At 63.3% G+C, this 46,634-nt stretch carries 50 protein-coding genes and 1 pseudogene; 27 read left to right on the top strand and 24 right to left on the bottom strand.

All coding sequences use genetic code 11. The annotated features are described in order from the left end of the window. The 3 genes from E5W70_RS09780 to E5W70_RS09770 all read right to left on the bottom strand — a co-directional run. A partial coding sequence (locus tag E5W70_RS09780; RefSeq protein ID WP_292656982.1) for a saccharopine dehydrogenase NADP-binding domain-containing protein occupies positions 1 to 574 on the bottom strand: 574 nt, incomplete at its 3' end. Between the two features lie 49 nt (positions 575 to 623). Further along, positions 624 to 1,004, bottom strand: coding sequence for a DCC1-like thiol-disulfide oxidoreductase family protein (locus E5W70_RS09775; RefSeq protein ID WP_292656998.1), 381 nt, complete (start codon positions 1,002 to 1,004; stop codon positions 624 to 626). A 257-nt stretch (positions 1,005 to 1,261) separates the two neighbouring features. Further along, positions 1,262 to 1,408 (bottom strand): hypothetical protein, encoded by a 147-nt coding sequence (locus E5W70_RS09770; RefSeq protein ID WP_023718851.1) that lies wholly within the window; start codon positions 1,406 to 1,408, stop codon positions 1,262 to 1,264. Positions 1,409 to 1,817: 409 nt separating this feature from the next. Here E5W70_RS09770 and E5W70_RS09765 point away from each other — a divergent pair, with 409 nt between their 5' ends. The 3 genes from E5W70_RS09765 (at position 1,818) to ligD (ending at position 5,823) form a co-directional block, all read left to right on the top strand. Then, on the top strand, positions 1,818 to 2,324 hold the full coding sequence (locus E5W70_RS09765; RefSeq protein ID WP_292656975.1) for a ferritin-like domain-containing protein: 507 nt from the start codon (positions 1,818 to 1,820) through the stop codon (positions 2,322 to 2,324). Positions 2,325 to 2,460: 136 nt separating this feature from the next. Next, positions 2,461 to 3,312: a Ku protein gene (locus E5W70_RS09760; protein WP_292656973.1), complete on the top strand. Its 852-nt coding sequence runs from the start codon at positions 2,461 to 2,463 to the stop codon at positions 3,310 to 3,312. A 9-nt stretch (positions 3,313 to 3,321) separates the two neighbouring features. Beyond that, on the top strand, positions 3,322 to 5,823 hold the full coding sequence (gene ligD / locus E5W70_RS09755) for a DNA ligase D (RefSeq protein WP_292656971.1): 2,502 nt from the start codon (positions 3,322 to 3,324) through the stop codon (positions 5,821 to 5,823). A gap of 223 nt (positions 5,824 to 6,046) precedes the next feature. Here ligD and E5W70_RS09750 read toward each other — a convergent pair whose 3' ends face one another. Further along, entirely contained in the window at positions 6,047 to 6,721 is a 675-nt protein-coding gene (locus E5W70_RS09750) for a winged helix-turn-helix domain-containing protein (RefSeq protein ID WP_292656969.1), read from the bottom strand. A gap of 68 nt (positions 6,722 to 6,789) precedes the next feature. On the opposite strand from E5W70_RS09750, the gene E5W70_RS09745 reads away from it, so the two are divergent. The 3 genes from E5W70_RS09745 to E5W70_RS09735 all read left to right on the top strand — a co-directional run bounded on the left by E5W70_RS09745 (position 6,790) and on the right by E5W70_RS09735 (position 7,777). Beyond that, positions 6,790 to 7,005 (top strand): DUF1127 domain-containing protein, encoded by a 216-nt coding sequence (locus tag E5W70_RS09745; protein WP_292656966.1) that lies wholly within the window; start codon positions 6,790 to 6,792, stop codon positions 7,003 to 7,005. A 98-nt stretch (positions 7,006 to 7,103) separates the two neighbouring features. Continuing rightward, positions 7,104 to 7,436 (top strand): NIPSNAP family protein, encoded by a 333-nt coding sequence (locus E5W70_RS09740; protein WP_292656963.1) that lies wholly within the window; start codon positions 7,104 to 7,106, stop codon positions 7,434 to 7,436. Continuing rightward, the gene (locus tag E5W70_RS09735; RefSeq protein ID WP_292656958.1) at positions 7,433 to 7,777 is read left to right on the top strand and encodes an antibiotic biosynthesis monooxygenase; all 345 of its coding nucleotides are present in this window, start codon (positions 7,433 to 7,435) and stop codon (positions 7,775 to 7,777) included. The genes E5W70_RS09740 and E5W70_RS09735 overlap by 4 nt, the downstream gene beginning before the upstream one ends. 6 nt (positions 7,778 to 7,783) lie before the next feature. Here E5W70_RS09735 and mbfA read toward each other — a convergent pair whose 3' ends face one another. After that, positions 7,784 to 8,767, bottom strand: a complete 984-nt coding sequence (mbfA, locus tag E5W70_RS09730; RefSeq protein WP_292656956.1) for an iron exporter MbfA — start codon at positions 8,765 to 8,767, stop codon at positions 7,784 to 7,786. Between the two features lie 181 nt (positions 8,768 to 8,948). Between mbfA and E5W70_RS09725 the strand changes: the two genes are divergently transcribed. The 3 genes from E5W70_RS09725 to E5W70_RS09715 all read left to right on the top strand — a co-directional run bounded on the left by E5W70_RS09725 (position 8,949) and on the right by E5W70_RS09715 (position 11,192). Continuing rightward, positions 8,949 to 9,266 carry a hypothetical protein gene (locus tag E5W70_RS09725; RefSeq protein WP_292656954.1) on the top strand — a complete coding sequence of 106 codons (318 nt, stop codon included), beginning with the start codon at positions 8,949 to 8,951 and terminating at the stop codon, positions 9,264 to 9,266. 202 nt (positions 9,267 to 9,468) lie between these two features. Further along, complete coding sequence (locus E5W70_RS09720; RefSeq protein WP_292656952.1) at positions 9,469 to 10,446, top strand: threonine/serine dehydratase; 978 nt, start codon at positions 9,469 to 9,471, stop codon at positions 10,444 to 10,446. Positions 10,447 to 10,538: 92 nt separating this feature from the next. Further along, positions 10,539 to 11,192, top strand: coding sequence for a glutathione S-transferase family protein (locus tag E5W70_RS09715; protein ID WP_292656949.1), 654 nt, complete (start codon positions 10,539 to 10,541; stop codon positions 11,190 to 11,192). A gap of 17 nt (positions 11,193 to 11,209) precedes the next feature. Here E5W70_RS09715 and E5W70_RS09710 read toward each other — a convergent pair whose 3' ends face one another. The 4 genes from E5W70_RS09710 to E5W70_RS09695 are packed head-to-tail and all read right to left on the bottom strand — an operon-like array spanning position 11,210 to position 14,938. Further along, positions 11,210 to 12,346, bottom strand: a complete 1,137-nt coding sequence (locus E5W70_RS09710) for an ABC transporter permease (protein WP_292656995.1) — start codon at positions 12,344 to 12,346, stop codon at positions 11,210 to 11,212. Positions 12,347 to 12,354: 8 nt separating this feature from the next. Then, the gene (locus E5W70_RS09705; RefSeq protein ID WP_292656948.1) at positions 12,355 to 13,275 is read right to left on the bottom strand and encodes an ABC transporter ATP-binding protein; all 921 of its coding nucleotides are present in this window, start codon (positions 13,273 to 13,275) and stop codon (positions 12,355 to 12,357) included. Beyond that, complete coding sequence (locus E5W70_RS09700; RefSeq protein ID WP_292656945.1) at positions 13,272 to 14,225, bottom strand: HlyD family efflux transporter periplasmic adaptor subunit; 954 nt, start codon at positions 14,223 to 14,225, stop codon at positions 13,272 to 13,274. The genes E5W70_RS09705 and E5W70_RS09700 overlap by 4 nt, the downstream gene beginning before the upstream one ends. Continuing rightward, a complete protein-coding gene (locus E5W70_RS09695; protein ID WP_292656942.1) occupies positions 14,222 to 14,938 on the bottom strand; it encodes a CerR family C-terminal domain-containing protein in 717 nt (238 codons plus the stop codon). The genes E5W70_RS09700 and E5W70_RS09695 overlap by 4 nt, the downstream gene beginning before the upstream one ends. 88 nt (positions 14,939 to 15,026) lie before the next feature. On the opposite strand from E5W70_RS09695, the gene E5W70_RS09690 reads away from it, so the two are divergent. From E5W70_RS09690 to E5W70_RS09680, 3 genes and pseudogenes are all read left to right on the top strand, one after another. Then, on the top strand, positions 15,027 to 15,500 hold the full coding sequence (locus E5W70_RS09690) for a CYTH domain-containing protein (protein ID WP_292656939.1): 474 nt from the start codon (positions 15,027 to 15,029) through the stop codon (positions 15,498 to 15,500). Continuing rightward, positions 15,497 to 16,444: a CHAD domain-containing protein gene (locus E5W70_RS09685; protein WP_292656936.1), complete on the top strand. Its 948-nt coding sequence runs from the start codon at positions 15,497 to 15,499 to the stop codon at positions 16,442 to 16,444. Before E5W70_RS09690 ends, E5W70_RS09685 begins: the two co-directional genes overlap by 4 nt. Before the next feature lie 41 nt (positions 16,445 to 16,485). Further along, positions 16,486 to 17,285, top strand: a pseudogene (locus E5W70_RS09680) (lipo-like protein). Positions 17,286 to 17,411: 126 nt separating this feature from the next. On the opposite strand, the gene E5W70_RS09675 reads toward E5W70_RS09680, so the two are convergent. Further along, positions 17,412 to 18,215: a helix-turn-helix transcriptional regulator gene (locus E5W70_RS09675; RefSeq protein WP_292656933.1), complete on the bottom strand. Its 804-nt coding sequence runs from the start codon at positions 18,213 to 18,215 to the stop codon at positions 17,412 to 17,414. A 115-nt stretch (positions 18,216 to 18,330) separates the two neighbouring features. On the opposite strand from E5W70_RS09675, the gene E5W70_RS09670 reads away from it, so the two are divergent. Next, a complete protein-coding gene (locus E5W70_RS09670) occupies positions 18,331 to 19,191 on the top strand; it encodes an SMP-30/gluconolactonase/LRE family protein (protein ID WP_292656932.1) in 861 nt (286 codons plus the stop codon). Between the two features lie 13 nt (positions 19,192 to 19,204). Here the strand turns inward: E5W70_RS09670 and E5W70_RS09665 are convergent, their stop codons facing one another. From E5W70_RS09665 to E5W70_RS09650, 4 genes are all read right to left on the bottom strand, one after another. Further along, positions 19,205 to 20,917 carry a SulP family inorganic anion transporter gene (locus E5W70_RS09665; protein WP_292656928.1) on the bottom strand — a complete coding sequence of 571 codons (1,713 nt, stop codon included), beginning with the start codon at positions 20,915 to 20,917 and terminating at the stop codon, positions 19,205 to 19,207. Between the two features lie 181 nt (positions 20,918 to 21,098). Then, entirely contained in the window at positions 21,099 to 21,368 is a 270-nt protein-coding gene (locus E5W70_RS09660) for a helix-turn-helix transcriptional regulator (protein WP_292656925.1), read from the bottom strand. 312 nt (positions 21,369 to 21,680) lie between these two features. Next, a complete protein-coding gene (locus E5W70_RS09655; RefSeq protein ID WP_292656923.1) occupies positions 21,681 to 22,382 on the bottom strand; it encodes a phosphatase PAP2 family protein in 702 nt (233 codons plus the stop codon). Positions 22,383 to 22,396: 14 nt separating this feature from the next. Then, a complete protein-coding gene (locus E5W70_RS09650) occupies positions 22,397 to 22,735 on the bottom strand; it encodes a hypothetical protein (protein ID WP_292656920.1) in 339 nt (112 codons plus the stop codon). Between the two features lie 199 nt (positions 22,736 to 22,934). On the opposite strand from E5W70_RS09650, the gene E5W70_RS09645 reads away from it, so the two are divergent. Beyond that, complete coding sequence (locus tag E5W70_RS09645; RefSeq protein WP_292656917.1) at positions 22,935 to 24,923, top strand: PhoX family phosphatase; 1,989 nt, start codon at positions 22,935 to 22,937, stop codon at positions 24,921 to 24,923. Positions 24,924 to 25,026: 103 nt separating this feature from the next. Here the strand turns inward: E5W70_RS09645 and E5W70_RS09640 are convergent, their stop codons facing one another. The 4 genes from E5W70_RS09640 to E5W70_RS09625 form a co-directional block, all read right to left on the bottom strand. Further along, a complete protein-coding gene (locus E5W70_RS09640; RefSeq protein WP_292656911.1) occupies positions 25,027 to 25,707 on the bottom strand; it encodes a GNAT family N-acetyltransferase in 681 nt (226 codons plus the stop codon). Beyond that, complete coding sequence (locus E5W70_RS09635; RefSeq protein WP_292656908.1) at positions 25,704 to 26,195, bottom strand: MarR family transcriptional regulator; 492 nt, start codon at positions 26,193 to 26,195, stop codon at positions 25,704 to 25,706. Before E5W70_RS09635 ends, E5W70_RS09640 begins: the two co-directional genes overlap by 4 nt. A gap of 168 nt (positions 26,196 to 26,363) precedes the next feature. After that, complete coding sequence (locus E5W70_RS09630) at positions 26,364 to 27,125, bottom strand: ABC transporter permease (protein ID WP_292656992.1); 762 nt, start codon at positions 27,123 to 27,125, stop codon at positions 26,364 to 26,366. A gap of 14 nt (positions 27,126 to 27,139) precedes the next feature. Next, positions 27,140 to 28,066 (bottom strand): ABC transporter ATP-binding protein, encoded by a 927-nt coding sequence (locus E5W70_RS09625; RefSeq protein ID WP_292656905.1) that lies wholly within the window; start codon positions 28,064 to 28,066, stop codon positions 27,140 to 27,142. 263 nt (positions 28,067 to 28,329) lie between these two features. On the opposite strand from E5W70_RS09625, the gene E5W70_RS09620 reads away from it, so the two are divergent. From E5W70_RS09620 to E5W70_RS09605, 4 genes are all read left to right on the top strand, one after another. Then, on the top strand, positions 28,330 to 29,703 hold the full coding sequence (locus E5W70_RS09620; RefSeq protein WP_292656902.1) for a cytochrome ubiquinol oxidase subunit I: 1,374 nt from the start codon (positions 28,330 to 28,332) through the stop codon (positions 29,701 to 29,703). Continuing rightward, on the top strand, positions 29,700 to 30,704 hold the full coding sequence (locus E5W70_RS09615) for a cytochrome d ubiquinol oxidase subunit II (RefSeq protein ID WP_292656899.1): 1,005 nt from the start codon (positions 29,700 to 29,702) through the stop codon (positions 30,702 to 30,704). The genes E5W70_RS09620 and E5W70_RS09615 overlap by 4 nt, the downstream gene beginning before the upstream one ends. A 101-nt stretch (positions 30,705 to 30,805) precedes the next feature. Continuing rightward, complete coding sequence (locus tag E5W70_RS09610) at positions 30,806 to 33,340, top strand: mechanosensitive ion channel family protein (RefSeq protein ID WP_292656896.1); 2,535 nt, start codon at positions 30,806 to 30,808, stop codon at positions 33,338 to 33,340. Positions 33,341 to 33,563: 223 nt separating this feature from the next. Beyond that, entirely contained in the window at positions 33,564 to 34,694 is a 1,131-nt protein-coding gene (locus E5W70_RS09605) for an IS481 family transposase (RefSeq protein ID WP_292656893.1), read from the top strand. 79 nt (positions 34,695 to 34,773) lie between these two features. Here E5W70_RS09605 and E5W70_RS09600 read toward each other — a convergent pair whose 3' ends face one another. Together E5W70_RS09600 and betI are read right to left on the bottom strand one after the other, a co-directional pair. After that, positions 34,774 to 35,532 carry an SDR family oxidoreductase gene (locus E5W70_RS09600; protein WP_292656890.1) on the bottom strand — a complete coding sequence of 253 codons (759 nt, stop codon included), beginning with the start codon at positions 35,530 to 35,532 and terminating at the stop codon, positions 34,774 to 34,776. Between the two features lie 112 nt (positions 35,533 to 35,644). Further along, complete coding sequence (betI, locus tag E5W70_RS09595; RefSeq protein ID WP_292656887.1) at positions 35,645 to 36,247, bottom strand: transcriptional regulator BetI; 603 nt, start codon at positions 36,245 to 36,247, stop codon at positions 35,645 to 35,647. Positions 36,248 to 36,376: 129 nt separating this feature from the next. On the opposite strand from betI, the gene choX reads away from it, so the two are divergent. From choX to E5W70_RS09580, 3 genes are read left to right on the top strand one after another with little or no spacing between them, the layout of a single operon-like run. Continuing rightward, positions 36,377 to 37,312, top strand: coding sequence for a choline ABC transporter substrate-binding protein (gene choX / locus E5W70_RS09590; protein ID WP_292656884.1), 936 nt, complete (start codon positions 36,377 to 36,379; stop codon positions 37,310 to 37,312). Then, positions 37,309 to 38,169: an alpha/beta hydrolase gene (locus tag E5W70_RS09585; protein WP_292656881.1), complete on the top strand. Its 861-nt coding sequence runs from the start codon at positions 37,309 to 37,311 to the stop codon at positions 38,167 to 38,169. The genes choX and E5W70_RS09585 overlap by 4 nt, the downstream gene beginning before the upstream one ends. A gap of 8 nt (positions 38,170 to 38,177) precedes the next feature. After that, complete coding sequence (locus E5W70_RS09580; protein ID WP_292656878.1) at positions 38,178 to 39,626, top strand: amidase; 1,449 nt, start codon at positions 38,178 to 38,180, stop codon at positions 39,624 to 39,626. A gap of 34 nt (positions 39,627 to 39,660) precedes the next feature. Here the strand turns inward: E5W70_RS09580 and E5W70_RS09575 are convergent, their stop codons facing one another. Further along, positions 39,661 to 40,461, bottom strand: a complete 801-nt coding sequence (locus tag E5W70_RS09575) for an NIPSNAP family protein (protein ID WP_292656875.1) — start codon at positions 40,459 to 40,461, stop codon at positions 39,661 to 39,663. A gap of 150 nt (positions 40,462 to 40,611) precedes the next feature. Here E5W70_RS09575 and E5W70_RS09570 point away from each other — a divergent pair, with 150 nt between their 5' ends. After that, complete coding sequence (locus E5W70_RS09570; protein ID WP_292656872.1) at positions 40,612 to 41,223, top strand: TetR/AcrR family transcriptional regulator; 612 nt, start codon at positions 40,612 to 40,614, stop codon at positions 41,221 to 41,223. Between the two features lie 49 nt (positions 41,224 to 41,272). Here the strand turns inward: E5W70_RS09570 and E5W70_RS09565 are convergent, their stop codons facing one another. Further along, positions 41,273 to 41,866 carry a hypothetical protein gene (locus tag E5W70_RS09565; RefSeq protein WP_292656870.1) on the bottom strand — a complete coding sequence of 198 codons (594 nt, stop codon included), beginning with the start codon at positions 41,864 to 41,866 and terminating at the stop codon, positions 41,273 to 41,275. Between the two features lie 119 nt (positions 41,867 to 41,985). Between E5W70_RS09565 and E5W70_RS09560 the strand changes: the two genes are divergently transcribed. Continuing rightward, positions 41,986 to 43,116 carry a metallophosphoesterase gene (locus E5W70_RS09560; RefSeq protein WP_292656867.1) on the top strand — a complete coding sequence of 377 codons (1,131 nt, stop codon included), beginning with the start codon at positions 41,986 to 41,988 and terminating at the stop codon, positions 43,114 to 43,116. Between the two features lie 63 nt (positions 43,117 to 43,179). Here the strand turns inward: E5W70_RS09560 and E5W70_RS09555 are convergent, their stop codons facing one another. Further along, positions 43,180 to 43,359 (bottom strand): CsbD family protein, encoded by a 180-nt coding sequence (locus E5W70_RS09555; RefSeq protein ID WP_254820647.1) that lies wholly within the window; start codon positions 43,357 to 43,359, stop codon positions 43,180 to 43,182. A 148-nt stretch (positions 43,360 to 43,507) separates the two neighbouring features. Between E5W70_RS09555 and E5W70_RS09550 the strand changes: the two genes are divergently transcribed. After that, positions 43,508 to 44,176 carry a glutathione S-transferase family protein gene (locus tag E5W70_RS09550; RefSeq protein ID WP_292656864.1) on the top strand — a complete coding sequence of 223 codons (669 nt, stop codon included), beginning with the start codon at positions 43,508 to 43,510 and terminating at the stop codon, positions 44,174 to 44,176. Then, a complete protein-coding gene (locus E5W70_RS09545) occupies positions 44,127 to 44,591 on the top strand; it encodes an SDR family NAD(P)-dependent oxidoreductase (protein WP_292656861.1) in 465 nt (154 codons plus the stop codon). The genes E5W70_RS09550 and E5W70_RS09545 overlap by 50 nt, the downstream gene beginning before the upstream one ends. A 15-nt stretch (positions 44,592 to 44,606) precedes the next feature. On the opposite strand, the gene E5W70_RS09540 is transcribed toward E5W70_RS09545, so the two are convergent. Next, positions 44,607 to 45,458: a LysR family transcriptional regulator gene (locus E5W70_RS09540; RefSeq protein WP_292656859.1), complete on the bottom strand. Its 852-nt coding sequence runs from the start codon at positions 45,456 to 45,458 to the stop codon at positions 44,607 to 44,609. 97 nt (positions 45,459 to 45,555) lie between these two features. Here E5W70_RS09540 and E5W70_RS09535 point away from each other — a divergent pair, with 97 nt between their 5' ends. Beyond that, on the top strand, positions 45,556 to 46,017 hold the full coding sequence (locus tag E5W70_RS09535; protein WP_292656856.1) for a RidA family protein: 462 nt from the start codon (positions 45,556 to 45,558) through the stop codon (positions 46,015 to 46,017). Between the two features lie 67 nt (positions 46,018 to 46,084). Continuing rightward, the coding region (locus tag E5W70_RS09530) for an SDR family NAD(P)-dependent oxidoreductase (protein WP_292656854.1) at positions 46,085 to 46,634 on the top strand (550 nt) is incomplete at its 3' end.

Raw genomic sequence — 46,634 nt, 5'->3', positions numbered from 1 at the left:
GGTTGCGAACAAGCCGCACCCGCTGGCCGGCGTAACCGGCGATGGCGCGAATGACGTTCTCGCCGACACCGGCAAAGGGCGACGGCGCGATGCCGCCGCGAATGCCGTCGACCCGCGTCAGGTCCGAAGACAGGCGACGCACCACCGCCGCCGTCAGCACCGGAAAGCTCGAGACGCCGGACAGCACGAAGACGCCGGCGTTTCGCGCCGCCTCGTCGAACGCAGAGACACCGGCGACGAAATCCGAGCCGTCGGCAAGATCGAGATAGTTGACGCGCCGGGCGATGCATGCCTCGATCAGGCGATAGCGTCCCTCGCCATAGGCCTGGAACGGACCGCTCGCGTCGACCACAATGTCAGGCTCAAATGCAGCGAGTTGCGCGGCGAGATCGCCGTCACCGTCGAACAGTGCCGGCACCAGCCGGGCTGCTGTCGGGGCGCGCCTCTTGCAATACGCGTCAGCCTTGGCGAGCGAGCGCCCGGCGACGAAGAGGATCAGACGCGGCTCGCCCTCCAAAAGCTCGACGGTGCGACCGCCAAAGGTGCCATAGCCGCCGACGACAAGAACCTTCATCCGCAGTTCCCCCAAAATGCCCAGCGCCGCTCCGGCCACGGCAATGAGGCTAGCCGATCAATCTTGTCCTCACCTTGGCGGAAGGGATTTCACAATTGTCCTTCTTGCCGAACAGGGCGTAGCGGTTCTTTGCGATGCGGTCGTAGAGCCAGTCGCGAAGCGGGCGCGGCAACAGCAGCAGGATCCGCGCCGCCCGCCACGGCCACCCGAGTTCGGCCATGACGGCAACGAAACTGTCCAGGCGGGTGAAAGCGGCGCCATCGACGATGACGAGATTGGTCTCGTAACGATCCGTCCGCAGCCCGTATTTCTTGAACAGCATCTCGCCGAAGGGCGACTGCGCCGTTGCGAAATGGAAGCGGCCCTTGCGGTCGAGCTTCACCACCATGCGCACAAAGCCCGAGCACAGCACGCAAATACCGTCGAACACGATCAACGGGCGACTCGATTCGAATTCTGGCGGCTCAGGAGAATGGTTCGGCTTGATGATCACGTGGCGCCCGGCAGCTGGTGTCAGGCGACACTAGGCCTGCCGGCGGCTGGATCAAAGCCCGGAATGCTAGAGGCTTGGCGTCGTCGCACGCCGTCTGTCGGTCAGCGCAGGGCGCTCGGCGCGATAGGTCGTTGACCGATTGTCGGCGTCGGGCCGGCAGATACGGCTGTCGTGACGGCTCTCCATGCTCATCATCAGTGCACGCTGATCCCAAGCGTGTTGCCACGGCGCGCGCAGGCGGGGCCTGGGCCGCGCATGTAATAGCGCTCGGGTCGATAGGTCGGCGCGACGAATTCGCGGATGGCGGCGGCATAGCCGGCGATTTGATTCCAGAAGCTCATTTTACTCGGTCCCTGTCCCGTTTCGGATGTCCCTTCCGAATTGCGGGGATCATAGCGTCCAGGCGTGAATAGTCGGTGAACGCGATGTTAATCTCTGGTCGAAAATGCCTTTGTTCATGGCTGGAATGCGGCTGATTCGCGGTGTTTCCATGCAGTCCGTCGGCATTTCGTCCAGTGTGACTTTTGCATCACATATGTTTCGCCTGAATGTCGCAGAAGCGCGGTTTTGTTTCAGGTTCTTACTGGACCGCGAAATTTCCGTGCACGCGGCCGGAAAACCAGGAACCCGCCCGTCAGCCGCACGTTGATTTCCCAGTGCCGGGACGAACCGGTTCCGCAGGCTGTGGTGCTCGGGTTGGGCCGCAGCCAAAAATCCGAAACTGCAAGAGCAATGGGAAAGGCAAAGGCCATGGGCTTCTTTTCGAAGGATATCAAAACACTCGACGATCTGTTCGTGCACACGCTGCGCGACATTTACTACGCTGAAAAACAGATCGAGAAATCGCTGCCGAAGATGATCGACAAGGCGAGTGATCCGCAGCTGAAAGCCGGCTTTGAGAAACATCTCGTCCAGACCAAGGGTCATATCCAGCGTGTCGAGCAGGTGTTCGAACTGCACGGCGTGAAGGCCAAGCAGGTCGACTGCCCGGCCATCGACGGCATTCTCGAAGAGGCGGACGACGTCAGCGGCGACATCGCCGACAAGGAGGTCCTCGACGCTGCGCTGATCGCGTCCGCCCAGGCGGTCGAGCATTATGAGATGACCCGTTACGGCACCTTGATCGCCTGGGCCAAGCAACTGGGCCGCAGCGACTGCGCCAATGTGCTGGCCAACAATCTCAAGGAGGAACAGGCGACCGACCGTAAGCTTACCGAGATGGCGGAAAGCAAGATCAACCTGCAAGCCGCCGAGTAGGGCCGCGATCGAGAATGGAGTTCAAGGCAAGGCTGGGCTGAAAGCCCGGACTTGCCTTTGCGCCGCCGGAACCGGACCGGAACCGGAACGGACTTTGCCCGTTCTCGGTTGAACATTGTCGCGCAGGGAGTTTGTCATGGCGCCGCGCCCGGCCTGGAGAGGGTATCTCAAGCTTTCGCTGGTCACTTGCGCCGTCGAACTGACCAATGTCGTCACCCAGGCCGAGAAGGTCTCGTTCCGCGTGCTCAACCGCAAGACTGGCAACACTGTCAGGCGCGTCTATGTCGATTCGGCAAGCGGCAAGCCGCTCGATGAAGGCGACGAGATCAAGGGCTACGAGATCGGCGACGGCGACTTCGTCCAAATCGAGGAGGAGGAGATCGAAGCCGTGCAGATCGAATCCTCGCATACAATGAGCCTCGATGGGTTCATCGAAAAATCCTCGATCCAGCAGATCTATCTCGATACGCCCTATTATGTGACGCCTGCGGACGAGGTCTCGGAAGAGGCCTTCGCCGTCATCCGTGAGGCCATGGCCGCCAAGAAGACCGCGGGGCTAGCCCGCATCGTGCTCTATCGCCGCGAACGTCCGGTGGTCATCGAGCCGTTGGGCAAGGGTCTGCTGCTGACGACCCTTCGCTATGGCGATACGGTTCGCAGGCCCGACATGGTGTTCGGCGACATCAAGCCAGTGAAGACCGACGCCGAGATGATCAGGCTGGCCGAATACATCGTCGATGAGAAACAGGCGAAGTTCGATCCTTCCGAATTCGAGGACAAATACGAAAACGCCCTGATCGAGCTGGTGCGCGCCAAGAAGGCCGGCAAGAAGGCACCGAAGACAAAGGCGGAACCAGGGCCCTCCAACGTCGTCAATCTCTTCGATGCACTGAAGAAGAGCCTTTCGTCGGAAGCCGGTGCGCCGGCAAAGACCGGACGCCCGGCAAAAGGCGCCAAGTCCAAAGCCGCCCGGCGCAAATCTGCTTAGGATCAGACCATGGCCAGCCTCGAGCAGTATCACGCCAAGCGCAATTTCAAGAAGACGGCCGAACCGGCCGGCAAGGTTTCGCGCGGCAAGAAAGCCGAGCCGGGTGGCATCTTCGTTATCCACAAGCATGCCGCCACCAGGCTCCACTACGACCTTCGTCTTGAGCATGGCGGCGTGCTGTGGAGCTGGGCGGTGACGCGAGGCCCGAGCCTCGACCCGCACGAAAAGCGGCTCGCCGTGCATGTCGAGGACCACCCGATCGACTATGCGCCGTTTGAAGGCACTATCCCGAAGGACCAATATGGCGGCGGCTCGGTCATCGTCTGGGACGAGGGAACTTGGGTCCCCGATGGCGACCCGGCAAAGGCGATGAAGAAAGGCCATATCAACTTCGAACTGCACGGCCACAAATTGCACGGCGCCTGGCATCTGGTGCGGCTGAAGCCGCGTCCGGGCGAAAAGCGTGACAACTGGTTGCTGATCAAATCCGACGATGCCGCCGCGCGTCCGGGCGAGGACATTTTGCAGGAGGCGCCGCAATCGGTGAAATCCGGCCTGACCATCGAGGAGGTCGGCGAAGGCAAGACCGCCGACGGCGAGAAGCCAAGCGTCTGGCAGTCCGACAGGCCGGCCGCCAGCAAAGCGAAGGCCGTCGCGGCAAGGCGGCTCGAATTCATCGAACCGGCGCTGGCAACGCTGGAGCGGGACGCGCCGCCCGGCAAGGACTGGCTGCATGAGGTGAAGTTCGACGGCTATCGCATGCAGGCGCAGCTTGCCGGCACCGAGGTGCGGCTTTTGACACGCACCGGCCTCGACTGGACCGACAAATTCGGTGGCGCAATTGTCGCGGCACTTGGCGGCCTGAAATGCACCGATGCGATCATCGACGGCGAAATCGTCGTGCTGGCGGATAACGGTGTCTCGTCATTCTCGCTGCTGCAGCAAGATCTGTCGGCGGGCCGTACGGACCGTTTCATCTACTATGTCTTCGACCTGTTGCGTCTCAACGGTGAGGATATCCGTTCCGAGCCGCTGGTCGAGCGCAAGGAAAGACTGCGCACCTTGCTCGCCGGACAGGCCGAGGATCAGGCCGTGCGCTTCAGCGACCACTTTGCCGAGCCCGGCAAGATCATGCTGGAGCATGCTTGCCGCCTGGGCCTCGAAGGCGTCGTCTCCAAGCGCGCCGATGCGCCCTACCGCAGCGGCCGTGTTCCATCGTGGGTGAAGTCGAAATGCACGGCGCGCCAGGAATTCGTCATCGGCGGCTACATGCCGTCGGACAAGACCGGGCGCGGCCTGCGCTCGCTGCTGGTCGGCTATCACGAGGGCGGCAAGCTGCGCTATGCCGGCCGCGTCGGCACCGGCTTCACGGCCAAAAGCACCAACGAGCTGAAGAAGAGGCTTGATGCGCTGAAGACGACAACCTCGCCCTTCGACAGGGCGGTGCCAAGGGGCAAGGGGCTGGTCTGGGTCAAGCCCGAACTTGTCGGCGAGGTGGAGTTTCGCAGTTGGACGTCGGACCGTATAATACGCCACGCGTCGTTCCAGGGATTGCGCGAGGACAAGCCGGCGGAGGAAGTCGTGCAGGAGAAACCGAAAGCACGCTCAGCCACGGCAGAGCCAAAGCCAAAGCCCGCCAAAGCCGCAGGCACGGCGAAAACCTCGGTTACGCTGTCCCGCCCCGACAAGCTTCTGTGGCCCGAAGAGAATGTATCGAAGCAGGATCTGGTCGATCACTACGCGCTGGTCTGGCCGCGCATGAAGCAATTCGTCATCAACCGGCCGCTCAGCCTCGTGCGGGCGCCGGACGGCGTTGGCGGCCAACGGTTCTTCCAAAAACATGCCTCGGCCGGCATGCACGACAAGATCGCCGTGATGAAGGATCCCACCGACGGCGAGGAGATATTGTTCATCCGCGATTTCGACGGTGTCGTGGCCCTGGTGCAGCTCGGCGTCGTCGAGATCCACATCTGGGGCTCGACCACGGACGAGCTGGAAAAACCCGACCAGATCATCTTCGATCTCGATCCCGATGAGGGTGTCGACGTGAAGGCGGTGCGTGCCGCGGCGCTCGATATCCGCAGCCGGCTCGACGAACTGTCCCTGCCGAATTTCGTCAAGACCTCGGGCGGCAAGGGCTATCATGTCCTCGTGCCGCTGAAGCCGTCAGCGGACTGGGACGAAGTCAAAGGCTTCGCCCATGAGTTCGCCCGAGCGCTCGAACAGGGCGCACCCGACCGCTACACGGCGACGCTGTCGAAGAAGGCGCGCACGGGCAAGATTTTCGTCGATTATCTACGCAATGGCCGCGGCGCCACCACGGTTGCGCCTTATTCGTCGCGCGCCAAGAAAGGCGCCACGGTTTCGATGCCGGTGACGTGGGCGGAAATCGAGGCTGGATTGCCGCCGAACGCCTTTCCGATCGGCGACAAGACGACGCTGAAGCGGCTCGGGCAAGCCGATCCCTGGGCGGATTTTTTCAAGCGGAGCAAGCCGCTCAAGCGCGGCTAATGCATGTCGCGCAAAAGTGTGCAGCGGTTTTGCGACGACGACATGCATCAAAACAAGAACCTAAAGCGCGTCGCATGAGGCCGGTCGAACGCGACGCGCTTTAGAGCAATTCCAGGAAAAGTGTGAAACGGTTTTCCGTCCGGAATTGCGTCAAAACAAAAAGATAGAGTGGTTCGGCGTTTCCGTGAAACGCTGAACCGTTCTAGCGCATCGAAGCGCGCCGTCAGGCGAGAAACGTCTTCTCGAAGGCCTGCTTGCCTATCGGTGAAAAGATCACGGCACGGCTGTCCTTCTCGCGCCGTGCCCATTTCTCGGCGAGGATCTTGTCGAGAATGGCGGCGCCCAGCGTGCCGGCGAGGTGCGAACGCCGCACGCTCCAGTCGAGGCAGGCCCGGCACACCGGTCGCCGCGCTTTGGTATGGACGTCGATGCCGATCGCGGCGAAATGCGAGTCGGCCGACGGCCCAAGCTGAATCTCCTCGTCGTCGCGCAGGAGCACTTGTCGAGCGACAAGACGGTCCAGCATCGCCACCGCCTGCTCGCCGGCGAGGTGGTCGTAGCAGACTCGCGCCACGCGCATGGCCGCGTCGCGAGGGCCGGGTCGCACCCGCTGCGGCCCGACCGCGGCGGCAACGCCGGTGATGGCTTCGATCATTCCCGCCACCTGCGGGCCGGCGAGGCCGTAATAGCGGTGCCGCCCCTGGCTCGCCAGCGTCAGCAGCCCGCCTTCCATCAGCTTCGACAGATGGGAGCTCGCTGTTGGAAGCGACACGCCGGCTTCCAGTGCCAGTTCGCTCGCCGTCAGTGCCGTGCCGCCCATCAGTGCGGACAGCATGTTTGCCCGCGCCGGATCCCCCACCAGGCTGGCAATGCGGGCTATGTCGGGGCCTTCGCGCATAGTTCGTTCCTCATCGAAGCATCCTCGTCAGATAAGCATTAATCTCGATGCAAATCAAGGAGACAACGATGCCTGCAAGGACCATTCTCAGCGCCGTGCCTGCTCGCCGGCCGTTCCCGTTCTTTGTCTTGTGCCGCTTGCGGCTGCGGCTCCTGAAGCGGTGGTACGACCGTTATTCGCAGCGTCTCGACCTCGCCGAGATCGACGATAATCTACTGCGTGACCTTGGCCTGACACCCGAAGACGTCCGCCGCGAATGCGCGAAATCGTTCTGGCAAACCTGACCGGCCAGCGAATTTGCCTAGCATATCGATCTTCGGAACGTTTCGACCTGGCTCGAACTGTGACCGCAAGAAAACATCTACCGCCAAGGAGGCGAAAAATGACCATCACCTGCTTCATCCGCTACGAGATCGATCCGTTCGGCAAGGCTGCGTTCGAGGAATATGCCCGCAATTGGGGGCAGGCGATCCCGCGCTGCGGCGCCGATCTGATCGGCTATTTCGCGCCGCACGAAGGCTCGGCCACCACGGCTTATGCCGCCTACAACATCGACAATCTTGCGGCCTACGAAGCCTACCGCGCCCGGCTCGCCGCCGATCCCGCCGGCAAGGCGAATTACGAGTTCGCCCGGCGGGAAAAATTCATCCTGAAGGAGGACCGCATCTTCCTCAAGCTGGCCTCTGGGCCGCATGCTCCTTTGGTGAAGCCATGATCGCCGTCATCTTCGAGGTTGAGCCGGCGGCGGGCATGCGCGATGCCTATCTCGGCATCGCCGCCGACCTGCGCCCATTGCTCGACGGCATCGACGGTTTCCTGTCGATCGAGCGCTTCCAGAGCCTTGCCGATCCGAACCGCATCCTGTCGCTGTCCTTCTGGCGCGACGAGGACGCGGTGAAGGCCTGGCGCAACACGCAGGAACATCGGCAGGCGCAGAAGGCCGGGCGCGGCGGTATCTTTGCGGACTATCGTTTGCGCATCGCCGATGTCGTGCGCGACTACGGCCTGACCGAACGCGCCGAGGCGCCAGCAGATAGCCGGGTGGTGAACGGATAGGGACCGCTATGCATTCCCGATCAGCACCCCTGCCGCAAACACCAGCGCGCCGCCCAGCACCACCTGGAAGGCGGCGCGCCAGAATGGCGTCTGCATGTAGCGGTTCTGCACGAAGGCGATCGCCCACAGCTCGAAGAAGACCACCACGGCGGCGACAATGGTCGCCGTCCAGAAAAGCGGGATGAGATAGGGCAGCGCATGGCCGAGCCCGCCCAGCGTCGTCATGACGCCGACGGTCAGCCCGCGTTTTGCCGGCGAGCCGCGGCCCGATAATTTGCCGTCGTCGGAAGCCACCTCGGTGAAACCCATCGAGATGCCAGCGCCGATCGAAGCGGCAAGCCCGACCAGAAAGGTCTGGAACGTATCATGCGTGGCAAAGGCGGCGGCAAAGATCGGCGCCAGCGTCGACACCGACCCATCCATCAGCCCGGCCAGCCCCGGTTGCACGTAGGTCAGGACGAACTGGCGCTGCTCGGCTGCCGCCTCTTCGTCCTTGACCGCGCCCGGCACATGCTTTTGCTCCAGCCGCTGCGCCAGTGTCTCGTGGCCCTGTTCTGCGATTGCCAGGTCGTCGAGCAGCTTTCGCGTCGACGCATCGCCTGTGCGTTTGGCCGCCTCGATATAGAACAGGTAGGCCTGCCGCTCCATGGCCTCGGCTTGGCTGCGCACATGATCGATGCCGAGCGGCCTCACCAGCCAGTCCGGCTTGCGCTCGTAATAGCCCTTCACATGTTCGCGCCGGATCAGCGGTATGCGCTCGCCGAAACGCTTGCGGTAAAGCTCGATCAGCGAATCGCGATGGCCATCCTCTTCCTCCGCCATCTCCTCGAACACCTTGGCCGATTGCGGAAAACTCTCCGACAGCCCGTCGGCATAGGCGCGATAGATGCGCCCGTCATCCTCCTCGGAGGAGATGGCGAGCGCCAGGATCTCCTGTTCCGAGAGCGATTCAAAGGGACGGCGGCCGAAGCCGAAAACGCGGGAAAGCATGAGAAATTCACCCTAGTTTAGAATAGTTCTAAACTATGATCTTGCACGTCGCCGGTCAATCGTGTGCGCTCCACTCATGCTCAAAAGGTACAGGCTTCAAAATCCCGAACAGGTTGCCGTTTGCTATCGGCAAACGTTCACTTATATAACCGAATCTCAACCAAGAGAAAGGAACCCGCAGATGCCGGAAAAACAGCAGCCGTTTGATCCCAAACCGGTTCTCGACCTGATCGCTAATATTGAGGCGGATCTGCAGCGCCTGAAAGGCCTGGTCGAGCAGCAGGTCGAAAAATTCGATCCCGCCAATCCGCACAACAAGGCTCCCGACGGCAAGTTGACCGAGGAGGGCGTCGAGTGCTGCTACCGGCTGTTCGACGAGGGCAAGTCGCGCTATTCGGTCGCCCAACAGATGAAGATCTCCTTCGCCGCCGCCACCCACCGCTTCAACACCTGGCGCAAGATGGGCGGCTCCAAACGGCAAAAGACGCTGTTGGGGTGAGGAGCGGCCGGCCAGCCGGTCAATCCGCAACGATTTGTCGATTGAAACGACGAATGTATGGCGGAGGGCCGAGGAGGCGGTCGGTGACAGTCACGCCCTACTCCTGCCTCCAGGACGAATTGTAACCGTCACATTTTTTCATTGGTGCGCGGCCTCCCTTTCCGTGCACCATAGGCGGTCTCATCTCTTGCAGGACCTAGCCATGACCACCCCTCCCGGCATCGCCGATATTCACAGCGCAGCAGTGCGATTGTCCGGACTGATCGTCGAAACGCCGCTGATCGAATCGCCGGAGTTGAACAAGCGCTTCGGCGCCAGGATCCTGTTCAAGCCGGAGACGTTGCAGCGCACCGGCTCGTTCAAGTTCCGCGGTGCATACAACAAGCTCTCCTCGCTCTCGGCGGAAGAACGCGCCCGCGGCGTCGTCGCCTTCTCCTCGGGTAATCACGCGCAAGGCGTTGCCGCCGCAGCGGCGATGTTCGGCGTCAAGGCCGTCATCGCCATGCCCACCGATGCGCCGGCGATGAAAGTCGGCAATGTCAGGAAGATGGGCGCGGAAGTGATCACCTTCGACCGGGTCCGCGACGATCGCACTGCCGTCGTCCGTTCTTACGTGGAAAAGGGCATGGTCCTGGTGCCGCCCTACGACGATCCAGCCATCATCGCCGGCCAGGGCACGATCGGCCTCGAATTGATACGCCAAGCAAAAGCGCTTGGCGTCAGCCTCGATGCGGTGGTGGTTCCCTGTGGCGGTGGCGGCTTGAGCAGCGGCATTTCGATCGCGGTCAAGGACGCCTCGCCGGGCACCGCCGTCTGGGCGGTGGAACCCGAGCATTTCGATGACACACGCCGCTCGCTGATCAAAGGCGCCAGGGTGTCGAACGCGCCCGGCCACACCTCGATCTGCGATGCCCTTCTCGTCGCCGAGCCGGGTGCGATCACGTTCGAGATCAACCGCAAGAACCTCGCCGGCGCCATCGCCGTTTCCGACAGGGCGGTGGCACAGGCGATGCGGGACGCGATGGCTTGTCTGAAGCTGGTCGTCGAACCCGGCGGTTGCGTCGGCTTGGCCGCGCTGTCGTCAGGCGAGATCGACCTTGCCGGGAAATCCATTGCCGTGGTGCTCTCCGGCGGCAATGTCGATCTCAGCACCTATGCCGAGATCATTGCTGCCGGCTAAGATAGCGACCAGTTCCAGGTCATGTGCCGATTCGAGGTGCTTGAGCCTCCGTTGCGCCCGGTCGAACCGGTACCCTTCAAAGACTGAGATCGATGAAACTGTTCTTCAGCCGCAATCCCAATCCTCGCCTCGCGGTCGCGGTGGCACGGTATCTCAACGCCAAGGTCGAGTTTGAATTCGCCTCTCCCTTCGCTCCGGGGCAGGCCGAGCGATTTCGGCCGCTCAATCCAAATCTTTCATTGCCCATCCTTGTAGGTTCGGGAAAAAGCCTCTGGGAGGCCGACGCCATAGCCTGCCGGCTTTCACGCGACATGCATTCGGATTTCTGGCGCGCTGGCGACGACGAGCCGGAGATGATCCGATGGCTGAGTTGGGGGAAAGAGAACTTCGCAAGAGCCTGCGATGTCGTGCATTTCGAACGCGGGACCAAACAGCGCTATGGGCTCGGCCCGATCGATCAGGCGCGGGTTGAGGAGGGCCTGAGGGACTTCAGTACCGCCGCTGTAATACTTGATGCCGAGCTTTCCCAGCGAGAATGGCTGGTCGGAAATTCGGTCTCCTACGCCGACTTTCGAATGGCGACGTTTCTGCCCTTCAACGACGTCGCTCGATTGCCTCTCGATGATTATCCTTCTGTCGGCCGCTGGTATCGGCAGCTTGAAGAAATCGACGCCTGGCGCGATCCCTTCGAAGGGCTCAATGCACCTGAATTGACACCGGTCCCGGGCCAGGCCAAGGCCGTGTGAATCTCGATCATTTGACCCTAATCCAGCGTCCGGCGGAACCGCACCAGCGCAATGCCGGCGAACAGCGCCACGAACACCACCAGCCAGCCGATCTCCGTTGCCACCGCCGGCAGCTCGGCGCCCTTCAGCATTACCGCGCGGATGATGCGCAGGAAATGCGTCAGCGGCAGCACCTCGCCGAAGACCTGCGCCCAGTCCGGCATGCCGCGATAGGGGAACATGAAGCCGGACAGCATGATCGACGGCAGGAAGAAGAAGAAGGTGAGCTGCAGGGCCTGCATTTGCGTGCGGGCGATTGTCGAGATCGTGTAGCCGAGCAGCACCAGCGCCAAGACGAAGATCAGGACCGCCGTCAACAGCAGCGACATCGACCCGGTGAAGGGGATGGCAAACAGAAGCTTCGAGGCCGCCAGCACCACCAGTACCTGCACGGCGCCGACCGCCAGATAGGGCAGCACCTTGCCCAGCATGATCTCGAGCGGGCTGGACGGCATCGCCAGAAGGTTCTCCATCGTGCCGCGCTCGGTCTCGCGCGTCAGCGCGATCGAGGTCATCATCACCATCGTCATCTGCAGGATGACGCCCAGCAGGCCGGGCACGATGTTGTATTGCGAGACGGCTTCCGGATTGTAGCGCCGGTGCACCACCACCTGGAGCTGGCCCCGGGCAGCTTCGGCCGCCGTCTCCTGCATGCCGCGTGCCCTGAGCAGCGCCTGGTTGGCAACGGTGCCGAGCGTCGAGATGGCGCCGCTGGCGACGGCCGGGTCGGTCGCATCCGCCTCGATCAGGATCTGCGGACTATCGCCGCGCTCGACCCGTCGGGCAAAATCGGCGGGAATGGTGACGACGAAGGCGACGTCGCCGCGCGCCATCAGGAATTCGGCTTCGGCGGCACTTTGCGCGACATGGTCGAAGCGGTAATAGCCGGTGGTCTGCAGCGCCGAAACCATGGCCCGCGTGTAAGGATCGCTGCTCATCACCACCAGCGCTGCCGGCAGGCTCTTCGGGTCGTTGTTGATGGCATAGCCGAACAGCACCAGCTGCATCAGCGGCACCCCCAGCATCATGGCGAAGGTGATGCGGTCGCGCCGCATCTGGATGAACTCCTTGATCAGCAGCGCGCCGAGCCTGGCAAAGGAAAAGACGCTATTTATCCCATTTTTCATCCCATGTTGTCCTTCGAACCGGACATGAACTGGATGAACACATCCTCCAGGCTGGTCTCGCCAGGCGATACCGTGACGCCCTTGTGCTCTTTCTCGACATCGGCGAGCGCTGCCTGAAGCGCCTTCCTGTCGGAGCCGACGACATGCAGCGTCGCGCCGAACGGCGCCACTTGATCGACGCCGGGGCGGCCACTGAGTGCGGTCGCGACCTGGTCGAGGCGCGGCCCTTGCAGGACGAAGGTGGTCAGGCCAGCGTTCCTCACCACGTCCTCGACCGTGCCGGTAGCCAGCATCTTGCCATAGGAGATGTAGCTGATGCGATGGCAGCGCTCGGCCTCGTCCATGTAATGGGTGGAGACCAGCACGGTCAGCCCGCCGCTCGCCAGCCGGTGGATCTCGTCCCAGAATTCGCGCCTAGCCTTCGGATCGACGCCAGCCGTCGGTTCGTCGAGCAGCAGCAGTTTCGGCTTGTGCATGATGCAGGCGGCCAGCGCCAGCCGCTGTTTCCAGCCGCCGGACAAGGTGCCGGCCAGCTGGTTCCTGCGCGATGTCAGGCCGAGCTCCTCAAGCGTCTTAGCCACATGCTCGTCGAGCGGCTTCAGCCGGTAGAGCCGCGCCACGAATTCGAGATTCTCGCCAATCGTCAGGTCTTCGTAGAACGAGAATCTCTGCGTCATGTAGCCGACTTCGCGCTTGATCCGCAGGCTGTCGGTGCGGATGTTGAAGCCCAGGACCGTGCCTTCACCCTCATCCGGCGTCAGCAAGCCGCACATGATGCGGATGGTCGTCGTCTTGCCTGAGCCGTTCGGCCCGAGGAAGCCGACGATCTCGCCCTCGGCCACCGTCATCGTCACATGGTCGACAACGGTCTTGTCGCCGAAGCGTTTGACCAGGCCGTGCACGTCGATGACGTTCATTTTCCGATGTCCGCCAGATCGACGTCGACGATCTGCCCGGGCTGCAATGCGCTGGCGTCGCCCTCCGGCCGCGCTTCGACCAGATAGACCAGCTTTTGCCGGGTCTCGAGCGAGTAGATCACCGGCGGCGTGAATTCCGGATCCGGCGACACATAGCTGACGCGAGCCTTCACGCCCGATCCGCAACCGTCGCAATGGACGTTGAGCAGCGTGCCGACCTCGACCGACGAGAACGCGCTTTCCGGCACATAGACGCTGAGCTTCACCGCGCCGTCCGGCAGCATGGAGATGACCGGCGCGGTCGGACCGGCCGTGTCGCCTGGATAGCGGATGACATCGTTGACCCGGCCGGGCGAGGGAGCCGTCAGCACGCGCTTCGACAACCGCCATTGCGCTTGCTCCAGGGCCGATTGCGCCTGCCTGACCTGATTGTCGGCGGCCTTGATCGTCTCCGGTCGTGCCGGCAGGCCGCCGACGGCGAGATTGGCCTCCGCCTGGCCGACCTGCGCGTTGGCCGTCTCCAGCGTCGCGGAAGCCGTGTCGTAGTCGGCCTGTGTGCCGGTGCCGCGTTTGAACAGATCACTGGCGCGGATGTAACGGCGTTTGGCGTCGGCGGCTTGCGCCTTGGCCATGTCGACCTGCGCCTTGAGCACCGCGATCTCTTCCGGCCGTTTGCCGACCTGCAGGTCGGCAAGTTGCGCCTGGGCCTGCGCAAGGGCCGCCTCGGCTTGTGCGATCGCGATCTTGGCGTCGGCGTTTTCCAGCGTCACCACAGGCGTGCCGGGCGCGACGCGGTCTCCGCGCTTGACCGCAATCGTCTCGACCTGCGCCACCTCGATCGGCGCCAGCAGCACATAATCGCCCTCGACGTAGCCGACGGCGAGCGGTGCTGCCGGCGCGCAGGCGCTGAAAAGCTGGGCGGCAAGTGGCAAAGAACAGAGCAGGCTCATGATCCACGATCCTTCCGGACAGCCAAATCGCGCCGAGCTAGGATCGCGCTGAGATTGTCGGTTATTGTTGCCGCGATCTTGCCGGCCTCGTCATCGCCGATCTCGCGCCAGCCCATCCGGCGCATAACTGCCTCGCGGCCGATGCGGAAGTAGACGACCTGGCCGATCAGCGTGAATACCGTGAGTTTTGTAAGCTCGCTCTCGGCCGGCTCGCCCGTCGCCTGTTCCCAGATCAGGCAGAGCCGGTGATGCGCCGGTTCGAACACGCCATCATAGATACGGTCGAGCGCGGCGGTTGGATGCGACAGCTCACGCAGGACGAACTGCACAATCTCGCCGGCTTCCGGCCTTGCCGCGATGAACGCGACCATCCGCTCCAGTGCGACGGCTAAATGTGCTCGCGCGGCCTCGGTGTCCGCCAATGCCGCGGGCGGCGCTTGCAGATTGCCGATCGCCTGCCCGGCAACGGTCTGGATGGTGTCGACGATGTAGTCGGCCGCCGCGTTGCGGAGCCCTTCCTTGCCGCCGAAATGATAGGCGATCGAGCCTATATTGGCCTTGGCCTCAGCCGCGATCTGGCGCGTCGACGTGCCGTCGAAACCTTGGCGTCCGAACAGCTTCAGGGCCGCGCGCACGAGTGCCGTCCGCGTCATATCTGCGGCGGTCTTGGGCGCCTCATGAGGAAGGCCGCTGGCACTGGGCGATTTGATCATGGCCGACCATTTAATCAATCGAATGATTAAAGTCAAGTGCGGTCAAGCGGCTTGCCAACTCTGGCCGTGCACGCTTTAGTGCCCGGCCATGGGCAAGGAAATCGAGCGTAAATTCCTGGTCTCAGGTGAGGAATGGCGGGCAATGGTCGAGGCGGACATTCATATCCGTCAATACTATCTTGTCGCCGAACCCAGCCGCACGGTGCGTGTGCGCATCAGCGATGACGCCGCCGCCAAGCTGACGCTCAAGTTCGGCAGCCAGGCACGCAAGCGCGATGAATTCGAATATCCGGTGCCTTTGGCGGAGGCGCAGGAGATGCAGGCCTTTGCCATCGGACATGTTATCGAGAAGACACGCCACCATGTTAGACACCGCGGCTATCTCTACGAAGTCGATGTCTTCGGCGGGACGCTTGCGGGGTTGGTGATCGCCGAGCTCGAGACGCCGGAGGATGTACCAGACGAAATGCTGCCAGATTGGCTCGGCCGTGAAGTCACCGGCGAGCCGAGATATTACAACGCGTCGCTCGCCCTTGGGGGGATTCCGGAGATCGTCGCATGAGCTTTCGTATCGATCCGCGCATGTCGCTGACCGGCGAGGTCAGGCGCATCCTCGCCGATGAGATCGGCAAGGCGATCGACCATCTGAACGCGGCGCGTGACAGGCCCGAACAGGGGCTGCACAAATGCCGCAAACGGCTGAAGAACGTCCGCGCCTTGCTGCGCCTTGTCCGTTCCGGAGACGAAACATTCTGCGGGACCGAGAATCAGTGCTACCGCCAGGTGGCGGCCCTGCTTGCCGGTCCGCGTGAGGCGACCGCGCTGGTCGAAACAATCGACCGGCTGGCGGCAAGCTTTCCCGAGCAAAGTGCCGGCGGTGGCCTCGGTGCCGTGCGTGACAGGCTCGTCGCGCGCCAGCATGAACTGCATGGCGGAGCAGGCCTCGATGCTGCGATAGGCGCGGCGATTTCCGCTTGCGAGGAAGGTGTCGCCCGGATCGACACGCTTGCTCTGCCCGACCAGCCGGAGCAGGCTGCCGACGTGCTTGCCGAAGGCGCGCGCATCACTTTGCGCCGCGCCAGGAAAGCGCTGGACAAGGCGGCTTCGCGCGGCGAAGCCGATGACTTTCACGATCTGCGCAAGGCGGCCAAGACGCACGGCATGCATCTGTCGCTGCTCGGCAGGCTGTGGCCGACGCCGATCAAGACGCGGCGCAAGGCCGTCGACGAATTGGGCGAGCGGCTTGGCGAACTGCACGATGTGTTCGTTATGCGCGCGCTTCTCGACGCCGAGGACCAGCCGCTCGGCCCCCCTGAGGAGACGCGGTTGCTTGCCAAGCTGCTGAAGCACTCGGAAAAGAGCCTGAAAAAGACCTGCCTCGCCGAGGCGGCCGGGCTTTTCGGCGACAGTCCGAAGCGCTCGACGAGGAAGCTTGCCCGCAAGGTGCGCGACGATCTCACAGCGGTACCGCAGCACGAAGACGCCGGCGCGCCTGGCGTGGGCTGATCATGGTCTAATTTGCCGCCCTGTGGTAATCGCCGTCTGGCATGACCGAGCCCGGCGACACGCTTCTGGACCGACTTGGCCGCTGGCTTGCCGGCCGGCTGCAGGAGGAATCGTCCGGCTACGAGCCTTACACGCCGTCGGACGCCGAAACGCTGCGCCGCACGCTCGAGCCCGGCGACATCCTGCTCATCGAAGGCAACCAGAGGATCTCGGCGGCGATCAAATACCTCACCCGTCGACCTGGTCGCATGCCGCCTTCTATGTCGGGGATGCGCTGCCGGAGCCGGAGGACGGATCGGAACGGCGGCGCCTGATCGAGGTCACGCTCGGCGATGGCTGCATCGCCGTGCCGTTGTCGCGCTACCGCAGCTACAACACCCGCATCTGCCGGGCGAGCGGCCTCGCTCCCGAAGATCGCGACACGGTCGTCGCCTTCATGATCGGCAGGCTCGGTCTCAGATACGATCTCAAGAACATATTCGACATGCTGCGCTACTTCTTGCCGACGCCGCCGGTACCGGTGCGTTGGCGCCGCCGCATGCTGGCTTTCGGTTCCGGCGACCCGACGCGCGCCATCTGCTCGTCGCTGATCGCGGAGGCTTACGGCCAGATCCGCTACCCGATCCTACCCGAGATTACCCGGGCGCCCGGCCGTGCCTCGGCCCAGTCGAGCTATTCGCGCAGGGAAATCCTGCACATCCGCCATCACTCGCTCTACACGCCGCGCGACTTCGACCTGTCGCCCTATTTCCGCATCGTCAAGCCGACGCTGGAATACGGCTTCGACTACCGGCAGATGGTCTGGGATGACAAGGTGGCGGCGAACAAGACCGCCGAATAGCCGCTCGATCTTGTGGTTGAGCATGGGCCCTCCGAGAAACCGGTTTGCGGCCGATACTCAGGGGTAAGAACCTCAGTCAGACTGGCTGCCGCCAACAGCCCGGACTCGGTCGTTCTGCATTCTGACCTAGGCCGGCAGACGCCGTCCGTTTGCGGCGGCCGCAACTCGATCGTCCGTCCGCGCGCCTGCGTCGCGCGGATGTGGCCCGATCGGCATGATCACCGGGAACGGCGTTGCGCCGAACGCAAACGTCCATTTGTAGCCGACCAGTCCGTCTTCGGGCGTCGTGTGCTGGTCGTGATGAGCAAGCAATTTGGCGCGCTCCGCCAATTCCTCCGCCTCGCGCCTGACCATTTCCGCCGTTTCCGGCCGCATCCGCCTGGAGAAGCTGACGAATGTCGCCTCGCGCTCAAGATGGGTGATGGCCCAGCCGATGAAATTCTTGTTGGTCATCTCGAACAGCGGCCGCAATGGCCCGTCGAAATTCCACTGGATCGGCGCCTCGACCAGCAGCCTTGCCGACAGGCCGCGACCGAGCGCGACCAGGCCGAGTTCCTCGAGGTCGCGCAGATAGAGGAAGATCGAAGCCTCGCTCAGCCCTTGTGAGCGCATGATGCCTTCGGGAGTGAATTTCTCGGAAAGCATGACGAAGACGAACAGCAGTGCCGGCCGCCCGGCGAGCTTGCGCTCGATCTCCGGCGCGATCTGGTTGGCGGGTCCTGGTCCTCTGTTCATAGAGCCGAGCACGTTCTCCAACTCCACGCCGGCGGCAGTGCAGATCTCCATCAACCGGTCGAGCTTGCAGTTGCGCTCATGAAAGATGCGTTTCACCGTCGGCTCGGAAACACCCATCCGCTCGGCAAGGACGCGGTAGGTCACGCCCTTGGCCTTAAGCGTCCGCTTCAGCGCTTCGAAGATCAGGCCGTTCATGGGATGCACCTCGTTTGCACGATTTGGTATCAGCCTTCGGTACTAGTCCTGATAGATCTTCCCGAAAAGTATCGAAAGGCCTAGCTCTCCGCCAGTCCATTACAGGAGACTAGCCATGAAAAGCCTCTTCACACCGATACTTCTCGCCATCGTCGGCATCGCGACTGCGCCGGCAGTTCAGGCCGCTGAACTCTGGCGCACCGGCGGCCTCGAGCAACCGGAATCGGCGCTGTTCGATGCCGCCGGCAAACGCATCATCATCTCGAACATCGTCGGCAATCCCGGCGAAGCCGACGGCAACGGCTATCTGTCGATCCTGTCGATGGACGGCAAGATGGTTACGCAACACTGGACCGACGGCATGGACGCGCCCAAGGGCATGGCGATTGCCGGCGGCAAACTCTACGTCGCCGACCTCACCCATGTGCGCGTCGTCGATCTCGCAAGCGGCAAGCTAGCGTCGACGATCGACGTGCCGAACGCCGTCTTCCTCAACGACATGACCGCTGATGCATCCGGCAAGGTCTACGTCACCGATATGCTTGCCGATACGATCTATCGCATCGATGGCGACCGGCCGGAACTATTCGTCAAGGATGCTTCGCTCGCTTCGCCGAATGGCATCTTCGCCGATGGCGGCCGGCTGATCGTCGCTTCCTGGGGCAAGGGCATCAAGCCCGACTTCAGCACCGCGGAGCCGGGCGGCCTGCTCTCGGTCGATCTTGCTACCAAGGCCGTTTCGCCACTGCCCGGCGCGGAAAAGTTTGCCAACCTCGATGGCGTCGTTGCCAACGGCGGCAGCATCTACGCCACCGCGTATATGACCGGCACGCTCTACCGCTACAAAGCCGGCGGCACGCCGCAAGTGGTTGCGACGTTCAAGCCGGGTAGCGCCGACATCGGCACCGACGGCAGGTCGACCCTCTTCGTGCCGCTGATGAATGAGGGCGAAGTCGCAGCGTTGGGCCTCGACTAAGCCAGCCATCAGCTCAGGCGGCGGGCGCGGCTTTCTTCAGCTGCGCCCGCGCATCCGTGATCGAGGCGGCATAAGTCACCAGCGGCCGCTTGACGCCATGGTTGATCAGCATGCGGCGTATCTGCGGTGAAGCGCCTGATATAATGAACCGAACGCCGGCGCGGCTCGCCTTGTGGGCCGCGCCCTCGATGACATTGGCCGCCGTCGAATCGAAGAACGGCACCGCCGAGCAGTCGAGGATGAAGTTCTTGCGCTGGTCGGCGATGCGGTCCAGCACCGTGCCGACGGTCGAGGCGGCGCCGAAGAAGAAGGCGCCCGATATCCGGTAGACGACGGTGTCGGCATCGCTCGCTTCGCTGGAATCATAAGCACTGGCGCGGTCGGCGACGTCTTCCTGCACCAAGGATTGATGGTCCGCCTCCATCGCGATGCTCTTGGCCATGCGGTCGATGAACAGGATCGAGCCAAGCACGAAGCCGACGACGATGCCTTCAGTCAGGTCGCGGAAGATGACGATCAGGAACGTCGCCATCAGCACTAGCGCATCGCCGCGCGAGGCGCGCAGCAAGGTTGCGAAGGCCTGTTTCTCGAACATGTTCCAGCACACCACCGCCAGCACGCCGGCAAGTGCTGCAAGCGGGATATAGCTGGCCAGCGGTGCTGCCACCAGCATCAGCGCAAGCAGGATGGCCGAGTGCATCATGCCTGAGACCGGTCCATGCGCGCCGGCCCGTACATTGGTCGCGGTGCGGGCAATGGTGCCGGTGGTGCATATGCCGCCGAACAGAGCGGAGGCGACATTGGCGAAGCCTTGCGCCACCAACTCGCAATTGGAGCGATGCCGCCTTCCGGTCATGCCGTCGGCGACGACGGCCGACAGCAGCGATTCGATCGCCCCGAGCAGCGCAAAGGCGATGGCGTCCGGCAGCACGTCGATTATCCTGTCGAGGCTAAGCGGCGGGAAGGCCGGCCATTGCAGGCTGCGCGGGATGCCGCCGAAGCGCGTGCCGATCGTCTCGGCCGGCATGGCGAGCAATGCCACGACGAGGGATGCCAGTCCGATGGCAATCAGCATAGCTGGCCACTTCGGCCGAAACCGCTTCAACAGCGCAATGGTGATGATGGTCAATGCCGCCACCGCGGTTGCCGCGAGGTTGATCGTTCCGGCCGCCTCGCCGATGGCCATCAGCTTCGGCACCAGCGGCCCCGGTTCCTTGCCGGCGAGCTTCAGCCCGAACAGTTCGACGATCTGGCCGGAGAAGATGATGACGGCGATGCCGGCGGTGAAGCCGACGGTCACCGGATAGGGGATGAACTTGATGTAGGTGCCAAGCCTGAGATAGCCGATGGCAAGCAGGAACAGGCCGGCCATCATCGTCGCCAGCAGCAAGCCGTCGACGCCAACCCGCGCCACTGTCGCAGCCACAAGCACAATGAAGGCGCCGGCCGGGCCGCCGATCTGGAAACGGCTGCCGCCAAGCGCCGAGACCAGGAAGCCGCCGATGATCGAGGTGTAGAGCCCGCGTTCCGGCGTCACGCCTGAAGCAATGGCAATTGCCATCGACAGCGGCAGCGCTACGATGGCGACAGTCAGCCCGGCAATGGCATCTGCCTTGAAGTGCGCGAGCGTATAGCCCTCGCGCAACACCGTCACCAGCTTCGGCGTGAACAGTTCGGAAAATGTCGGGCGTGCCGGTTGATGCGCTGCCCGCCGGGTCTGATCCATCGAGTGCCTTCCCCATGAAACCAAGGAGGCGGCGGGATCGTCGGCAGGACTGTCGGCGGTCGCCGTCGCGACTTGGAGCGGCGTGCGTCCAAATGGGCGCACAGATACGCTCCAACACTTTTGAACGGCGCATCGGACTATCCGAAAATCGAATTTGATTTTCGGCGATGCGGCAGTACCGTCAGCCCTGCGGGTTCTGCGGCGTGACAGGCTTGAGGCGAACGCCCCTGCCGCCACGCTCGCTCGCCTGGTTCTCGCCGATCAGCTCGACCCCGGCCTCTTCAAGGGCCTGGATGACCTTCATCAGCGTATCGACCACGCCCCGGACCACGCCGTCGCTCGCTTCCATGCGCTGAATGGTTGGAAGCGAAACCCCGGCGCGCTCGGCGAGCGTCTTCTGATCGATGCCGGCCAGCGCCCTCGCGGCACGCATCTGCGCGGCAGTGATCATCGGCCAAAACCCCCGTCTGAATCTGCAGTATCACGTATAATACCTTCATTATGATGGTTCAAGCATCATCTTGCATATGTGAAACATGCAGCACTCTTTGCCAGCCGATGCGCTAGCATGCTACGGCATCGGTTGGCGGGACATCCATTGCGATCCCGATTTCACAGGCGACGACTCAAAAAGGATGAGCAGGTGAAGATATTCAAAGCGTTGGCGACCTCGACAGCCTTGCTGTCGATGGTTTTCCTGCTGGCAGGCTGCGGCCATGGTCTGATCAACAGGCTGATTTGACCGCAAATCGACTGACATGAGTCAGGTGCCGCCGGCCCGCCCGAGCCATCGCTGCAGGAACCGGGCCGCAAGCCAGCACAGCATCGCCCAGGCAAAGCCGGCGCACCAGCCGGCCATTACGTCGGACGGCCAGTGGACGCCGAGATAGATGCGGCTGATGCCGACCACCACCGTCGTCAGCACCGCCAGCCCGAGCACATAGATCTTCGTTGTCCGCCCGGGCAAAAACCGCGCCGCCATGCTGCCCAGCGTCAAATATGTCACCGCCGACAGCATGGCGTGGCCGCTCGGAAACGAAAGCGATGCCACGTCGGCGAGATGCGAGACCAGATCGGGGCGCGGCCGGTCTATATCGAACTTGAGCACGCTTGACAGGACCTGGCCACCCGCTACCGCGACGAACATGAGAAGCGCCGCGCCTGGCCTGCGTATGAGGAGCAGATAGACGATCATTGCCGCGGTAATCAGGACCAACACGCTGGCGCTGCCGAGGCTGGTGATGTCGCGCATCGCTCCTTCCAGCCACGCCGGTCCGATCGGATTGTCGGGTTGGCCGGCCTTGCGGAAGGCAAGCAGGATTTCGGTATCGAAGGCATGCGGCGTGGTGGCCCGCGCCATCTCCATCAGCTCCTCGAACCCCCACAGCCCGCCGGCAATGATCAGCCCGGCCAGCAGAACCGGGAACTCCAGCCAGTTGCGCAGTCTGCTTGCGGTCTTCATCATCGGCCCGATCGCAGTTACAGCCTTTGTAGATAGGGCCCGAGCGAGATCAGCGCCACAGCTGCGATGGCAAGCACAATGCCGGTCGCCTGCAAGGCATTGACGCGCTCGCCGAAGAAGACCAGCGCCACCACATTCACCGACACCAGCTGGATCACCGCTGACAGGCTGAACGACACCGACATGCCGAATTCACGGATCAGCCTCAGCATGATCAGATTGCCGAGCGAATAGAGCGCCAACGTCAGCACGATCTTGCCGAGGCTCGGCGCCAGCCCCCACTGTTTGGCAGCCATCGCCGCCAGCAGGAAGATCACCGTCGAAACGCAGAGCTGCCCAAGTCCCCAGAAACTCACTTTTTGTTCCTTCCGATGCAGTCCTACGCCCACCGCAGCTCTTGTTTCCGAAGCGCCGGTCGCGGTCAAGCGGGGCTGTTGCTGGATACGAAATCGCAGTGGTAATTAGCCGGCATGTCATCAAACTGTGACCTGCCGGCGATACCGGACTGGCCAGGCAACACGCTCCAGCAATCCATCCAGCCAGAGGCATGCCCCTATGACCGAACATCGCTCCCCTGACGCCCATTTCCGCACCAGCCTGCTCGAGGAAAACGACGGGCCAGGAGCCAATCCCACCGACAACCGCACCATGGGTGAAATCATCGCCGCGCGGTTCTCGCGCCGCGGCTTCCTCAAGGGCTCGCTTGCCGTCTCGGCCATAGCCGCTACCGTCAGCCCACTGGCGCTGATCACCGCCGACAACGCCCGCGCCGCCGAAGGCTCCGCCTTCGCTTTCGACGAGCTCGAGGCCGGCATCGACGACAAGCATCACGTCGCACCCGGCTATGACGCCGATGTGCTGCTGCGCTGGGGCGATCCGCTGTTCGCCGATTCGCCGGAATTCGATCCGACAAAACAGTCGGCGGAGGCCCAGGCCAGACAATTCGGCTACAACAACGACTATGTCGGCTATATCCCGATCGACGGCTCGGCCGAGCACGGCCTGCTGGTGGTCAACCACGAATACACCAATCCGCACCTGATGTTTCCGGGCCTCGTCACCATTGTCGACGGCAAAGCCAAGCAGGCGCCTCTCAGCAAGGAACAAGTCGACGTCGAGATGACCGCGCATGGCGGCACCATCGTCGAGATCCGCAAGGTATCAGGCAAATGGCAGGTCGTTCGCGACGGCAAGCTCAACCGTCGCATCACCTCCAACACCGAGATCGCGCTCTCCGGCCCCGTCGCCGGCCACGACCGCGTCAAGACCAGCGCCGACCCGAGCGGCACCAAAGTCATCGGCACTGTCAACAACTGCGCCGGCGGCGTCACGCCATGGGGCACCTATGTCATGGCCGAGGAGAACATCCACGGCTATTTCTCGGGCGAGCTGCCGCAGGGTAAGGAAGCCGCCAATTACAAGCGCCTCGGCATTCCCGAAGGTGCCTATGAATGGGCAGCGCATTACGACCGTTTCGACATCGGCAAGGAGCCGAACGAGCCGAACCGCTTCGGCTGGATCGTCGAGGTCGACGTCCAGGACCCGACTTCGGTGCCGAGGAAGCGCACCGCGATGGGCCGCTTCAAGCATGAGGGCGCTGAATCGATCGTCGCCAAGGACGGCCGTGTCGTCTTCTATCTCGGCGACGACGAGCGCTTCGACTATGTCTATAAGTTCGTCACCACAGGCAAGTTCAACCCGGACGATCGCGCCGCCAACATGGATTTGCTCGACGACGGCACCTTGCATGTCGCCAAGTTTGCCGACGACGGTTCGGTCGAGTGGCTGCCGATCGTCTTCGGCCAAGGGCCGCTGACGGCGGAGAACGGCTTCGCCAGTCAGGCCGACGTGCTGATCGAGACGCGCCGCGCCGCCGACCTGCTCGGCGCCACCAAGATGGACCGTCCGGAAGACATCCAGCCCAATGCCGCCAACGGCAAGGTCTATGTCATGCTGACCAACAATTCGAAGCGCAAGGCCGATCAGGTCGACGCCGCCAACCCGCGTGCCGAAAATGCCTTTGGCCACATCATCGAGATCGTCGAGGACGGCGGCGATTTTGCCGCCACCAACGGCAAGTGGGAGGTGCTCTTGAAATGCGGTGATCCCTCGGTTGCGGCTGTCGGTGCCACCTTCTCGACCGCAACCACGGCCAATGGCTGGTTCGGCATGCCGGACAATTGCGCGGTCGATTCGGCTGGCCGCCTCTGGGTCGCTACCGACGGCCAGGGCCCGAAAGCCACCGGCCGCACCGACGGTCTGTGGGCTGTCGACACGGAAGGGCCGGCGCGGGCGACATCAAAGCTGTTCTTCCGCGTGCCGATCGGCGCCGAAATGTGCGGCCCGCTGTTTGCGCCGGACGACCAGACCGCCTTCGTTGCCGTCCAGCATCCCGGCGACGGTGGCGAGGACTGGGAGGCTTTCGGCCGTCCGTCCTATTATGAGGATTTGTCGACCCGCTGGCCCGACTTCAAGCCGGACATGCCGGTGCGACCGGCGGTCGTTGCGATCACCAGGCAAGGTGGCGGCAAGATCGCGGTCTGACACGCAGGAAGGTCTTGCAGTCTCAAGGAAGGATTTCGGCGATACGAAATCCTTCCTTTCCGGATACAGCATGCATCCATGCTGCGCATGATGCGCCGACGAATTATTCGGTGCGCTGAACCACGGCCACATTCATTGTGCTTCGCAACCTGAAGCCAATGGACTCGTATAGTCTAATGGCCGTGGCGTTGCTGGCATAGGCGTGGAGATAGGGAACTTCGCCGCGCGCCATTATCCGGTTTGCCACGAACAGGGACAGCAGTTTGCCCAGGCCGCCGCCCCGAAATTCCGGATGTGAGCTCACCCCGCTGATTTCGGTATAGCCAGGTTGCTTCATGCGCTCGCCGGCCATCGCCGCAAGCCTGCCCTCGATTTTCACACCCCAAAAATCGCCCAGGCTCAAAGCTTCGAGCGTGAATGGGCCAGGCTTGGTGAGCAATGCCAGGGCGAGCATCTCAGCGGCATCGTCTCGCGTCAGAGACTGCACGCGCGGGTCGGAGACGATCTGCAATGGCTGCTCGGCAATCATTTGAACTCCGGCTGCGGTCGAAGTCGCGGAAAGCCCGGCGGGCAGAGCAATGGCGTCCGACTGAAGCAGGATGACACTCTCGCCTGGGGAGACAAGCTCTCCGAGCGCCTGCAGGCTTTCCGCGTCGTCCGCCCCGGTGGCGGCGAAAGGCACGATTGACGGCCGATATCGCATCGCGAGGTTGTCACCCTCCGCGAAGGCCCGATGTCGCGTCTGAAGCGCGCTCCAGATAGGGCGGTCAAGCAGGTGCCTCATTGCACCGCATCCTTCGGCTTTTTTACTCGATGGTCGAGGGGAGCCGCGGCGAGGCCGTCCTCGATGGTAGCCAGCTGATCGAGAAGAGGCCCCGAAAGATCCGCGCACAGATCCGCGACGGCGTTCTCGATGCAAGGCCAGACGTCGCGCTTTGCGACATCGACCAGCCGCCGGCCGCCCCAGGTGAGGGAGACAATCCTGCGCCGCTGGTCATCGGTCGACTGACTGACTTCGAGCAATCCCAGTTCGGCCAGAAGCGAGACGCTTCGCGTTACGCCTGGCTGCGCGATGCCAAGCGATTGCGCCAGTTCCCCGACTGGCAGCGGGCCCAGCCTGTCGAGCGCGGCCAACAGCGGGTACTGGCTCGCCTGAACCGGGACATCCAGCCGGTCGAGCAGGCGCTGCACCTCCGCTTGCAGTTGTTCGCCTATACGCTTCATCCTGCTGCCCAGGCACAGGAAACCAAGCGATCGTATGACGTCTTCCATAGGTCACTTCGTCTCGTGCGAAAAATCGATAACATGATATATAACAATGCATAAAAAAGCAAGCCCGAGCGTTCAAGCGCCGGCTCCAGGCACAGGCGCAGGGCCTATTTCGCCTTCGGAAAAGAAACGTCGATCGATAAGGCTGCTTTGCCTGGCACGGCCAGTCGATCAGTTGCGCAGCCGGTAGCCGGTCCTGAAGATCCAGGCGACGATCGCTATGCAGACAAGCAGGAAGACCACCGTCATACCGAGGCTGACGCCGACCGAAACGTCGGACTTGCCGTAGAAGCTCCAGCGGAAGCCGCTGACCAGGTAGACCACCGGGTTGAACAGCGTCACCGTGCGCCAGATGCCGGGCAGCATGTTGATCGAATAGAAGCTGCCGCCGAGGAAGGTCAGCGGCGTGATGATCAGCAGCGGCACCAGCTGTAGCTGCTCGAAGCTCTTCGCCCAGATGCCGATGATGAAGCCGAACAGGCTGAAGGTCACCGCCGTCAGCACCAGGAAGGCGAGCATCCAGAACGGATGCTCGATCGTCAGCGGTACGAACAGCGAGGCCGTCGCCAGGATGATCAGGCCAAGCACGATCGACTTTGTCGCCGCGCCCCCGACATAGGCGATGACGATCTCCAGGTAGGACACCGGCGCCGACAGCAATTCGTAGATCGAGCCGACGAATTTCGGAAAGTATATGGCGAAAGACGCGTTGGAGATCGACTGCGTCAGCAGCGACAGCATGATCAGCCCCGGTACGATGAAGGCGCCGTAGCTGATGCCGTCGATCTCGGTGATGCGCGAGCCGATCGCGGAGCCGAAGACGACAAAATAGAGCGACGTCGAAATGACCGGCGAAACGATGCTCTGCAGCACGGTGCGAAGAGCGCGCGCCATCTCCACCCGATAGATCGCCCATACTGCATGAAGATTCATGACCGCGCGCGGGTTCATGCCTGTTTCCTCACGAGATTGACGAAGATCTCCTCGAGCGAGCTGTTTTCCGTGTCGATGTCGCGGAACTGGATGCCGGCCGCCTCGAGCTCGCGGATCAGCGAGGCGACGCCCGGCCGTTCGCTCTGGTTGTCATAGGTATAGGTCAGCTGCCCGCCATCCGGCGAAAGCTCCAGCGCGTAGCGCGAAAATGCGTCGGGAACGGTGGCCAGCGGGCTGCGCAGTTCCAGCACAAGCCGCTTGCGGCCGAGCTTGCGCATCAGCTCGGCCTTGTTCTCGACCAGCACGATCTCGCCGCGGTTGATGACGCCGACGCGGTCGGCCATCGCCTCGGCTTCTTCGATGTAGTGCGTGGTCAGGATGATGGTGACGCCGTCTTCGCGCAGCCGGCGCACCATCGCCCACATGTCCTGGCGCAGCTCGACATCGACGCCTGCCGTCGGTTCGTCGAGGAACAGGATGCGCGGCTCATGCGACAGCGCCTTGGCGATCATCAGCCGGCGCTTCATGCCGCCAGACAGCGTGATCGCCTTGGCGTCCTTCTTGTCCCAGAGCGACAGGTCGCGCAGCACTTTTTCGACGAACGCCTTGTCCGCCGGCTTGCCGAACAGCCCGCGGCTGTAATTGACCGTCGCCCACACGCTCTCGAAGGCGTCGATGGTCAGTTCCTGCGGCACCAGCCCGATCAGGCCGCGCGCGGCACGGTAGTCGCGGTTGATGTCATGGCCGTCGACTGTGACGCTGCCCGACGAGCGGTTGACGATGCCGCAGACGATCGAGATCAGCGTCGTCTTGCCGGCGCCGTTCGGCCCGAGCAGCGCAAATATCTCGCCGCGCACAATATCGAGATTGATCTCCTTCAGCGCCTGGAAGCCGGTGGCGTAGGTCTTGGTGACCCCGGAAATCGAGATGATCGGCTGCATGGCTGAAAACGGCTGCTTGAAACAGAGTTGTTGATTTAATCCGCTGAATGTCGGTTCGCAAATCCGTATGTCAATGGCGCTCCTGACAGTTCTGGACATCGAGGTTCGCCGGAATAGGCAACACCCGCCTGGTCGTCCAGCAAAATTCCACGCAAAAGCAGATTAACCGGCACTGCGGCGTTCCGCCTCGCGGCGGGACGCCGCTTTGACCGTCCGGTGCATCCAGCCTATCCTTCTACGAACAAGCAGCAGCCGGAGCCGCCATGGACCCGCTCATTCTATCGCGCATCCAGTTCGGCGCGAACATCTCGTTCCACATCCTGTTCCCGGCGATCACCATCGCGCTCGGCTGGGTGCTGCTGTTCTTCAAGCTCCGCTATAACGCGACAAACGATTCCGCCTGGATGCGCGCTTATTTCACCTGGGTTAAGGTATTCGCGCTGTCCTTCGCCATGGGCGTGGTTTCCGGCGTCACCATGAGTTTTCAGTTCGGCACCAACTGGCCGGGCTATATGGAGACGGTCGGCAACATCGCCGGCCCGCTGCTGGCCTACGAGATCCTCACCGCCTTCTTCCTCGAGGCAGCGTTCCTCGGCATCATGCTGTTCGGCTTCCGTCGCGTCTCGAACCGCGTCCATACGCTGGCGACGGTGCTGGTCGCCGGCGGCACCACCTTGTCCGCCTTCTGGATCATCGCGCTCAATTCGTGGATGCAGACGCCGGCCGGCTTCGAGATGCGCGATGGTGTGGCGCACGCCACCGACTGGTGGGCCGTCGTCTTCAATCCGTCCATGCCCTACCGGCTCGTCCATATGCTGCTTGCTTCGGGGCTGACCGTCTCGTTCCTGATCGCCGGCCTGTCGGCGCTGCGCTATCTCTACGGCGATCGCTCGGAATCGATGTGGAAGGCGCTGCGCACCGGCGTCTTCACCGCCGCGATCCTGATCCCGATCCAGATCTTTGCCGGCGACCAGCACGGCCTCAACACGCTTGAACATCAGCCGCAGAAGATCGCTGCCATGGAGGCCAACTGGAACACCGGTCCCAACGTGCCGCTGGTATTGTTTGCGTTTCCCGATGAAGCGGCCAGGGAGAACAGGTTCGAGCTCACCATTCCCGACGGCGCCAGTCTCATCCTCAGGCATAGCGCCGGCGGCATCGTACCGGGGCTGAACGATTATGCCGGCAATCATCCCCCGGTATTTCCGGTGTTCTGGGGCTTTCGCATCATGGTCGGCACCGGCCTCCTGATGCTCGCCGTCTCCTGGTCGGCGGCCTTCTTCCTCAAGCGCCGCCACAGCCTGCCTAAGCCGCTGGCGCTTGTCATGGTGCCGATGGCGCTGTCCGGCTGGCTGGCGACGCTGGCCGGCTGGTACACCACCGAGATCGGCCGCCAGCCTTGGCTGGTCACCGGCGTGCTGCGCACCGCCGATGCTGTCGGGCCGGTCGCCGGCAGCCATGTCGCGCTGTCGCTCGCGGTCTATCTCATCCTCTACGCGCTGCTGCTGATCGCCTATCTCGGCGTGCTGGTGCATCTGGCATTGAAGGCGGCGAAGGATGGTGACACCTCGCCGCTGCCAGGCGTCATGAACAGGCCGCTGTCGCAGCCGGTTGCGCAACCGGGAGAAACATCATGAGCTTCGACTGGCCGATCCTGCTGCCCCTGATCTTCGCCGGCCTGATGGGCCTCGCTATCCTGATCTACGTCATCCTCGACGGCTTCGATCTCGGCATCGGCATCCTGTTCGCCGCAGCCGAAGATACCGAGCAGGATACGATGATCGCCGCCATCGGCCCGTTCTGGGACGCCAACGAGACCTGGCTGGTGCTGGCGGTCGGCTTGCTGCTGGTCGCCTTCCCATTGGCGCACGGCACCATCCTGACGGCGCTCTACATTCCGGTTTTCGTGCTGCTGGTCGGCTTGATCCTGCGCGGCGTCGCCTTCGATTTCCGCGCCAAGGTGCCGGCCGGCAGGAAGCACCGCTGGAACCGCATCTTCTTCCTCGGTTCGGTCATCGCTTCGCTGGCGCAAGGCTATATGCTCGGCGTCTATGTGCTCGGCCTCGACGTCGGCCCTGGCGGCATCGCTTTCGGCGCGCTGGTGGCGCTCTGCCTTGCCGCCGCCTACGCGGCGATGGGCGCGGCCTGGGTCATCTACAAGACCGAAGGCGACCTGCAGAGGAAGGCGGTGCTGTGGCTGCGCACGGCGTTGGTGCTGACCGCGCTCGGCATGGTTGCGGTATCGCTGGCCACGCCCTTTGCTAGCGCGCGCATCTTCGACAAATGGTTCGTCTGGCCGGCCATGCTCTATTTGTCGCCGTTGCCGATCCTGTCGGCAGTGCTGTTCCTGTGGCTGTGGCGCCAGACCTTCCATCTGCCGAAACCCGGCGACCGCCACGCGCTGCTCCCGTTCCTGACATTGGCCGCGATCTTCACACTCGGCTTTGCCGGCCTCGCCTGGTCGTTCTACCCCTTCGTGGTGCCCGACCGGCTGACCATCTGGCAGGCTGCTTCGGCACCCGAAAGCCTGGCAGTCATCCTGGTCGGCACGGTCGTCGTGCTGCCGATCATCATCTTCTATTCGTTCTTTGCCTACCGGGTGTTCGCCGGCAAGGCGACGGATCTGACCTATGACTGACCGGCATCGCCGGCGCCGCCTGAAACAGAATATTCATCTTCAAGCGGAATAACCTTCTCTGGCCGGCCCAGCAGAATCGCCGGCAGAAGAAGGGCAACAGAATGACCCCCTTTTTTGCGGCAAGGCAGGATCGGCTGTTGCTTCTGCTGATCCGGACGGTCGCGCTGATCGGCGCACTCGCGCTTGCCGGCCTGCTGCCGGCCATGCCGCAAGCGCATGCCCAGGACGCGGCCAACTGGACCGGCGTGTGGGACACGAAATGGCGCGGCGGCGGCGCCCAGATCAAGTTCGAGCAGACCGGCGCCGACGTAAAGGGCGTCTACCCGCTTTACAACGGCCGCATCGAGGCCAAGGCCGAAGGCGACAAGCTTGTCGGCCACTGGTTCGAAGGCGACCGCCAGGGCGCCTTCACCTTCGTCCAGTCGCCCGACGGCGGCAGCTTCATGGGCCGCTTCGATGCGGCCACCGCCGAATGGTGGACAGGGGTGCGCGTCAGCGCCGTCGAGGACGTCCGTGTCGACCAGTCGAGCCCGATGAGCACCATGCGCTCATTCCTGCAGACGATGAACGAGAGCGGCGCCGACAACGTGCCGCGCGCCACCGGCGGCGGCATGGGTCTTGCCGGTCTGGCAGCGGGTCTCGTCGACGTCACCGAGGCCGACCGCGGCGGCCTCAACATGCCCGATTATACCAAGCTCCTGTTCACCGTCATCGACAACGCGACGTTCCGCCTGTGGAGCCTGCCGCATGACACGATTGCCGGCGACGAGGTGACGGCGACGCTGCCGCAATACGGCACCAGGATTTCCTTCGACGTCACTTTTCGCCGCAGGAATGGCGACTGGTTCATCGTCGGGCCGCCACTTGCCCAGCTCCAGGCAAAGCTCGCCGAATTCCAGGAAGCGCGTGGCGAAGCCGTCGACATGGTCGACGATCCGAGCAAGCTCGCCTCGCCACGCGATACGTTCAAGGTACTGTTGAGCGGCCTCACCGAGGCCGGCGATCCGGCACAGGCGGCGCTCGACCTGCGCAACTACAGTCCGGCGGTGCGCGGCGACGAGGCTTTCCTGCTCGAGCGCTATCTCAAAAAGGTCATCGACCGCATCGGCTATGTCTATTGGCAGGAGATCCCCGACGATCCGAAGAGCAACACCCCCTTCGTCTATTTCGAGCATCCCACCGGCAACATCGTCATCGGCCCGGTCGAGACCGAGAAGGGCAAGATTTGGCAGTTCACGCCCGAGACGCTCGCCCACATCCGCGCGCTCTACGCCGACGTCGAAGACGTGCCGGTGGCGCCGGAATTCGCCGCCTTCGCCAGCACCGACCCGTTCTTCATCGCCCGTGGCCTCGCCCGCGAGATCAGCCCCGGCCTGCTCACCCGCGCCGGCCCGATGGAGCACTGGCAATGGTGGATGCTTGGCCTTGCCGCACTGGCCGGCATTGTCTTCGGCTTCATCGCCAATGCGCTGATTTCCTTGTTTGTGCGAAGGACGGACAGCTCGGCCTTCTTCCGCATTGTCGAATGGGCGGTGCGCTCGATCGTGCTTGGCTTCTTCCTGCTGTTGACGCTGCGCCCGCTCGGTCTGCCGCAAGTGGTCGCCGCCCCGGTCAAGGCAATCGCCTGGAGCCTGATCGTGATCGGCGCCGTGCCGGTGGTCTGGCACCTGATCGGCAAGGTCGCCGACCATTACCGTGGACTGTGGCAGGTGCCCGGCTATCACGACACGCTGATTTCGCTGTCCACCGGTGTCGCGCGCGTCGCCGTGCTGGTCGTCGCCTTCCTGCTGTTGGCCGAAGTGCTCGCCATCCCCTACGAAGGCGTCATTGCCGGTCTCGGCATCGGCGGTCTGGCGGTGGCGCTGGCCGCGCAGCCGACGCTGCAGAACTTCCTCTCCGGCCTGACGCTCTATGCCGACCGGCCGGTCAGCGTCGGCGACTTCTGCAAGTTCGGCGACCAGTCCGGCACGATCGAGCATATCGGCATGCGCTCGACGCGCATCCGGTCGCTCGACCGCACGATCATCTCGGTGCCGAACTCGGATTTCGCCGGCATGCAGATCGAGAACTACGCGCATCGCGACCGCACCCGGTTCGCGACGACGCTGCAGCTGCGCTACGAGACGACGCCCGATCAGCTGCGCTACGTCCTGGCCGAACTGCGCAAGCTGCTGATCGCCCATCCGCGCGTCATCGACGAGCCGTGCCGCGTGCGCTTTGCCGGCTTCGGTGCCTATTCGCTCGACATCGACGTGTTCACTTACGTCAAAACCGCCGACGTTGCCGAATTTCAAGCCATCCGCGAGGACATCCTGTTGTCCATGATCAACATCATGGATGATGCCGGTGCGCAGTTCGCCTTCCCTTCGTCACTGGAATACAGAGCCACCGACCTTCCGGTCGACGACGAAAAACGCATCGCCGCGGAGAAAAGGGTCAGCGATTGGCGCGAGGCGCAAAATCTGCCTTTCCCCGACTTCAGCCAGATCGACAAATTCGCGTTCAACAACACACTTGCCTACCCGCCTGAGGGCTCGGCGCATTATCGCGAGACAGAGCCCGACCCGGACTCGGCCGAGGCAAAGGCGACGCTGGAGAAAGTGCGCTGGAGCCTGCCCTGGAAGAAGGGGGGGTAGTTTCGAGACGTTGGCGGGACAGCACCCCCCTCTGGCCTGCCGGCCATCTCCCCCGCAAGGGGGGAGATTAGCAGTTTCAGCGCTCCGCTCGTCCTGAACGTTGGAGATTTGGCGAAGGTCGAGGTGATAGCCGATCTCCCCCCTGTTTGGACCGGGGACATCGCGAACAGGTGTGCGAGGACATCGCGAACAGTTTGGCGCGCTTTGCGCTGGGGGGTTCGGGATGCCATTCGAGGACACGAGCGCGATGAAACAGAAGCTGGAGTTTGTGCGGCTGGCTACGGCCGAGGGGGCGAATGTGAGTGCCTTGTGCCGACGCTTTGGGATTGGTCGAACATGCGCTTACAAGTTGCTCGCACGCTGGCAGGCTTTTGGCGCAGCCGGGCTTTTGGAGGGTTCGCGCCGGCCGCAGTCGAGCCCGACGCGCAGCGCGCCCGAGGTCGAGGCGGCAGCGCTTTCGGTGCGCACGACGCATCCGGCCTGGGGCGGGCGCAAGATCGCCCGGGTGCTGGCGCGTCAGGGACTTGGCCATCCGGCTGCCTCGACGGTGACTGGTATCCTGCGCCGCAACGGCGTCGAACTGGGCGCGCTGGGCGGCGGCGCCAAAGCGTTCATCCGCTTCGAGCACGCCGCGCCCAACGACCTGTGGCAGATGGACTTCAAGGGCCATGTGCCGTGGCGCGCCGGACGGTTGCATCCGCTGACCGTGCTCGACGATCATTCGCGGTTCTCGCTGGTGCTGGAAGCTTGTCCCGACCAGACCACCGAAACTGTCAAAACCCGCCTGATTGCGGCCTTCCGACGCTACGGCCTGCCATGGCGCATCGCCACCGACAACGGCCCACCCTGGGGCGATGGCGGCCGCAACAACTTCACCATGCTCGGCGTCTGGCTGATCGAGAACGGCATGTCGGTCAGCCATTCCAGACCCTGCCATCCACAGACGCTGGGCAAGGAGGAGCGGTTCCACCGCACGCTCAAGGCCGAGGCGCTGCAGGGCCCGCCCTTCGACAGCTTGCAGGCGGCGCAGCGCGCTTTCGACGCATGGCGCCACATCTACAACACCGAGCGGCCGCATCAGGCCATTGCCGACGCTGTGCCGCTCGAGCGCTATCGTGCCTCGACGCGCGACTTCGCCGATACCGTCCAGCCGTTCGAATACGCGCCCGGCGACCAAGTCCGCAAAATCCAGCAGAAAGGCACAACCTCGCTGTTCGGGCATGCCGTCAAGATCTGCAAGGCTTTTGCCGGCAAAGCCGTCGCCTTCCGCCCGACCGAAACCGATGGCGTCTTCGATGCCTACTTCCGTCATCAGAAAATCCAGACCATCGACCTCAACGCAAGCCAACGATAGGGTGGGAAACTGTTCGCGATGTCCCCGCACACCTGTTCGCGATGTCCCAGGTCCAAACAGGGGGGAGACAAGCAACTACTCACCCCGCCGTGTATCCTCCATCCACGGCGAAGATTCCGCCGCTGGTCCATGCCGCTTCGTCGCTGGCGAGATAGACCGCGATGCCGGCAAGGTCGCTGGTCCGGCCGATGCGGCCGAGCGGATAGCTGCGCTCCACATAGGCGTTGAGCTCGGCTTGCGCGGCTTCCGGCAGGTTTTCGATCGACCTGCGCCGCATCGCTGTGTCGACCGTGCCGGGCGCGATGGCGTTGACCCTTATGCCGCGCGGCCCGAGCTCGAAGGCGAGCGACCTGGTCAGCGAATTGAGCGCGCCCTTCGACAGCGAATAGAGGCTGGACGGCCGCTTCGGGATCATCTTGTGCGCGAAATAGGACGAGATGTTGATCACCGAGGCCGCGCCCGGCGCGAGATGTGGCAAAAGCCGTTGGGTGAGGAAGAATACCGCCGTGACGTTGAGCGCGAACGACTGCTGGAACTGGTCCTCACTGACGGTTTCGAACGGCACCAGGAACGCCACGCCGGCATTGTTGACGAGGATATCGAGAGGTGGGCCGCGCCTGGCATGCTCGACCACGGCGTCGATGCCGGCGCTGGCCGACAAATCGGCCGACAGCGTTTCTACATTGTTCCCGAGCTGCTTTCGGGCGGCGTCGAGCTTTTTGCCGTCGCGGCCGACAATCAGCACATCCGCGCCTTCGCGCAAAAACGCCTCGGCGATTGCCAGCCCGATCCCGTCCGAGCCGCCGGTGACCAGCGCCCGTTTGCCGCCCAGTCTCATCCAACACTCCCGCGGATTGCCGTCTTGTCTGATAAGGAGAACAGCGCCGTTGCCAATTGTGGTCAAGCCGCCGGCCTATCCTACAATATGAACTTTCGGCTGATGCGCCTGTCTATTCGGCAGCGGCTGCACCGCGACGAACAGCCAGGCGGGTAGCGACGAAATCCTTGACCTGATGAATGGCCTGGTCACGCGTAACGCTGCCGGGCTGCAGGCCAAGCCGCAACCACAGTCCATCGATCAGGGCGGTGACGCCGAAAGCGATCTCGTCAGCATCGCGTGCCGGCGCCAGACCGCGCAGGCCGGACAGCAGGTTGGAGCGCATGCGCGCATGAATCACCTTCTGGATGCGGGCCAGCTTTTCGTCGCGCGGCACCTCCGCGCAAAGCGAAAGCCAGGCATGGCAGAGGGACGGCTGGAAGAGATGCGGCTCGAAATTGCCTTCGATAATGGCATCTATCCGTTGCATTGGCGTGCGCGCCTGTCTCAGCCGCTCGACCACTGCATGACGCAGCACCAGGTTCGATTCCCGCATGGCGTGCTCGAACAGTTCCTGCTTGCTGTTGAAATAGTGCAGCACGATGCCCTTCGATGCGCCGGCCTGTGCCGCCACTTTTTCGATGGTCGCGCCAGCTATGCCTTCGCGCTGAAGCACGGCAAAGGCGGCTTGCCGCAGCTCCTTGCGGCGTATGTCGCTGAGACGCTTGAGTTTCACGGGCCTGGATCCATGCATCGAAAACCGACGTTGACATTTTCGTCCGCCGAGATCAAGAATTGACCGGTGGGACAATTTAAAAACCGAGTGGTCAACATTGTTGGTGTTGGCGAAATGAGGAGAACCGAAATGCTTCGTAGCCTTGGAATGGGAGCCTCGCTCTGCGTCCTGCTGGCTAGCCAGCCGATCTTTGCGGCTGAACCCGAGCAATGCAAGGTCGTGCGCATGGCCGAGCCTGGATGGAACGACCTTGCCTTCACCACCGGCGTCACCAGCGTCTTGCTCGATGCGCTCGGCTACAAGCCGGCAAGCTCGCTTCTGGGCATCAACGTCATCTATGAATCCCTGAAGAACAATGATTTGGACGTGTTCCTCGGCTATTGGGATCCGGCGATGATCACCTACTACGAGCCCTATAAGAAGGACGGCTCGGTAGACGATGTGCGCGTCAATCTCGTCGGCGCCAAATACACCTTTGCCGTGCCGACTTACGTCTGGGAGGCCGGTGTCAAGGATTTTTCCGACCTGCAAAAGTTCGCCGACAAGTTCGGCAGGAAGATGTACGGCATCGAGCCGGGCTCGAACCAGCTGATGATGGACGCCATCGCCGATAAGTCGCTGGGCCTCGATGGCTGGCAGGTCGTCGAGTCGAGTGAAGCAGGCATGCTTTCCGAGGTCGGCTACGAGATCAAGGAAAAGCGCTTCATCGTCTTCCAGGGCTGGGCGCCGCATCCGATGAACACGATGTACGACTTCAAATATCTGAGCGGCGGTGACAAGTTCTACGGCCCGAACTTCGGCGCCGCGACGGTGACGACGCAGGTGCGCAAGGGCTATCTGCAACAATGCCCGAATGTCGGGCAGTTGCTGAAGAACCTCGCCTTCGATATCGATTTCGAAAATCTCGGCATGGGCTATCTCATCAATGACGGCATGAAGCCGGAGGAAGCCGGCCTGAAGGCGGTCAAGGAGAATCCGGATAGGCTCGGCGCCTGGCTAGCCGGTGTCACCACATTCGATGGCAAGCCCGCGCTCGACGCAGTCAAGCAGCAGCTCGGCCTGTGATATCGGCCGATCAGGCGGGCTGGAACGGCCGCAAGCGCAAGGTCGGGATCGGCAGCACTGAAGCGGCCTGCATCGAAATCGCCGGGCAGGAGCCCGCGCTGGTGCTGGTGCACGGCTTCTCCGACACGAGCCGCAGCTTCTCCTTGCTGGCGCCGCATCTCGCCGGCCGCCGGCTTGTCATTCCGGACCTGCGCGGGCATGGCGCCTCGCCGGCCGGGACACGCGGCTTCGCCCCGGCGGATTTCGCGGAAGACGTGGCAGGTTTGATCGAGCGATTGCGGCTCGAGCGGCCGGTTCTGGTTGGGCATTCCCTGGGCAGCATGGTGGCGATCGAGGCAGCCGCGCGCTACCCCGAGATGATCGGCGGCCTGGTGCTGATGGCCGGAACTCTGAGGCCGCAGATCGGTGAGGATCACCCGATTACCATTGGTGTGCGGGCGCTTCGAGATCCGATATCGCCGGCCGATCCGTTCTATGACTATTGGCATGCCTGCGAGGCCGAGGTTCCAGCGGACTTCCTGACCATGGCTGCAAAGGAGGCGTCAGCCATGCCGGCGGCACTTTGGCGCGCAATCCTGGAGCAGGTTCGGCGCGTCGATTTGACCGACAAGGCGCGCACGCTGCGCCTGCCGGCGCTTGTCATTGCTGGCGAGCGCGACCTGCTCTTCGACGAAACGCACCAACGGCGGCTCCTCGAAGAAATCCCTAGCGCCGCGTTCGTGAGCGCGGTGCGCTGTGGCCACAATCCGCATTGGGAGGACCCGGCATTGGTCGCGGCAGCCATCGCCCGCTATTTCAAGGTCCGGACCAAAGCTGGACCCCAGCCGACAGCCGAAGCGACCGGTAGTGCGGGCTGAGAGCAGTCATGAACCTTTCCGAATACATGGCGCTGGATGCCGTCGCCCTGGCCGGGCATGTTCGTTCGGGCGAACTGTCCGTTGTCGATGTCGTCGAGGCGGCCATCGAAGCGATCGAAAGCATCAATACCGCCATCAACGCCGTGACGCTGATCGATGCGGACCGGGCGCTTTCCGTAGCGGCAAGCTGCAACCGGCAGGCGGCACTAGCCGGCATTCCTTTCCTGGTCAAGGACACCGGCGTCCATGTGCGGGAGTGGCCGACGACGCACTCGTCGCTCTACTTCAAGGATGCCGCGCCGAAGCCCGACAGCGAGATCGTCCGGCGCTGGCGGGCCGCCGGTCTGATCTTGTTGGGAAAGACAAACACGCCTGAATTTGCCAACGACTTCGTGACTGAGCCCAGCTTTCGCGGCCCCACCTTGAACCCCTGGGATCCTTCGCTGACGGCGGGCGGTTCGAGCGGTGGTGCTGCTGCGGCGGTGGCAAGCGGTATGGTGCCGGTCGCCCACGGTTCCGATATCGGCGGCTCGATCCGGGTGCCGGCTGCCTGTTGCGGCGTGTTCGGCATGAAGCCGTCGCGCGGGCTCACGCCTGTCGGGCCTGGTCGAGGTCAGGTCGGCGCCGGGCTCTACGCCGAGAACGTCCTGTCCCGCACCGTTCGGGACAGCGCGGCCATGCTGGACATGACTGCCGGTCCAGAACAAGCAGCGCCTTACTCCGTGTCGAAATCGGTGCCGTCCTACCTGGACTGGCTGTCTTCCCCCGGCGAGCGTCTGCGCGTCGCGTGCCTGGCGCACCGGCCGGATGGCACGCCGGTCGCGTCCGAGATTGGGGAAAAATTCCAGGAAGCCATGATCCTCCTCGAGGACATGGGGCACGAGGTCACAGAGGCGCGTTTCCCGCGGGAAGCCAGCGCCGAAGCTGACTGGAGCATCTTCTGGATGTCGGAGGTTGCGCGGCTGGTTGACGAGCGCGCCGATGAGATCGGGCGGATGCCGGCGGCTGGCGAAATCGAAAGCCTGACTCGTCACGCGCTCGACTGTTTTCGACGGTCTTCGGCCGCCGACTATCTCAGGGCGCAGGACCACGTGCACAGCGCTTCGCTGGCGATGGCGATGGCATTCGATGCGTTCGACCTGATCATGACGCCGACCACGGCCGACCTGCCGCCTCGGCTTGGCGCCATCCATGGCGATGGTGCTGTCTTCGATTACGAGGCTTGGGCGAGCCGAGCTTACGGCTTTGCGCCTTTCACAGAAATCTTCAACGTCACCGGGCAACCGGCCGCCAGCCTGCCGCTGTTCCAGTCGAAAGGCGGCCTGCCGATTGGCATCCAGCTCATTGGCCGTAAGAACGAGGATCACCGACTGCTTCGCATTTCCCTTGACCTGGAGCAGGCAACCGCATGGACCACGCGTTATCAGGTGATCCATGCCAGGCATTTTCAGGCGTGAACCAGATGAGGGGACTCCGGCAGATATAGGCGCTTCAACGGCGTTGGTCATACCGGCGCCCGAACAGCGATCGCGCCGTCGGCGCCAGGCGCAGAACCTCCACGGGCCTGGCGAATTCCCGCTGCGCGGCCTGCTCGAATGCCAGCCATTCCGGAGAGGCAGCCAAGGCTGCCTCATGGCGGGCATGCGCTTGGGCGCTGTCGAAACCCGTGATGCTGATGAAGACGTTTTCGCCGGCCCGCACCGGCAACCGCGGAAAGCTGTTTTCGGCATGTTCGGTGACGAAGGCGGCCAGCGGCCGTGCGCCAAGTGCGGCGAGCACCGGAAGAGCCCCGGTCTGGAAATCCCTGGCGAAGCCGGATTCCAGACCCGGTTGCAATTGATGAATCCTGATGACAACAATTGCCTGCAAATCGCTGCTTGCGCTCGCTTTTTCGAGGTCCGTCTGGGTTGCTCGTTGCGATCCCGAGAGATCTAGGCCGGCGCCTGGCCAGGCCGGCTTCAGCAGCAGCACGTCGTCGGACGAGATCATCGTGGCGTTGGCGGCGTCGCGCCAGGCAGCCCAGACCGGCCCGTCATAGAAGGCGGTCAGAGCGTTTTTCCGCGCTTCCATACCGTCGAAGCCGCGCAGCCAGACGAACATGTCCGGCCGGTCGAGATCGCGGAACTGGCCGATGATGGTCATCCCTGCCGTTTCCTGGCCCTCGATCAGGTGATTGTCGAAGATGCCGATCAGCGTCTCGCGCCGGCCGGGTTTCAGTGTGTATTGCCTGAGTTCGACAACGGGCGAGGCGAGCAGATCGGATCTAGACTCGGCGTTCAAAGGCAGGTTCATCGCTCGATCTCCAAAACAGGGCAGTCATCCTGTTTTACAAAACAGACCGGTTGTCCTGTTTTGTCAATCTGCTATCGTGCGAAGATGTCAGCAGAGATAACCGCTCGCCCAAAGGCGCGGACTCAAAAACGCACCAACGACCCCGAAGGCATGCGTAAAAAGGTGCTCGATGTCGCCGAGGAGGCGTTTCAGGCACGCGGCTATCACGCCTCCAGCATGGGCGACCTGATGGCGACGGCGGGCGTCACCGGCGGCGCGCTGCACCACCATTTCCCAACCAAGAAGGCGCTAGCGCTTGCAGTGATCGAGGAGCGGGTCGCCGCCGCGGTAGAAGAGACATGGATCGCACCGGTGCGGATGGCTCCCTCAGCGCGCGAGGGCGTGCGCTCCGTGTTCGCGGCCGTCGCGGCGGAGCTGGAGCGGCAGGGTTTCGTGCGCGGCTGCCCGCTCAACAATCTGGCGCATGAACTGTCGCTTGCCGATCCGGATTTCCGCATTGCCCTTGCCGGCATTTTTTCGGCCTGGCGTCAGGCGATCGCCGACAAGATCAGCGCCGACCAGCAGGCGGGCCGGGAGCTGGGCACCGATCCGCAGCGCTTCGCAGCGCTCGCCGTCGCCAGCTATTCCGGCGCCATGTCGATGGCCAAGACCGCACAGGACGCAAGCGTGCTGCGCGACTGCCTGATGGCGTTGGATCAGGGAGTTATGTCGTCCAAAACAGGAACGAGGCGACGTAACAGGATACTGCACAGAGCCCTTTGACGCCGGCAGGACAGTCGCTCACTATGACCGAGGCGGGGAGGCCGAGCTCTTAATTCGGCAGCGGCTTGATCAGCTCGTAGCCGACCACGCTTTCGGCACTGGTGCCCTCGTCATAGCGCCTGGCCACAACTGCCTGCAGATCGGGTGCGTAAAGCGCGGTAAATTCGTCCCGCGTCTCGCCGGCCTCGCTCCTGATCGTCTGCCTGACCGCGAGCACGGAGTATTTGCATTCGCCCAGGCTGAACGTCTCCTTGCCCTTGACGTTGATCTCGAGCGTCTCGGTGCCCTTCGGCGGTTTGTTCGGTGCGAGACGGGCAAACACGATCTTGCTCTGGGCACCCGCCTTCAGCGGGAACACCTTCCTGAGATCGGAAAACGGGATCATCGCCAGCTGCCCCGTGCTGCTGTCGCGAAACACTTCGATCAGCCCGCCGAACAGGTACTGCGACTGCGGCGATTGCGACTGGTATTTGTTGGCCACGGCCACCATTCCGCCCGCCGCCGGACGAAATTCGCTGTGGATGCCGGGCCTTTCGAGAATGAAGCCTGCCTTGGCCGATTTGGCGTCGATGCACTCGGCGCCATGCGCTGCGCCCGTCACCGCCAGAATGGCCATTGTCATGCCGATGGATGCAGTTTTCATGGCGTCCTCCTCTGCCCGCGCAAGTTGAATGCCGAAAGCAATGCCAGACCTGGGAGAACGTGTCGACACACTTTGCGAGCAACTGGACTGCCGGTCCGCGTCGTGCTGAATTTTAGCGCATGATGCGTCGCATTTCCGCCCGCCCGGTCTCCCGGCGCAGCTTCCTGATGAAGGCAGCGGGCCTTGCCGCGGCCGGCGCCGTTTCGCGCCCGGCCTTCGGCCAGACCGGGCAGCGCATTCCGCCGATCGACGCCACCTTCCTGTTTATCGCTGACATCCATGCCTGCCGAATGGCGGACGGATTGAGCCCGCATTGCGAGCAGGAGGGCAAGACCGACGCTGCCTTGCTGCGCAATGTCGCCGCACTCAACGGCGTCGGTGACCGGCAATGGCCGGCTGAGATCGATGGCGTTGCCACCGGCCTGCGCTCGACGGGCAAAATCGGCACGCCGCTCGGCCTCGTCGTTGGCGGCGACATCACCGACGACGGCGGCGGCCAGATCACCCAGCCCAGCGAGGGCACGCAGCTGCTTCAGTTCAGCCAGCGCTACCAGCAAGGCGTCGGCCCCGACCGCGTGCACATGCCGGTCTATGTCGGCCTCGGCAACCACGACCTCGACCAGAACGGCCCGCGCTCTCATGTCGACTGGTATCGCCGCGAAATGCGCGACTACGTCGAGGTCAACCACCGCCCCGGCGTGTTCTTCAAGCCGGCTGCGCCGGCGACCGACTACGACGTCGAGACCGACTGCTATTCATGGGATTGGGGCGGTCTGCATCTTGTCCAGACGCACCGTTTTGCTGGCGATACCGGCCATGGCGCCGTCAGCAGCCTGCCATGGCTGAAGCAGGACCTGGCGACCTATGCCGGCGACGGCCGCCCGGTCATCCTGTTCCAGCATTATGGCTGGGATACTTTTTCGATTGAAAAATGGGACGCCGCCGAAAAAACCTTCGACGACAACGGCACGGGTCCGCCGCACTGGTGGAGCGAAGCCGACAGGCAGGCGCTGCTGGCTGTGCTGAAGGGTTACAACGTCGTCGGCATCTTCCATGGCCACCAGCACGCGACGCCGATGATCTACCACCGTGACGGGCTCGATTTGTTCAAGCCGAAGGCCGCCTTCATGGGCGGCTTTGCCTTGGCGCGGGTGACGGGAAACAGCATGGATGTGGTGCTGGGCGAAGCCGCCGGAGATCATGGCGAGGTCACCTTCACCAATGCATACAGCAAAAGCCTGACTTTCTGACGGGCAGGAGAGGACGCAAAAAGGCGGCCGAGCCGCCTTGTCCTGGTTCGCAAAGGGCCACCCTCAAAGCGCTTTCTTCACCTTGTCCTTCACGTCGCCGTAAGCCTTCTGCATCTTGCCGGTGGCCTTGTCGACGTCGCCTTCGGCCTCGGTGCGCCTGTTGCCGGTGGCCTTGCCGGCGGTCTGCTTGACCGAGCCCTTGGCTTGCTTGGCAACGCCGGCAACTTGATCCTTGTTCACCATCTCGCATCTCCTGAACCCGTTCGCCTGGAGAAACGGTCGCGGATCGCTTAGGTTCCGGGTTCGGCCGGTCGAGTTGGGATAGCTTCCGGCCGCGAAGCCGACAGGATAGGGTGCACCAGAAGCCCGGGCAGACAGGGCCGGAGGGACAATGGCTGAATTCACGCTCTTCATCGGCAATAAGTGTTTTTCGTCGTGGTCACTGAGGCCATGGCTGGCGATGAAGCACCTGGACATCCCGTTCGAGGAAGGTCTTGTGCGCCTGCGCACGCCCGAGACCGCGGCCAATCTGGCCAGGATATCGCCGACCGGCCAGGTGCCGGTGCTGAACCATCGGCTGCCGACTGGCGAGGTCCGGATCGTCTGGGAAACCCTTGCCATTCTTGAATATCTCGCCGAGCTGTTTCCGGAAAAAAAGCTCTGGCCGGCCGATATCGGCGCCCGTGCGCTGGCCCGCTCGGCGGCAACAGAGATGCATTCCGGCTTTCGCGAGGTCCGCTATGGCTGGCCGATGAATTTGCGCCGGCCAAAAGGCCATAAGCCGCTCGACGCCGAAGGTGAGACGCAACGGGCGCGCATCGAAGGGCTATGGCGCGAATGCCGCGAAAAATACGGCAAAGGCGGCCCGTTCCTGTTTGGCCATTTCACCGCGGCCGACGCCATGTACGCGCCGGTCGTCACCCGCTTCGACACCTATGGCGGCACGCCGGCAACCGATACCCGCGCCTATGTCGACGCCGTGCTTTCGATGCCGGCGATGCGCCACTGGTATGCCGAGGCGGCGAAGGAGCCATGGCCGGAGCCCGGCCCAGACGAGTAACCAAGCAAAGCCGGTCTTCCACTTCGCGCCCCGCGGCCTATCTGAAGATCGGGCAGGGGCTCCGGAGACTTCACCACATCGTCAATGTCTCGTCGGTCGCCGGCCGGTCGCCAATCCGGGCGCCAGCGGCTATGCAGCAACCAAGTTCGGCGTCGTCGGCTTTTCCGAATCGCTGCGCCGCCAAGTCTACGCCGACAAGGTTCGCGTCACGGTTATCGAGCCCGGCCTGGTGCGCTCCGAGCTCGGCGACCACATCACCAATCCGGCCTTCAAGGCTGATCTGGACAAGCGGCTCGCCGCCATGGAGGCGCTGACCGCCGAGGACATCGCCGCGGCCATTCTCTATGCCGTGAGCCAGCCAGCACACGTCAACGTCAACGAGATCGTCATTCGCCCGACCGACCAGGAACGGTGAAGTCAGATCTTTTCGCTACGCTTCAAATCCCGCCCGCAGGAAATCGCCACACTCCTCCACCAGCCGCGACGGGTCCCTCGCGAGGTAGACGCCGAAATCCGCCATCGGCGCCAGCGGCAGGTTGAAGCGTCCGTTGAGGCTTTGGCAGTCGGGCGGTAGTCCTTCCTGCAGCAGAAGCCCGATGCCAAGCCCGGCCCTGAGCGCCGAGATCAGCGTCGCGAAGGTCGACACGCGGCAGCCGATCTTCCAGCCGATCCCGGCCTCGGCGAGCGAAGCCAGCATCCTGTCCTGCCAGGAGCAGGCGCCTTCGAAGATGATCAGCGGAAGCTCGACCTCGTCATCGATCTCGATCATGCGGCTTGCCGCCCAGACCAGCTGTCGTGACAGATGGCCTCGCGGCGCCTTTGTGAAGCGTGCCGGATCGGCCATGACGATGTCGCATCTTCCTTCGCCCAGCGACTTGCTGAGATCGCTGCTGCTGGCTGATGTCAGCTCGATCTCCACGGAAGGATGCCGGCGGCGGAAGTCGGCAATGATCAACGGCAGCCGCGTCACCGCCAAATCCTCGACGATGCCCAGCCGGACACGGCCGACCAGCCTGCGGCCTTCTATCTCGCGCCTGGCATCGTCGCCGATCGCGATGGCCTTGCGGGCGAAGGCGAGCAGGATTTCGCCGGCCTCGGTCAGCGTCACGCCGCGCGGCGAACGGCGCAGCAGCTCGGCGCCGACTTCACCCTCGAGGCGCTGAAGCTGCATGCTCACCGCCGCCTGGGTGCGGGCAAGCCGATCGGCGGCCCGGCTCACAGTTCCCGTATCGGCCACGGTGACGAAGGCGCGCAGCAGCCTGACGTCGATATCTCCGGTCATAAGAATTCCTGATAGCTGTGTCAGCACTATCAGGCTATCCGAAAGCCCGATCTGAATTCAAGGTCCGCTCGCACGAACGAAAACAGGAGCAGCCACCTTGTCCTACAGAAGAAGATTTGAGGAGTTCGGTGTCGCCTGGCCGTCGCTCGAGCGGCCTGCTTTGCCGTTCTCGCCGACGGTTCGGGTCGCCGACATCGTCTATGTCTCCGGTCAGATCCCCGAGATCGGGCAGGAGATCGCCGCGATCGGCCAGGTCGGCAGAGAGATCGATCTGGCTGCGGCGCGGAACGCCGCCCAGCTCTGCGCGGCCAACATCGTCTATTGGCTGGACAAGGAACTGGACGGCAATCTCGACCGCGTCGTGAAATTCGCCAAGCTGACCGTCTATGTAAATGCGGCGGCCGGCTTTTCGGCCTATTCGGAGGTCGGCAACGGAGCATCCGAATTTCTGCTCCATGTTTTCGGCGAGCGTGGCGAGCACGCCCGCTGCTCGCTTGGCATGGCCGGCTTGCCGGCCAATGTTCCGGTCGAAGCCGACGCCATCGTGCATGTCCGCTGATGCACGCCCAAAGCATGCCCTCAGGCCTGACCCGAGGCTGCGCAGTCGAACCAGGAGGAGGCTTGGCTTGATAAGTACAAATCTTGTGGGACGGAGGGCGCTTGTTCTCGGCGGAGGCAAGGGCCTCGGTTTCGGCGTTGCCGAACCGCTCGCGGCGAAAGGCGCCGAAGTCATCCTGGTCGGACGAGGGGAGGAGACCCTGGATGCGGCGCGGCGCGCGATCGAGGCCGCCGGCCACATCTGCTCGACCTTCAGCGCCGACCTCTCCGACCACGACAGCGTCTCCCGGCTGATCCATGCCGTCGAGGACGAGCATCAGCGGATCGACATCGTCCTGCTCAACGGCGGCGGCCCGCCGCCCTTCGCGGCCAGCGTCTTCGATGCGAGCGTCTGGGAGAAGCAGTTCACCAGCATGGTGCTGAGCCAGATGCGCATCGCCGTTTGGTTCCTGCCTGGAATGCGGGCGCGGCGCTGGGGACGCATCATCGCCGTTTCCTCGACTTCCGTCCGCGAGCCGATTCCCGGCCTTACCGCCTCGAACGCGCTGCGTGCGTCGCTCGCCGGCTGGGCCAAGACGCTGGCCGGCGAAGTGGCGGCGGACGGCGTCACCGTCAACC

Origin of the sequence: Mesorhizobium sp., from assembly GCF_005063415.1 — a bacterium.
GTDB lineage: Bacteria > Pseudomonadota > Alphaproteobacteria > Rhizobiales > Rhizobiaceae > Mesorhizobium.
This window is presented reverse-complemented; position numbering and strand designations above follow the sequence as displayed.

Bases quoted from the DNA above. Each gene is read 5' to 3' on its own strand.
- E5W70_RS09600 (WP_292656890.1), bottom strand. From the start codon at position 35,532: ATGAGACTGGGCGGCAAACGGGCGCTGGTCACCGGCGGCTCGGACGGG.
- E5W70_RS09605 (WP_292656893.1), top strand. From the start codon at position 33,564: ATGCCATTCGAGGACACGAGCGCGATGAAACAGAAGCTGGAGTTTGTG.
- E5W70_RS09675 (WP_292656933.1), bottom strand. From the start codon at position 18,215: ATGAACGGCCTGATCTTCGAAGCGCTGAAGCGGACGCTTAAGGCCAAG.
- E5W70_RS09765 (WP_292656975.1), top strand. From the start codon at position 1,818: ATGGGCTTCTTTTCGAAGGATATCAAAACACTCGACGATCTGTTCGTG.
- E5W70_RS09715 (WP_292656949.1), top strand. From the start codon at position 10,539: ATGAAACTGTTCTTCAGCCGCAATCCCAATCCTCGCCTCGCGGTCGCG.
- E5W70_RS09670 (WP_292656932.1), top strand. From the start codon at position 18,331: ATGAAAAGCCTCTTCACACCGATACTTCTCGCCATCGTCGGCATCGCG.
- E5W70_RS09760 (WP_292656973.1), top strand. From the start codon at position 2,461: ATGGCGCCGCGCCCGGCCTGGAGAGGGTATCTCAAGCTTTCGCTGGTC.
- E5W70_RS09580 (WP_292656878.1), top strand. From the start codon at position 38,178: ATGAACCTTTCCGAATACATGGCGCTGGATGCCGTCGCCCTGGCCGGG.
- E5W70_RS09640 (WP_292656911.1), bottom strand. From the start codon at position 25,707: ATGAGGCACCTGCTTGACCGCCCTATCTGGAGCGCGCTTCAGACGCGA.
- E5W70_RS09540 (WP_292656859.1), bottom strand. From the start codon at position 45,458: ATGACCGGAGATATCGACGTCAGGCTGCTGCGCGCCTTCGTCACCGTG.
- E5W70_RS09615 (WP_292656899.1), top strand. From the start codon at position 29,700: ATGAGCTTCGACTGGCCGATCCTGCTGCCCCTGATCTTCGCCGGCCTG.
- mbfA (WP_292656956.1), bottom strand. From the start codon at position 8,767: ATGCTTTCCCGCGTTTTCGGCTTCGGCCGCCGTCCCTTTGAATCGCTC.
- E5W70_RS09545 (WP_292656861.1), top strand. From the start codon at position 44,127: ATGCCGAGGCGGCGAAGGAGCCATGGCCGGAGCCCGGCCCAGACGAGT.
- E5W70_RS09570 (WP_292656872.1), top strand. From the start codon at position 40,612: ATGCGTAAAAAGGTGCTCGATGTCGCCGAGGAGGCGTTTCAGGCACGC.
- E5W70_RS09560 (WP_292656867.1), top strand. From the start codon at position 41,986: ATGATGCGTCGCATTTCCGCCCGCCCGGTCTCCCGGCGCAGCTTCCTG.
- E5W70_RS09620 (WP_292656902.1), top strand. From the start codon at position 28,330: ATGGACCCGCTCATTCTATCGCGCATCCAGTTCGGCGCGAACATCTCG.
- E5W70_RS09695 (WP_292656942.1), bottom strand. From the start codon at position 14,938: ATGATCAAATCGCCCAGTGCCAGCGGCCTTCCTCATGAGGCGCCCAAG.
- E5W70_RS09575 (WP_292656875.1), bottom strand. From the start codon at position 40,461: ATGAACCTGCCTTTGAACGCCGAGTCTAGATCCGATCTGCTCGCCTCG.
- E5W70_RS09705 (WP_292656948.1), bottom strand. From the start codon at position 13,275: ATGAACGTCATCGACGTGCACGGCCTGGTCAAACGCTTCGGCGACAAG.
- E5W70_RS09555 (WP_254820647.1), bottom strand. From the start codon at position 43,359: ATGGTGAACAAGGATCAAGTTGCCGGCGTTGCCAAGCAAGCCAAGGGC.
- E5W70_RS09635 (WP_292656908.1), bottom strand. From the start codon at position 26,195: ATGGAAGACGTCATACGATCGCTTGGTTTCCTGTGCCTGGGCAGCAGG.
- E5W70_RS09660 (WP_292656925.1), bottom strand. From the start codon at position 21,368: ATGATCACTGCCGCGCAGATGCGTGCCGCGAGGGCGCTGGCCGGCATC.
- E5W70_RS09700 (WP_292656945.1), bottom strand. From the start codon at position 14,225: ATGAGCCTGCTCTGTTCTTTGCCACTTGCCGCCCAGCTTTTCAGCGCC.
- E5W70_RS09610 (WP_292656896.1), top strand. From the start codon at position 30,806: ATGACCCCCTTTTTTGCGGCAAGGCAGGATCGGCTGTTGCTTCTGCTG.
- E5W70_RS09690 (WP_292656939.1), top strand. From the start codon at position 15,027: ATGGGCAAGGAAATCGAGCGTAAATTCCTGGTCTCAGGTGAGGAATGG.
- E5W70_RS09565 (WP_292656870.1), bottom strand. From the start codon at position 41,866: ATGAAAACTGCATCCATCGGCATGACAATGGCCATTCTGGCGGTGACG.
- E5W70_RS09625 (WP_292656905.1), bottom strand. From the start codon at position 28,066: ATGCAGCCGATCATCTCGATTTCCGGGGTCACCAAGACCTACGCCACC.
- E5W70_RS09720 (WP_292656952.1), top strand. From the start codon at position 9,469: ATGACCACCCCTCCCGGCATCGCCGATATTCACAGCGCAGCAGTGCGA.
- E5W70_RS09630 (WP_292656992.1), bottom strand. From the start codon at position 27,125: ATGAATCTTCATGCAGTATGGGCGATCTATCGGGTGGAGATGGCGCGC.
- E5W70_RS09725 (WP_292656954.1), top strand. From the start codon at position 8,949: ATGCCGGAAAAACAGCAGCCGTTTGATCCCAAACCGGTTCTCGACCTG.
- E5W70_RS09550 (WP_292656864.1), top strand. From the start codon at position 43,508: ATGGCTGAATTCACGCTCTTCATCGGCAATAAGTGTTTTTCGTCGTGG.
- E5W70_RS09655 (WP_292656923.1), bottom strand. From the start codon at position 22,382: ATGATGAAGACCGCAAGCAGACTGCGCAACTGGCTGGAGTTCCCGGTT.
- E5W70_RS09665 (WP_292656928.1), bottom strand. From the start codon at position 20,917: ATGGATCAGACCCGGCGGGCAGCGCATCAACCGGCACGCCCGACATTT.
- E5W70_RS09685 (WP_292656936.1), top strand. From the start codon at position 15,497: ATGAGCTTTCGTATCGATCCGCGCATGTCGCTGACCGGCGAGGTCAGG.
- E5W70_RS09645 (WP_292656917.1), top strand. From the start codon at position 22,935: ATGACCGAACATCGCTCCCCTGACGCCCATTTCCGCACCAGCCTGCTC.
- E5W70_RS09735 (WP_292656958.1), top strand. From the start codon at position 7,433: ATGATCGCCGTCATCTTCGAGGTTGAGCCGGCGGCGGGCATGCGCGAT.
- ligD (WP_292656971.1), top strand. From the start codon at position 3,322: ATGGCCAGCCTCGAGCAGTATCACGCCAAGCGCAATTTCAAGAAGACG.
- choX (WP_292656884.1), top strand. From the start codon at position 36,377: ATGCTTCGTAGCCTTGGAATGGGAGCCTCGCTCTGCGTCCTGCTGGCT.
- E5W70_RS09740 (WP_292656963.1), top strand. From the start codon at position 7,104: ATGACCATCACCTGCTTCATCCGCTACGAGATCGATCCGTTCGGCAAG.
- E5W70_RS09770 (WP_023718851.1), bottom strand. From the start codon at position 1,408: ATGAGCTTCTGGAATCAAATCGCCGGCTATGCCGCCGCCATCCGCGAA.
- E5W70_RS09750 (WP_292656969.1), bottom strand. From the start codon at position 6,721: ATGCGCGAAGGCCCCGACATAGCCCGCATTGCCAGCCTGGTGGGGGAT.
- E5W70_RS09745 (WP_292656966.1), top strand. From the start codon at position 6,790: ATGCCTGCAAGGACCATTCTCAGCGCCGTGCCTGCTCGCCGGCCGTTC.